Here is a 57671-nt window from a genome sequence, read left to right as displayed (position 1 = left end):
AAAACTCATTGGGGATATCACGGCCCGAATCAAACGTCAGCCTTTTTGCGGCGCCGCCGTCAGCCGGCATGGTGTAAACATCAAAGTTGCCATAACGGTCGGAAGCGAAGGCGATGGTTTTGCCATCATGGCTCCAAACCGGGTAGCCGTTGTAAGAGCTGTTGATCGTCAGCGGTATAGCGGAACCGCCGGTTGCGGCAACTTTGAAGATATTGCCCTTGTATTCAAAAGCTATCCAGTTACCATCCGGCGAAATTGCCGGTTGCTGCATCCATAAAACATGACTTTGTGCAAAGCAGCGGCACGCAACAAAGCCGATTAATAAAATAATCAGGGAGAATTTTTTCATGATAAGTTAATTTCAAGGCACAAGATAAAGAAAGTGAGGTTAATTAGCAACTGGGTACAGACACCAGTAGCAAAGGGTTTTATAAGGCGTTGGTTTTCCTCTTATTCACATTTTTAACCTGCTGGTATCCATACTAACAACATCCGCCCGCTCAATCGCCGCGGGGTGGCTTTGTTCTTTTCCTTGATGAAAAGAACCAAAAATCAAGTCAGACGGGATGCTTCTTTGCCGCACCTGGCCTTATGCGCTGCAAAGCCGGTAAAACCTCGGGCGCGGTCCTTTTGCCCCCTGTTGTCGCGCAAGCCACCGCTTCAGGCAAAATTACCAATGCCCGTGCCCACGCACAATCCCGCTTGTTTTACCGCCTTTCGCCCGAAGCTGCCCGTATGACGGTTTTAGACTGAACCAACATTTATTTTGTTTTTAATAATGAAAAAAAGCGCAAAGGCCTGTCAGCACGCCGAGCCGGGAGTATGGCCTTGCGGGCGGAAGTGATCGGGCTGACTTGATTTTTTGGTTACTTTTGGATCAAGCCAAAAGTAACAGCCACCGCGGCAATTGAGCGGGGCAAGCCATGCTCATCAGAGGCCTAAAACGCGTTTATTACAACTTTCTGCTTATCAAGTTTGAATTGCTACACAATGCTGCAGTGAGGTAATTAAGGTAACAAAGCCTGATTTTTTGAAACAAGCTTTTGTTACCTTAAAAGGCATCTTAAAATTCAGCGTTCTTCGGGAACCTTGGGAAAGGGATAACGTCGCGGATATTACCCATACCGGTAACAAACAATACCAAACGCTCAAATCCCAAACCAAAACCGGCATGCGGGCAGGCGCCGAAGCGGCGGGTATCCAAATACCACCAAAGCTCGTCTTTAGGGATGCCCATTTCGTCCATGCGGGTTTCCAGCTTATCCAGGCGCTCTTCACGCTGGCTTCCGCCTACGATCTCCCCGATACCGGGGAACAGAATATCCATAGCGGCAACGGTTTTACCGTCGTCATTTTGGCGCATGTAGAACGATTTGATCTCTTTGGGATAATCCGTAAGGATAACCGGTTTTTTAAAGTGTTTCTCTACCAGGTAACGCTCATGTTCTGATTGCAGGTCGGTGCCCCAGCCGTCAACCGGGTATTGAAATTTTTTCTTTTTATTGGGGGTTGATTCTTTTAAGATCTCAATAGCTTCCGTATAAGTTAAGCGCTCAAAGTCGTTCCCCAGGCAAAACTGCAGCTTTTCGGTCAGGCTCATTTCTGAGCGTTCGTTTTGTGGCTTTTGTTTTTCTTCTTCCAGCAAACGCTGCGTTAAAAACTCAATATCGTCTTTGTTTTTATCCAGGGCATAAGCGATGACATATTTCAGGAGCGCCTCGGCGGTGTCCATGTTATCGGTGATATCGGCGAAGGCCATCTCCGGCTCAATCATCCAGAACTCGGCCAGGTGGCGGGTTGTGTTCGAGTTTTCGGCGCGGAACGTCGGCCCGAAAGTATAAATATCGCTTAGCGCCATTGCACCCAGTTCGCCTTCCAGCTGTCCGGATACGGTTAGGTTAGTGGCACGGCCAAAAAAGTCTTGCTTATAATCAACCTCGCCGGTATCGGTTCTGGGGGTATCGGCCAGGTCGAAGTTGGTTACGTGAAAAGTTTCACCGGCGCCTTCAGCATCACTGGCAGTAATGATAGGGGTATGCAGGTAAATAAAACCTTTCTCCTGGAAAAACTGGTGCACCGCATAAGCCAGTGTATTACGAACCCTGAATATCGCCCCGAAAGTATTGGTGCGGAAACGCAGGTGCGCTATCTCGCGTAAAAACTCCAGGCTGTGTTTTTTGGGTTGCAGCGGATATTTCTCCGGATCACTGTCACCTAAAATTTCAATCGACTTTGCTTTAACCTCAACCGTTTGTCCTTTACCCAATGAGGCCACCAAACGGCCAAACACGCTGATAGCCGCGCCCGTGGTGAGGCGTTTAAGCAGGGCAGGATCGGTATTTTCAAAATCAACTACAACCTGCAGGTTATTATTGGTTGAGCCATCATTTAAAGCGATAAACTGGTTATTGCGGAAGGTGCGTACCCAACCCTTAACCGTTACATCAATATCCGGGGTTGTGCTTTCTAATAATGCTTTGATCTTTATACGTTGGCTCATTGTAAAAAATTTAGAGCCGCAAAAATACAAATATTTACTTTAATCGGCAGCCCAATAAGCGGCCGGCGTTATAATGATCCCGGTTTATTTTTTTATCCCAACCCGGAATACACCATTGGGGAAATAAGCCCTTATGGTATCAATGGCGATGTTGCCTGCCGGATTACTCAGTTTAAAAGTTAAACTAAAATGACCGCCTACACCGCCGGCGTTGGCAGAATAGCTTAGGGTATTGTTTGCGGTGCTGTCCAGGTTAAAAAACTGGGGCGGTTTTAAATTAGTGTTGTGCCTGATATAACCGGCGACAATATTTTTCATGGGCAAGTTCACCACGGTCGAATCTGCATGAAACGGAAACTTGAGTATCAGTTCACGGTCGCTTTTAAAGCTTTGCAGCGTAAGGGTGTCATTGGTAACGGTGGCTGTAGTTTTATTATCCTGCCAGCTCTTTTCATCGGCATAGCTGTAACTGATATCATACAAACCGGGCGTCATTACCGAGCAGCCGCAAACTTTAAGGCTGTCAGTTTTGGCACACGAAATAAAAAAAGAAATAAAAAACAGCGCGAATACGAATTTTTTCATAGATGTGATTTAGAGGTTTAGCTATTAGGTAGCTAAAATTACGAATATCTTTTTAATTAAAGAAGGCCACAAAAATATTTGCCGGCAGAGCGGAAAACCGAAGAGCAGGTGATCCGGTTTTGCTGATCCGCTCCTAAAAAAACTGCGAAAAACAGGAAATTTTCAATTGGTTAATTATCAATAGGTTAATAAAATAACAGGCATAGAAACCCTGACGAATACGGCTGATCCAAAGTGATCCGCTTTTTTATCTATCTGTTTAATTTTCAGTTATTTATATTTTTAGGGTGATCCGGGTGATCCACTTTTAAAAGTGGATCACCCGCACACAGGCGCCTGCATTTAACCGGCTCCGCTAAATAAAATATTCACTAAATTGACGATCCTATTTAAGGCAATGGATAATTGCCCTACATTTGCATTTTAACGCATGATACTAAAATCAACCATCGACCGAATAATGGAAGCCACAGATATTGTGGAGGTGATAGGGGAATTTGTGCAGTTAAAAAAGCGCGGGGCCAACTACGTGGGCCTGTCGCCGTTTGTTAATGAGCGTACGCCATCGTTCACGGTATCGCCGGTTAAGGGGATCTTTAAGGATTTCTCATCAGGCAAGGGTGGTAGCGCGGTTACCTTTTTAATGGAACTGGAGAAGTTTACCTATCCTGAGGCATTGAAATGGCTGGCCAAAAAGTACAGCATCGAGGTTGAGGAAACGGTTGAGACCGCCGAAAACAAAGAAGAAGAGAACCGCCGCGAAAGCCTGATGATCGTATCCGGGTTCGCCGCTAAATTTTTTCATGAAAGCCTGCTGAACACCGACGAAGGAAAAGCTATCGGTCTGAGCTATTTTAAAGAGCGCGGCTTCAGTACCGAGACCATCAAAAAGTTTGAGCTGGGCTACTCGCCCGACCAATGGGAGGCCTTTACCGGCCAGGCCCTGAAAGAGGGCTACCTGGAAGAGTTTTTGACCGAAAGCGGATTGTCTGTTAAGCGGGACAACGGGTCGCTGTATGACCGTTATCGCGGCCGGGTGATGTTCCCCATCCATAGTTTCACCGGCAGGGTTATCGCCTTTGGCGGACGTACGCTGAAAAGCGACAAGAATGTACCCAAATACGTTAACTCGCCCGAGTCTGAGATCTATCATAAATCCAACATCTTATACGGGCTTCACTTCGCCAGAAAGGCCATTCGTGAAGAAGATAACTGTTATTTGGTTGAGGGTTATGCCGATGTGATATCAGTGCACCAGGCAGGGATCGAAAACGTGGTGGCATCATCGGGCACGTCATTAACTGTCGAGCAGATCAGGCTGATAGGCCGCCTCACTAAAAACATCACCATTTTATATGATGGGGACGCGGCAGGTATCAAAGCCGCGGTACGCGGGTTGGACCTGATCCTGGAAGAAGGACTGAACGTAAAAGTGGTGCTGTTCCCGGATGGACATGACCCCGACTCGTACGTGCGTTTGGTAGGCACGGCCGGGTTTAAGAAACATATCGATGATAACAAGAAGGACTTCATTCTTTTCAAAACCAGCCTACTATTAAAAGAAGCCGGTAATGACCCGATAAAGAAATCAGAAGTGATACGGGATATTGTGGAGAGCATAGCCAAGATCCCCGACTCTATAAAAGCATCCGTATTTATCAAGGAATGCAGCCATATATTGCAGATAGATGAACGCGCGTTGCTGTCTGAGCTAAACAAGATGCGGCAGGCTAAGGCCAAAAAGGATAGTCAGCAACCCAATGGCCGGATGATAACCCCGGTTGAGGACTACCCCCTGGTTGAAGAACCTGTTGAAGAGGCAAAGGAGACCTTCTCGCAGGAGAAAGAAATTGTGCGCCTGCTGTTATTGTATGGTAATAAGATGATTGACTGGGACGGGATAGCCAATACCTATATAGGCCCGTTTATGGTAGCTGAGCTGAACGACGTTGACTTTGAGCATCCGGCAGCTAAAGAATTTATCAGGCTTTACAGTAAAGAGGTTGAAAACGGCGTGCTGCCCGAAGATCAGCATTTTATTCACTATCCTGATAAAGACATTGTTGACCTGGTAGTTACCCTTATCGCTACCAAATACACCCTGAGCGAAAACTGGTATGAGATGCATAAAATATTGGTGAGCGATGAGCAGGCCAATATGAAAGCTACTATATTGGGAGCCATATTCCATTTAAAGAAGCATAAGGTTGGTAAAATGTTGCAAACCCTGCGCGATGAATTGCAGAATGCCGTTACCGATGAAGATCAGGATATCCTGCTTACCCAATATATGCGGATGAAGAAGGTTGAGAAAACCATATCTGACTACCTGGGGTCAGTAATTATAAAATAATGGCACTGCATAATGACCTGGGTCGGCTGGGCGAAAGCCTGGCAAAAACACACCTGGAACGGACAGGTTACGAGATACTTGACGAAAACTGGACCTACGGCAAAGCCGAAATTGATCTTATTGCATATAAGGACAAGGTTATTATATTTGCCGAGGTAAAAACCCGTACCGGTACCGGTTTTGGTGAGCCCGAAGACTTTGTGGACGTACGCAAGCAAAAGCTCCTGGCCGATGCAGCCGACGAATACATTTTTTTAATGGATCACCAGGGCGAGGTGCGGTTTGATATCATTGCAATTTTATTTAATAACGAAACCAATTATAAGTTAAACCATATTGAGGATGCCTTTTGGCCACCTGCTGATAAATTATGAAAACCAGATCATTATTATTTATTGCTTCAATAGCACTTGTTGCTGTTAGCTGTAAGAACAGAAATGCACAAATTAAAGACACCGTCTTTACTATTAGCCCTTTTAATGGCTATACCGAACGGGACGGCAAGCCGGTTAATGTGAAAGTAAGCTATCCGGAATCATTCAAGCCGGATTCGATTGTTTATTTATTGGATTCGGTAAAATTAGGATCAAGAGAGGACTCTACCGCTATCAGTTTCAAAACGGATACTTTACGGATGGGGATAAAAAATATAACAGCTAAGGTTTACAAAGATGGTAAGAGTAAGGATATAAAAACCGGGGTAGTTATAATGCCTGTCCGTATGCCCAGTAGTTATACCTATAAGGTGATCAAAAAATTTCCGCATGATACCACTGCATTTACAGAAGGATTATCATACGATGATGGTTATTTATATGAAAGTACCGGAAATGAGGGGAAATCCGAGATCCGTAAGGTAATGTTAGAAACCGGTAAAGTAGTTGAGCGCCAAAAGTTGGGCGACAAGTATGTTGGTACCGGCAGTACTGTTGTTGGTGATAAAATTTTGATGTTTACCATGAAAGATAAAATTGGTTTCGTGTTTGACAAAAAAACGGTTAAACCGCTCACGCAATTTAAGATTGGTACCGAGGCCTGGGGCGCTACTACTGACGGGAAGAAAATATATTTAAATAATGGCACTAACAGGGTATTGCTTTTAGATCAAACAGATTACCACCAGATTGGCTTTATTGATGTGTTTGATCATAACGCGGCTGTTAATCAAATAGACGAACTGGAGTATTTTAATGGTAAATTATATGCCACTATCAATCCATATGATACCATTATAGAAATTGACCCCAAAACCGGGGCTGTGGTAAAAGCCATCAATATGACAGATATCTATCCGGAAAAAGAGCGCCCTAAAGGTTTTGACGGTGATAAAAATGTATTAAATGGCATTGCTTACGATGCAGCAGGGAAACGCCTTTTTGTAACCGGCAGAAAATGGCCTTACGTATACCAGATTGAAATTGTAAAGAATAATTTATAGACAATAAATCAATAGCCTTAATAGTCAAAGCGTAACAATGATTAACAAGAAATTAAAACTACCTGTACTGACAGCAATTGTTGCTTCGACGGTGTTTGGTTGCCATAGCGGCAACCAGCAGGATAAGGGCATAAGTATAACACCTGAAGCCGGGACACTATATAAAACCGGTGACAAAGTAGCTGTTAAAGTAGCTTACGGAAATATAAAGCCCGACTCTATAGCTTATTTGATTGATTCGGTAAGAATTGGTTCGGGTAAAGATTCATCCGGTTTTTTTGTTAAAACGGATAGCCTTTCGCTGGGCCCCAAAACAATAACCGCCAAGGTTTACCAGGGTGGCAAAAGCCAGGAGATATCAACCAATATTGTTTTGGTTCCGTCAAAGGCTCCCGAGGAATTAACCTATAAAGTAATTAATAAATTCCCGCATGATACCTCTGCATATACGGAAGGGCTGTTGTATCAGGACGGTTACCTGTATGAGAGTACAGGTAATGAGGGGCATTCTGATATCAGGAAAGTAGATCTGCTTACGGGTAAGGTAGTGCAGCGCCAAAAGCTGGAAAAAAAATATTTTGGTGAAGGAAGCGCTATTATCGGCAATAAAATCGTAATGTTTACCTACAAAAATAAGGTCGGTTTTGTATTCGATAAAAACACAATGAAACCATTGAGCCAGTTTGTTAACAACGTTGGTGTAGAAGGCTGGGGGGTAACCTTTGATGGTAATAAAATATACCTTGATGACAGCACTAACCGGATCTGGTTCCTGGACAAAAACACTTACAGGCAAATAGGTTTTATTGATGTATATGATGAAAAGGGCCCTGTATCCGAGGTAAATGAGCTGGAGTATATTGATGGTAAACTATATTCAAATGTTTATACAACAGATATGATATTGGTTATCAATCCTAAAACAGGGGCCGTGATGCAACGTGTAAATATGGCAAACCTTTGGCCGGAGGCACAGCGCCCGGCAGATTTTGATGGCTCAAACAATGTACTAAACGGCATAGCCTGGGACGCAAAAGGCAAACGCCTTTTTGTAACCGGTAAAAAATGGCCCTGGGTTTACCAGGTTGAGTTTGTAAAGAAATAGCGCTAATCTCTCAAAGGAGAGTCGAATAGCATAAATAAAAAGCCGCTTTGGATTTTCAAAGCGGCTTTTTTGTAAACATTGTTTCCCTGGAGGGGCGAGAATCTATCTCCAGGCTTTATATTGATTGATCAACCCATTTGTTGATGAGTCATGCGATGATATTTCATCATTGGTTCGTAGTTCGGGTAATATTTTTCCGGCCAGTTGTTTGCCCAGCTCGACACCCCATTGGTCAAAGCTGTAAATGTTCCAGATGATACCTTGTACAAATATTTTATGCTCGTACATAGCTATTAGCGAACCCAGGCTGCGTGGTGTAATTTTTTTAACCAGGATAGAGTTGGTAGGGCGGTTGCCTTCAAACTCTTTAAACGGCGCCAGTTCTTCAATTTCGGCTGCTGATTTACCGGCTGTTTTCAACTCGGCAACCACTTCATCATAGCTTTTACCATTCATCAACGCTTCGGTTTGTGCAAAGAAGTTTGATAACAACATGGTATGATGCTCACCCAGCGGGTTATGCGACTGTGCCGGAGCGATAAAATCGCACGGGATCAATTTAGTTCCCTGGTGGATCAACTGGTAAAAAGCGTGCTGGCCGTTGGTGCCCGGTTCACCCCAAATAATAGGGCCGGTTTGGTATTCAACCGGTTTGCCGTTACGGTCGACATGCTTGCCGTTGCTCTCCATATCGCCTTGCTGAAAATAAGCAGCAAAACGGTGCATATACTGGTCGTATGGTAAGATGGCGTTGGTTTCGGCATCAAAGAAATTATTATACCAAATACCTACCAGGGCCAATATGGTTGGTATGTTTTGTTCGGGCGCGGCAGTTTTAAAGTGATTATCCATGGCATGGGCGCCTGCCAAAAGTTCGGTGAAGTTTTCAAATCCTACGCTTAAAGCAATTGATAAACCAATAGCGCTCCATAAAGAGTAACGTCCGCCTACCCAATCCCAAAACTCAAACATGTTTTTGGTATCGATACCAAATTTGCCAACACCATCTGCATTGGTTGACAGCGCCGCAAAATGTTTGGCTACATCGTCATCCTTGCCACCGCTTTCAATAAACCAGTCGCGTGCGCTATGGGCGTTGGCCATGGTTTCCTGGGTAGTAAAAGTTTTTGAGGCGATCAGAAATAAAGTGGTCTCGGGGTTTAATCCTTTCAGCGTTTCAACAATGTGTGTACCGTCTACATTTGATACAAAATGCAGGTTTAAATGGTTTTTGTATGATTTTAACGCTTCGGTAACCATTACTGGGCCCAGGTCTGAGCCGCCAATGCCAATATTCACCACATCGGTAATAGCTTTGCCGGTATAGCCCTTCCACGATCCGGAGATAATAGCTTCACTAAACTCTTTCATGTGTTGCAATACGCTGTTCACATCGGGCATTACATCTTTACCATCAACATAAATAGGTGTATTACTACGGTTACGTAAGGCAACATGCAATACGGGGCGGCCTTCGGTAACGTTAATTACTTCGCCGCTAAACATAGCGTTAATTGCATCATTTAACCTACATTCTTTAGCCAGTTGTAGCAATAAAGCTATAGTTTGGTCGGTAATGCGGTTTTTTGAGTAATCCAGCAAAATTTCTTCAAACTGGACAGAAAATTTAGCAAAGCGTTCACTATCAGCATCAAACAATCCTTTGAGACTTTGTGACACTACGTCGATGTAATGATCGGCCAGGTATTTATAAGATTGGGTGGTGGTAAAATCAATATTTGGCAGCATAATTGGTTAAGTTTTATAAGCAAAAATAGAATTTAATATCAACGCACCTATTAAATTTTAAACTATGTGACACGCGTGTTATTTCAACACAATTATAAATGGTTTGTTTTTATTTCATCAGAATGTAATATTCTTAACAATAAGGCAAATTTAGTATCATATTTAAAATTATTATTTAATATATTTGAATTACTGACGGTTAAATCAGTTATTCATCACCATTTTATTAATCGAACTTAAAGGGGGCTGTATCATGTTTGAAAAACTTTTTATGCTTGTAAAAAATAACGCCGGGATGGCAGTTGTTGAAAATCCGGTAATTCCGGCTAAATATCATGAGGCGGTGATCAATGACGCGTCAAGCTCAATCATTGAAGTACTAAAGGGTCAGGTAGAAAACGGTAAGCTAAAGGACATGATTAAGTATTTTCAGTTCCCGGGGATCTACAATAACCCGCTTATTGATACTACCGTTAATAAATTTGCCAATAAACTAAATAACTTCTACGATATTGAACCGGTACAGGCTTTGCAGGTAGCAAAAAAACTGATCCCGCCGGTGATGCAGGAAATGATCCAGCAATCAAAAAGCGAGCAGAATACAGATTTTGCATTAAGTAAGTTATTGAGCATGCTGGGCGGTAATTACAACCCGAATAATCTGGCTGGCCAATCGGCTCTAGCTTAAGGTACACTATATATCATGAAAGCCTGCTTACCGTGTAAGCAGGCTTTTTTTTGCCCTGTTTTTTCTATATTTGCGCTATGACTAAAGAACAGATCCAGGATTTAAGGGATAGATTAATTTCCCTGAGGAGGCATCTTTGACATCGACAAGAAGCTTGATGCATTAAAAATAGAACAGGATATAACTGTAGGCCCTCATTTTTGGGACCACCCCAAGGAAGCCGAAAAGGTTTTAGCATCCATCAAAACAAAAAAAGTTTGGACAGACGAATACCAGAAAGTAGCATCAATTATTGATGATACCGGCGTTATGTTTGATTTTTTTAAAAGCGGCGATGCTACCGAAGCCGAAATGCAGGAACAATATAACATCGCTATCAAAGCCGTTGAGGAGCTTGAATTTAAAAACATGCTCTCGGCCGAAGAGGACCAGTTTAACGCCGTGCTGCAAATAACAGCGGGTGCGGGTGGCACCGAAAGCTGCGACTGGGCCGGCATGCTGATGCGGATGTACATTATGTGGGGCGAAAAAAACGGCTACAAAGTAACCGAGCAGGATTTCCAGGAAGGTGAATCTGCGGGTGTTAAAACCGTAACCCTGCAGCTGGAAGGCGATTTTGCCTACGGATATTTAAAAGGCGAAAACGGCGTTCACCGTTTGGTACGTATCTCGCCGTTTGATTCAAACGCCAAGCGCCATACGTCGTTTGCATCGGTATATGTTTACCCGTTGGTTGATGATACTATCGAGATAGATATTAACCCGGCGGATATTGAGTTTGAAACTTTTCGGTCTGGCGGTGCGGGCGGTCAAAACGTAAACAAGGTTGAAACCGCGGTGCGTTTATATCACAAACCTTCAGGTATCGTTATCAAGAACCAGGAATCGCGCTCTCAATTGCAAAATAAGGATAACGCCATCCGCTTACTGAAATCTCAGCTATATGAGATCGAAATGCGCAAGCGCCAGGAAGCCAGCAACAAAATTGAAGGTAATAAAAAGAAAATAGAGTGGGGGTCGCAGATCCGAAACTATGTATTGCACCCCTATAAATTAGTGAAGGACCTGCGTACAGATCATGAAACGTCAAACGCGGCAGCAGTGCTGGATGGCGAATTGAATGAATTTTTAAAAGCTTACCTGATGGAGTTTGGCGGGCCTAAGGGGTAAAATATTTAATCATCCTGTCATTTCGAACGAGGAGAAATCTTAAACGCCATGTATATAACTAATGCATGGCGTTTACTTTTATATCGTTAAAGATTTCTCACTTCGTTTCAAAATGACAATGAAAAGAATGAGAGAAAGGTTTATACTTGTATAAACCTTTTATTATGAAACTCCTTTACCTAACTTTGCTGTTAATGGCTATGGTAACTATGTCTTATGCTCAGGGCACTGCACCTGCTATTCCGTTATATCCTGATGGCGTTATCAATTCAAAACCAACACCGGCCACTTATGTTGAGGCAACCAGTGCAGATACACATATCTCCAAAGTCAGCATCCCTACTATAATACCATTTTATCCTGAAAAAGGTAAAGCAAACGGCACGGCCGTAATTATTTGCCCGGGTGGGGGCTATGCTATTTTAGCCGCCAGACACGAGGGCTATGCTGTCGCCAAAGAATTTAACAAAATCGGCATTACCGCTTTTGTATTAAAATATAGGTTGCCAAGCGATGAAATAATGGTTGATAAAACTATCGGCCCATTGCAGGATGCGCAGACCGCTATCATGATCGTTCGTAAAAATGCTGTGGCCTGGGGCATTGATCCGTCAAAAATCGGCATCCTTGGCTTCTCTGCCGGTGGCCATCTTGCAGCCACTGCCGAAACTCATTTTGATAAACCTGTTATTGATAATAAGGGCATCAGCCTGCGCCCCGACTTTGCGGTGCTGGCTTACCCGGTGATAACCTTTGGCGATAAGGGGCATAGAGGTTCGAGAGATAATTTATTAGGCCAAACACCAACACAAGAACAAATAGATCTGTACAGTAACGAAAAACAGGTGACAGCAGCTACGCCGCCAACCTTTATCATGCAGGCAACCGACGATGGGGGGGTACCCGTACAAAACTCCATTATGATGTACGAAGCGCTGCTTAAAAATAAAGTAAAGACAGAGATGCACCTGTTTCAGGCTGGCGGGCATGGTTTTGGGCTGATTAATCCCACCAGCCCCGAGCTTTGGTTTAACTGGTGTGCCAGCTGGCTAAAAACTAACGGATTTTAATTCGACACAAATAGATTTTCAAAATATAAGCCATGAGAAGACTGATCTTTACCTTTTTTACATTTGCCGCATTATCAACGCAAGCACAGGAAGTTAAACAAATTCCATTATATCCTGATGGCATACCAAACTCAAAGCCAACCCCGGCTACTTATGTAGAGAACGATGCCAATGGCTGGGCGCGCACCGTGAGCATACCAACATTAATACCTTTCCCGGCTGATAAAAGCATTGCTACCGGCACCGCTATTGTTATTTGCCCCGGTGGCGGATACGGCGGCCTGTCAATGGATAACGAAGGTACAAGCATAGCCAAAGCCTTTAACCAGATTGGTGTAACCGCTTTTGTGTTAAAATATCGCCTGCCAAGCGACGAGATCATGATTGATAAAACTATCGGGCCGTTACAGGATGCGCAGGCGGCTATACAAATGGTACGCAGTAAGGCTGCCGCCTGGGGCATCAATCCTGCAAAAATCGGCATTATTGGTTTTTCGGCCGGCGGGCACTTGGCTTCGACTGCCGAAACTCATTTTAAAAACGTGGTGATACCCAATAAGGATAATATTAGTGTACGCCCTGATTTTGCTATTTTAATGTACCCGGTTATAACTTTTGGCGATGTAACCCACCAGGGTTCAAAAGATAATTTGATAGGTAAAAACCCCCCGGCTGCTTTGGTTGACCTGTACAGCAACGAAAAACAGGTGACCCCCGATACTCCGCCAACATTTATTGTAATGGCCGAGGATGACGGCACCGTACCGGTTGAAAATGCCCTGTTGTTTTATAACGCTATGATAAAAGCTAAAGTTAAAGGCGAGCTGCATATCTACCAGGCAGGCGGTCACGGCTTTGGTATCAATAACAAAACCAGTAAAGAAAAATGGTTTGACTGGTGCAAAAGCTGGCTGAATAATAACGGATTTTGATAGTAATCCGGCGCGCCGGGGTAATAGCGAAAACATATTAACGTTAGATTGTTTTATATTTATATCAATACCACAACCTTTTAATTATGCTGATCAAGAAAATCCTCATCGGAATAGACAATAGCAAATTTGCCGAACACGCCGCAGAATACGGGTTTGACATTGCCCATAAATTTAAAGCTAAAGTAGGGCTGGTGCACATTGTTGAGCCAGTTGTGACGCCATACATCAACAGCGGCGACCCGATGCTGGGTAGTTCTGATATCGGGGTTACAAATATTGATCTTATTAATATCCAGGACAAGGCTGGAAAATCCATGATAAATGATGCCATAAAAAAGTTTGGCGATGACCTGGATATTACGCAGTACGAAGAGTTTGGGGATACTGCTGATGGAATAATTAACTGCAGCAAAGAGTTTGGTGCAGACCTGATTGTAATAGGTACCCATAGCCGTACGGGTATCGACCGGCTTTTAATGGGCAGTATTGCAGAGCATGTGGTTCGTCACTCAGAAGTGCCGGTGCTGGTAGTGCCTTTTCACGAGTCGGATAGCGAGTAAGCCCCGGGAGAAATATTCAAATAACACCCGGGATTTTTCCGGACAGGCTAGTAAAGCAACCTGAATTTAATGGTATGCTCTATAGCCTTTAACTGGTTTAATACTTCAGTATCATAACCTGTATTTACATCCGTAATTACATAGCCTATTTGCTCGTTGGTCACCAAAAACTCGGCAACTATGTTGATGTTGTGACGCGCAAATACGTCATTTATTTTGGCTAATATCCCCGGGACATTTTTATGAATATGGATAAGGCGGTGCGCATTGTTAATACGCGGCGGTTGCAGATCAGGGAAATTACAGCTGGTATGCGTTTTACCCTCGTTCATAAAAGCTATTACCCGCTTTGGTAAAAAGTCGTCGCTGCGCGGATTATGTTTGGGGTCATCAAAAACAATAATGCCGTTCTCGCAAGCTGCCTCTGCCAGTTTTCGATTTGCTTTTCCAAAGCAGCCAATAACTTTTAGTCTGCCCGCATTTTGAACCTGCTCCGGCGTTGGCTGGTTATCTTCATCGCAAAGTAATACGCCGGCTTCATCAAGGTATTTATCTTCAATACTTTCGCGCTGGCGTATATTGTAGCCTTCCTTTTGCATCTGCGTTAACGCATCTTCCTCAACATTACCTATTACCAGGCATTTAATACGGTTTTTAGGATATGATATGGCGCGCGGCAGTTTGTTGATATACAAAAACTCGTCAAAACTGGGTGTAATATGGTCGGCTTTTTCTGCCACGGATTTGCGTTCGATATTTTCTGTAAAGGCAAAGAATTTTTTTATCATACCCGATTCCTTCAACTGGAAATCAGAATAACCATCGCCAATGCCATAAATATCGCCTTCCAGTTTAAGTTCTTTTAGTAGTTTTACCTTACCACCTTCCTGGGATAACGGGTTTTCACGGTCATAGCCTGTAATATTACCAGCCTCGTCAAACTCAAAAGTATTAGCGTAAATATTTTCCTTTTTGATATGGTATTCGGTAACTACCGGTATAATAAATTCCTTAAATCCGCCGGATACGATCAATACTTCCTCCTGGTGGTTTTTAAAAAAGATGGTATTACGTGAAAATGAAGTTGAAACCTTTTTCTTCAGGTGTGTTATCAGCAGCTTTAAATGCTCCCGGTTAGCTTGCAGTAATTTAACACGGGCCTCAAGGCTTTGGCTAAAAGACAATTTGCCTTCCATGGAAGCATTGGTCAAGTCCTCTATTTGCTGGTATATTTTTTCCCTGTCGGGATGATTTTTTAAAGATATGCGGGCAAGCTCGTCTAACGCCTCAACTTGTGTAAATGTACTATCGAAATCTATTATAAAATACTGGCTCATGCTGCTTATATGCAAAAATATCCTCCCGTAAGCTAGCGGTACCATCGGGTCAGCAAATGTGCAATTTTTTGATTGGTTTTTTCGTTTCTTAGCGTAAGATTTGATAAAAATATAATTTCAAAAAACTTAATTAGTATTAAACCTTTTAAAAACCAGTGGTCTAATAGATAATTAAAAAAAGGAATAGCAGCCATGAAAAGATCAATTTATGCCGTGTTGGTAGTTTTATTTATATCAGGCTTATCAGCCTGTACCAGCTATGATTATTATGTTGCAGGTTTAAACCGGACCAATTTAAGCAGGTACCGCACTTTTGCGTGGATGCCGCCGGGCCGCAGCAACAACAACGCAACCAGCAATATGGCTGCTGATGCTAAAATAAAAGACGCTGCAACTGCAGCTTTGCAAAGTAAGGGCTTGACCCTAAACCAGCGCGATCCTGATCTGATCGTCAGCTATTCAACTGCGGTAGGTAAAGGCACCCGTACTTATTACTATCCCGAATATTATGGCGGCGGTTTTTATCCCGGTTTTGGCTTTGGCTTTGGTTACGGCGGCTGGGGTGGCTGGGGCGGTTGGTATCGCCCATATTACTATGCCTACGGTGCGCCGTTTATATACGGTGGCGTTGGGGTAAGCCAGGAAAGCTATAAAGAGGGCACTTTAATTATTGATTTGATTGACAGGCGCACCAGGCAAATTGTTTGGCGCGGCTTTGGCGTTGGCGAAGTACACCGCAATCCGCAAAAAAATATAGACGATATACCTGAAGTTGTAGCAGGCGTACTTGATCAGCTAAGTCTTGCGCCTTCATCTGCAGCACCGGCTGGCGGCCGTGGCGAAGGCCGCGGACCAAGAGGCAGGCGCGGTTATATTACACCGGCATCAAGCAGGTCGATATAAACTGTAGCGTGATATAACAAAAAAGCCTTTAAGTTTAGCTTAAAGGCTTTTTTGTTAACTAAAGTTTGATAAAGCTGCTTTTACCTGTTACACTATTGTTTGTAGTGTTAATCACCTGCACAAAATAGGTTCCCGGCAATAAACCGCTCACATCACCCTGCCACGCCGCTTGTGATGATGTAGTGGATTTTACCACAATACCACTGGTGTTGGTTACTGTTATTTTATAGGTAGCTGTAATTGTTTTATCAACCGGAGTTATGGCCAGATTTAAAACAGAACTTACCGGGTTTGGATAAACGCTGATATTGCTGTTGACCAAAGTATTATTAACCGCGGGTGCGTACATTACAGTTACCACGGTTGAGTAGGTTGCATTACCAAAAACGTCAATTTGTTTTAAACGGTACAGGTTTTGGCCCGAAACCGGGCTCGGGTCCAAATCGTTATAAGTGCCCCAGCCGGCTGATGTAAGGCTGTCTAATACGCTGAAGGTTTTCCCGCCGTCAACACTGCGTTCAAGAAAATAATGGGTATAGTCCGCTTCATTTTCTGACGTCCATGAAATTTTAACATTGCCTGTAGCTTTGCTGGTCGTAAAATCCAGCAAATGGACCACCAGCGTTGTACGCGGCCTGATAACCAGTTTAAATCGATTAGCTCCGGCAGTTGCTGCATCGCCGGTAACGTTAAAGCTATAAGTTTTGTTGGCTTTAATATCCAGCGAATCATTTTTATAAGCGTCTTTCAGCCATACATCATATATCTGGGGGATATTGCTCAATTCGGTAAGGCTTAGTTTATAAATACCCGCCGCATTAACAGTAACGTTTAAAGGGATAACCTGTGTCTGCTTTGAAAAAGGCAGTTGGTTGATAGCCAGCGCTCGGTTATCAGTTGATAAATTTGATAAACTGACGGCTCCGCTGCCCTTTAAATATAAGGCGTCCTCGTTTTTCCGGTAGCCTGAAAGGGCCGCATCGTTAAAAACAAATACATTTTCATCCTTGTTGATCGAGTCTTTTGATAACTGGAGGCGCATTTGCCGGGTAACAGTTGGCGTAGCTGCATTTAGCAGAAGTGATGTTGGATGGGCATTCACCTTGGCTGATTCATTGAATACAAGCTGCGCGCCGGTTGTTGTGGCGTGTACAAAAAAGCCCTGCCCGCTGGGAATGATATTAGTGCCCCCATTTGTACCCGTGCCCGTATTGGCGCCGGTATTTAAATAGGTAGCGTAGTTTTTGCTGGTAGCATTATAAATATAAATAGTTTGATCTGTATTTGGGGCGTAAATACCGTTGCTCATCGTTCCGGAAAATGCAGTATTCCAGTCTATTGAACAGGGGTAGGGGTTGCCCACCAGGTTGAAGCCCTCAAGATTACTGCCGTTTGGCGTTGAATAAGCCAAGTTGCTTGACCCATAATTGAACCAGTTTTTTACAATTATTTGTCCTTGGTTTACCCTGCCGGAAGTACTTAATACAACATCGCTTGGCGGGGTGCCTGAATTGGTGCCGTTATTGCCCCTGAAGAAGAATAAAAGCCCGTTGCCTACCGGCATGTTAAAATCGCCATCAACAGTGCCTGTTTTATAGGTAGGCGAATTGTTAATTTTGGTGACCGCCCGGTAGTTAGCATTAGGTAACGCATCCTCCCTATATAAATATAATGTAGGGCTTCCCGCAACATCAAAACCGTTTGTTGCACCGCCTGAACCGGTGATATAAGTGCCGCTGCCCCGTAAGAAGGAAAAATCACAATAAGTGTTAGGGGCAGAGGGCAATGAAACCGGCGACGAGATCAACCTGTAGCCGCGATAGGTAAGATCATTCCCTCCGGTGATAAAAGATTGCACATTTACATTGCCTGTTATCGCACCACTTGTTAACGGGCCGATATTTCCCGTTCCGGTAGCGGTAGACAGGATAGTTAAATTTCCATTAACAGCTAATACCGCCGTCCCGGCCATGGTTAAAAGGCCTGACGGTGCTATGGAATAGCTGCCTGTAGCGAGGGTTTTGGTACCGCTGTTGCCAAAGGTCACGTTTTTAAACAATATGCCATTGCCATTATCAGTACCATCATCATTTAAAGATTGTGAGCTGCCGGTAAACTGTACCGTGGCGTTATTGGTTAACAGGTCTACTTTGCCGTTTGATGACGACCAGTTGCCGTTTACGGTAATAGTACCGCCGGCAACCGTTTTAATGCCTGATGAGGAAAATAACAGATCGGTATAAGTACCGGAGACAACGGTTTGTGGTGATGAACCATAGTACTCAACGCCCACGTTCCAGGTTTTGCCTGCCGGAAGCGGGACCGTTGAAGTATTTTGCGTCCTTAGTATGCCGGTGCCGGTATTGGTAAATCCTGTCCCGGCAACCAGCGTATTTGATCCCATATCCAGGTTTCCGTTGGTTAAAGAAAGCGTTCCGGTTATAGTGTAGCTGGCCGATCCCGCGGGCATGCTTACACCCTGGCTGTTATTAACGGTTAAATTGTTCACTGTAGCAGGCAGTCCATTGCCAATGATCTGGGCGTTGGTGCCGCTAAAAACATAGTTGCCGTTTGTGCTGAACGTACGGGTGCCGGTGCATTGGATTGTGCCCGTTGCGCCCGACGCGGTAACACCGTTGTCATTATCTGTGAGCATGGTGCCCCCGGTATTTAGGGTAAATGTTCCGGTGGTACCGTCTATAACCGAGGCGCCGAAATTAACGGTGGCATTACTGTTTACCGCAAAATTTACCGCGCCGGTAAACGCGCCGCCGGTCTTCAGGTAATTTTGTGTGGATGTTCCCGCAAATGAAATTAAATTGCCGCCGGTAGTTTTTATTGTACCCCCGGATATATTAAAATCGCCCTTGATATTAAGATTTTCGGTGCCTGTAGCAGTATTATTTAATACCAAAGTACCCCCGGTTTGATAAAAATTGCCGCGCACCGTCACCGTTCCGCCTGCGGTGCCCAACTGGAGCGTACCGGTGCTGGCGCCGGTTGATGTTATGGTTAGATCATTTACACTTACCGTGCCGCCCAACGATATACCAGATCCTGCAACGTTTTGATTAGGGCAGTTCCAGGTAAAATTGCCAAAGGTTTGACTGATCCCGCCAATTGCTGTGATATTACTGGTGTACCCGATGATTTCGCAGGTCGACTGGTTATCCCAGGTAGCTGCAGGAATGGTACCGGGTGCTGTAGTAAAATTATGCTGATATTTTCCGCCGCTTTGAAAGGTAAGCGTACCCGTAGGCGTTATAGTACCTGCGTTGGTTATCGTGCCGTTAATGGTGGCCCCTCCGCTGGCGATGGTCAGCGTCAGCCCGCTGTTAACAACAAGCTGCCCGCCGGTTTGTACCACTATTTGATCTGCGGTAACGCTGGCCGTAACCGTAACCACATGTGTATTAAGTATAGAAATAGTATTTGCCGCCGATGTAGGGGTTAATGTAGCATCCTGCCATCCGGTTGTGCCGTTGACTGAACTTTCCCAAATGGATGCATCATTCCAGTTGCCTGATGTCTTGCTCCTGAAATAATCCGTTGTAGCTGTTGGTGTTAAATTGCCCGGCACATTAACCGTTACACTTATAGCAGCATCGGTAGCGGTAAGCGTAGGTAGTGGCGAAGTGGCGTTGCTTATAATTTTAACGCTGAGGGTTTTTGTTCCGGCTACCAGCGCAGCAGCTGCAGGTAAGGTAGCGCCACCATCAGATGAAGTGATCGCCACGGTATTGGTCACCGTAGTCACCTTGTTAAAATTGGCATCGACAGCATTAACAATAATATTAAAGGCCGTACCCCTGGCAGGAGGATTAGCTGTCCCTGATTTTCCGTCAATTGTCCCCGGGGCGGCAGTTTCTCCCGGCAATAATACCTGTAGTTGTGAATAAGCCCCCGCAACTACCGTAACCGATGGACTTGTACTGGTTGTTTTGGCTCCGTTTGTAATGTCGGTGGCAGTAACGGTGCGGGTGGTGGTAGCTGTTTTAAAAGTGAAGCTAAGTGTTTTGGTGCCCGATACCAATGGGGTATTAACCGGTAAAACCGCGTTAAGGTCATTTGACGAGATCCCTGCTATGTCTGTAACCGATGTAACGACGTTCCAGGCGGCATCCACCGCGTTAACCACAATATTGAACGGTACGCCCGCAACCGGCGCCGTTGGTGTGCCGGTTTTACCGGTAGTGGTGCCCGGTGCCGCGGTCTCGCCGGGAAGTAATAGCTGTAATTTTACAAATCCGCCAATGTTTACAGTTACAGCCGGACTGGTACTGACAGTTTTTGAACCGTCGGTAAAATCAGCTGCGGTAATTGTCGCCGTTCCGGGTGTTTTTAGGTTCACGGCGAAATTGGTTTTTGTACCGGCCACCAATGCTGCATTTGCAGGTACTGTTGCATTAGCATCAGTTGTTGTAAACGTAATAACATCGGTAACCGTGGTTACTTTGTTCCAGTTGGCATCAACCGCATTTACGATGGTATTAAATGCTGTGCCGGCGCTTTGCGCCGTTGGCGTGCCGGTTTTACCGGCGGCGGTTCCGGGTGCGGCGGTTTCGCCGGGAAGCAGTAGCTGTAATTTTACAAATAAGTCAGGCGTTACAGTAACAGTTGGGCTTGCGCTTTGCGTTTTAGTGGTGCTGGTAAAATCCTTGGCGGTAAGCGTTTTTGCCCCGGCCGTTTTAAATGTACAAACGAAGGTGCTTGTACCGCCTGCCAATGGGGCATTAGCGGGCAGGGCAGCATTTGCATCGGTCGAGACGAATGTTACCACATCCGTGCTTGAAGTTACCAGGTTCCACACGGCATCCACCGCGTTTACCGTAACGGTAAAGCTACTACCCGCCGTTTGGGCCGTTGGCGTACCGGTTTTACCCGTTGTGGTCCCCGGTGCGGCTGTCTCGCCGGGTAGCAATAATTGCAATTTTACAAATGCGCCTATGTTAACAGTAGTGGGGCTTGAATTTGCTGTTTTTGTGCCGTCGGTAACATCGGTGGCTGTTATCACGGCTGCGGTCGTCGGTGTTTTCAAGGTGACACTAAAAGTTTTGGTACCGGCCACCAATGCAGCGTTAGCCGGCGTTGTGCCGGCTGCATCGTTTGATGTAATAGCAACAAGGTCCGTAATGGTAGTTACCTTGTTCCAGTAAGCATCAACTGCATTTATGGTAACGGTGAACGCCGTACCCGCCGCCGCAGCATTTGGTGTGCCCGTTTTTCCGGAAGCCGATCCTGCCGCAGCTACTTCGCCGGGCATTAATAATTGCAGTTTGGCAAATGCCGCAGCCGCTACAGCAACCGTTGGGCTCGTATTGGCTGTTTTTGCCGACGTGGTTACATCGCTGGCAGTAATGGTCCTGGTGGTAGTTGCTGTTTTGTAAGTAAAACTAAGCGTCTGTGTTCCGGCTGTTAATGCCGTATTCGCGGGCAATACCGCATTCGCGTCGTTAGATGTGATAGCGGTTACATCCGTTACCGAAGTGACAACGTTCCACACTGCATCAACCGCGTTTACCTGGATGTTAAATGCTGCACCGGCTACAGGTGCGGTGGGCGTACCTGTTTTGCCGGTGGCGGTGCCGGGGGCTGCGGTTTCGCCGGGCAATAATATCTGCAGCTTGGTAAAAGCCCCGGTATTTACCGTCACAGACGGGCTGATACTGGCTGTAATGGCCGGCGCCGTAATGTCAGTTGCCGTAATTGTATATGTACCCGCAGTTTTTAAGTTAACAGCAAAGTTGGTTTTTGTACCGGCCACCAGGGCGGCGTTGGCGGGCATTACGCCATTAACATCTGTTGATGTAATATTTGTCACATCAGTAATGCTGGCTACCTTGTTCCAGTTGGCGTCAACGGCGTTAACGGTTACGTTAAAGGCTGTTCCTGCTACCTGGGCCATCGGTGTTCCTGTTTTACCCGTGGCTGTTCCGGGTGCGGTGGTTTCGCCGGGTAATAATAACTGGAGCCTGGTAAATGTACCCGCAACTTGCGATAGCTGGCCAACGTTTGCCCCGGCGGCAAAACCGGCTATTACACCCGTGCCAGATGTCCGGGTGATATTTGCAGCTGCTAACAGGGTTTGGGCGGTGGCCTGCACTTGCAGGCCACTGATTGTTAAGGTATTTGCCGTACTGTTTGCCCCGGCATTATAGGTAACGGTAACGGTGGTGCCCGTTACTACGGTGGATATTATAGTGATGTTGCCCGCGGCGGTCGCCGTACCGGTGCCCGACTGGAACTGCCAGTTAGCAGGAGTAGTTAATACAAAGGTTAAGTTGTTGCCTGTTGTAAAGTCGGCAGCGGCCACGCTTGAGATAACAATATTGCCGAGGGATGTAAAGGCCGCCGAGCCGCTGCCTGCCGACTTATCAGCAGAAATATTCAGGCCCCCGGTTGCGGTTGTTATAGCGGCTGTAGCTAAACAGTTTATATAAAAAAGGCTAAACAAAAACAGGCTTGCTAAAAAACGAAGGGGGAAATGCATATAATTTTGATGAATGATAGGTTTACAATTTTAAAGAGACTGTAAGTGTTATTATTTTAGCCTATAATAATACGATATTTTTTTCACTGATAATATTTTTTAGCTGTGGATTTACTGGCTATTGATAAAATTATTGTCATTAAATAAATTATATATGATTTATTATAATGATATTATATGCGATAATTAATGATTTAATGAATATTATTATTTTATTTCAATAAAAAACCAATTATTAATTTATTCTTTTGGTACCGCGGGTTAACAATCGTTACCCGCAGCAAAAGCATATTTCAGTTGTATTGATATTAACCTAACCGAAAACGCCTAATCAAAAGAAGATTTGTTAGATATTTTTTGCTTATTATATAAGTGCAATATAGTAATGGTTAATACCGCCAATGCAAATAGGATCACCCACGAGTCGATGGGGCATTCATCCGGGTCGCATGGCACGGGTGGTAGTTGCGCAAACAGTTTAATAACCGGGGCAAGCAAAAACAGGCAAATTAAAATTATTCTTTTTTTCATTTCTGGGATATTGACATTACAGTTTAATAAAAGTGTTTTTACCGGTTATAGAATCTTCTTTTGAATCCATAACCTTGATGAAATAAATGCCGGGCGATAATTCATTTACATCACCGTGCCATTCAGTACTTGATGAGATAGCTGTTTTAACTATAACTCCGGAGCTATTGATAATTGTTATTTTATAGTTGGGCGCTGTTTCTGTCGCCGTTTTTATCGCTAAGTTTATGGTGGTTGATGCAGGGTTAGGGTAAACCTTAATCCGGTCGCCGGCTATGTTATTGGCCGCGGGTTGGGCATACATTATATTTACAATATTTGAATAAGAAACATTGCCGACAAGATCTATTTGTTTTAAACGATATTGGTTAAGTCCCTTTACCGGGGAAGGGTCAAGATCATTATAGGTGCCTGAATTTACAGAGGTCAGGCTATCCAGCACCAGGAATGATTTGCCGTTATCGGTGCTGCGTTGAAGGATATATGTTGTGTAGTTAGCCTCGTTCTCTGCTCTCCAGGTTAATTTAACATCATCTGCGTTTTTACTGGCCGTGAAATTTAACAGGTGAACCATCCTGGCCTGGTTTAACTTTATTACCAGGCTAAACCTGCGTGAGCCTGCCGTATTAGTGTCAGCCGACACGGTAAAGTTGTACTTAGGGTTATGTTTGATATCAAGCGAGTCTTTTTTATAAGCATCTTTTAACCATACATCAATCACGTCGGGCATATTGGTTGCCTCGGTAAGGCTTAACTGGTAAGCGCCGGCACCCGCAACAGCAATATTTAAGGAGATCGCCTGTGATTTTTTCGGAAGCGGTAACTGGTAAAAACCCAATAACCGGTGGTTACTTGAAGTGCTTGACAGGTTGACCAAACCGCTGCCTCTTAAATAGAGAGCGTCTTTATCTTCTGAATATTCAGCACTTGCGGTGCTGTTAAACATTACAACGGTTTCGTCTTTATTGACAGAATCCTTAGCCAGTTGCACACGCAAATGCCTGTCAACCGGTGCCTCAGCAGCATTTAGCAGTAAGTTGGCGGGTTTTGCGGTTACTTTGGCGCTTTCATTGAAAATAAGCTTTGCACCTGCACCATTTGCCAGGACAAAGAAACCCTGGCCGGCCGGAATAATGTTTGACGCGCCCGGAGACCCGGCGGCCGTACCGCTGTTTGGCCCGGTGCTGGTCCATATCGAGTAGTTTTTAGTTACAGCGTTATAGATATAAACTGAATGCCCCAGATTGTACGCTTGTATGCCGGTGCCGCTATTGGTGGCGGTAGTATTGTTCCAATGCGTATTCCAGTCTATCGAACTGGCGTAGGGGTTACCGGCCAGGTTAAAACCTTTAATGGACTGATCAGTGCTGCTAAATGACAAGGTACCGGCGCCGGTATACCAATTTTTAAATGTTATAGTTCCCTGGTTCAGGTAACCGGTTTGTGTAAGCGCCAAACTATTTGGGGGCGTACTTGCTGATGTGCTGTTATTACCGCGATAAAAGAATAAAATGCCTGTACCGAGATATAACGGATAAGGCGAGTCGCCGTCAACCGTATTGATACTTGATGCGGGTGTGTTATTGATTTTTGTTACAGCCCTGTAATTTGAGCCGGATAAAGCTGTGTTAGGTATATCCTCGCGGTAAGCGTATATGGTTGGGTTACCCATAGCGTCAAAGCCATTTGCCGGCCCGCCGGCGCCTGTTAAATAACTGCCGCTGCCTTTTAAATAACTTAAGCTGTAAGCCCCGGTTGTGGTGGCCACCGGCGAAGAAAGTAAACGGTAGCCGCGATAGGTTAAACTGCCGCCGGTGATAAAACGTTCAACTTTAACATTACCCGATATACGCGACCCCTGCTGGATAACATCAACGGTTGCAGATCCGTTAACATCTGATTTTAAAGTTAACAGCCCGTTTCCTGCGGCTACCTTTGTAGTAGCATTGCTTAACTTTAATAAGCCGGTGCTTGAAACTGAAAATTTGCCGGAATGGGCAGTTAATAAATTTATCGGCGCATTGGTAGTGTCTGATCCTGTAAAAGTTACATTATTAAACAACGTGCCGGCAGTAGAATTATCTGTTACGGATTTTGATGCGTTTGCAGCAGAATTGTTAAATACAATAGTGCCGGCGCTATAATTAAATACCGAAGAGTTGGTATAATCGCCGTTAAAGGTTACCGTACCGGTGCCCGGCGTAAAACTGCCCGAATTGGTGAAAGCGCCGCCGACATTTAAAGCTGCCTGGCCTGGGCCGCCTGTAAAAGTACCCGCATTATTTAATGCGCCGGTAATTGTTAATGGATTAGTTCCCTGTTTGATCGTAGCGCCCGAAACATTGGTAACCGAGCCGGCCACCGTAATAGTTGAATTGTTAACCGTAAAATCAACAACCGGGGTGCTGTTTGCTGCTGTGGTTAAATTACCATCTATAGCCAATGTTCCGGCAGTATTAGGCGATTTGGTACCGGAGCCGCCAAAATTAAGGTTATAATAATGGGCAGTAGTGGTACCGCCGGGCTGGGGCAAATCAATAAACAGGGTTTGATTTGTGCCCGAATAATTGACGGTGCTGCCGCTGCCAAACGCAAAGTAATTAGTGCCCCCTGCTAAACTGAAAGGCGTGCTGCCTGTTAAATTCAAAGTTCCGCCGCTCATGCTTAATGAGCTTCTTATACCCGTACTGTTGCTGGTTACTACCCGTGCGCAGGTTATGGTGCCGCTGCTCACCAGTAAATTGCCCGGGCCAAAGCCGCCATTTGTATTTGTGGATGACACGATATTCAAATCGCCTGATAGCGTCAACGCGCCGGTGCCGGTCATGCTGAAGGTTAACCCGGTATTCGGCTGATTTGCCCCGGCCGGTATCACGGTGGCGACACCATCGCCGACATTTAATGTTGTTGCCGTTATCGTCCCGGTGCCTGTTATCGTTGTTGTAAATGTTCCGGCAGTATTACTTACTGACCAGTTGCCGGTTTGCGTAATAGCGCCGGTTACCGTAAGGGTTGAATTGACTGTAAGCGTAGGGTAACTCAGGGTGCCACTTGTATTTTGCGTGGTGCCGATAGTTATACTGCCGGCCGAGGCTGCAGCATTAATAAGCGGCTGATATTTATAGGCTACCGTTTTACCAATGATAACGATATCGCCCGCATTAGGTACAGCAGTAGCGGGGTTAACTGGGTTGGCTGCACTTTCGGTCCAGTTACCAGTATTACTCCATACGGCAGTAGTTGCTGATGTAGCGTTATTTGCGGTCCAGTAAAGTATCCTTCCTACCGCAAAATTAGCGGTGCTGGTTGCATACGTGGCGTGGGCTATATTGGTACCGGTTGTAAAGTTTTGGTCAGAGAACAGCCCGTTATTTATATCGAAAACGCCCGTTGAAAAGCTGGTTTGATTAAGATTGGTAGATGGTTTAACCACCAAAAAATAATAGTTATGGGTATTGGCCGACAATGGAAGGCCGGATGCGATTTGAAATTGTATCCCGTTATTGGTATTTGAACCAGAAACGTTTACAGAGGTAACAGTTGCCGGGGTATAGGTTGAACTGCCTGTATTAGATTTATATAAAATAAAAGATGAAAAAGGTTCGCTGCTGTTTAAAGTGCCTCCGCCGGTTAATGCGGTTACGGTTATTCGTATCCCCTGGATGGCCGGACTTGGAGCTGTTGCGCCGACCTGTATATCAAAACCAAATACTGCGTAAGAATTACCATCATTCCTGACAAGATTTGGAGTAATGCTGCTATTGCTGATCACGTTAACGGTAACCTGTCCAAAGGCATTGCTGTAATTGAGCAAACCAATGGCAGATAAAAATGTGGTGAAATATTTTAGCAGCCGTTTTTTCAATTCGCAATTGTGATTTGACCATTAGAGGCAAAAATTATGCTACGCCCCTTTTTTTTATTCCAATACCCGTGAAATGTCCTAATTAGACGGTATTAAAATTGATCGGGCTCATTCGTGTTTTAAGCGGGTAAAAAAATCAACAAAAAGTATAGAATTTATTCCCCGGAAAAGGGTGCAAATTCTACGTTGCCGGTTGTTATTTATGGTTTAACGATTGATTATGAGCCTCGTATAAATCCTGCTCTTTAGTTTTATCAAAATGGTGTTTATGGATGGCAATAATGTTTGAAACGTAAAATTTCATTGATGATTAAAAATGCTGTAACTTGTTACCCGCTTGTTATAACCACCAGGCGATATCAAAATACGTATATGAATAAAATTTACCGTGGTGCGTTATTGTTTGTGTTAGTGATGTTTGCAAGCCGGGGATTCAGCCAGCAAATACTGGTTACCGATGCAAAGAAAAAGGAGCTAAATAATATCGCTGTCGCGGCAGACAGTTCGTATACCAGAAGCCATCAACAGGCGCTTTCACTGGCAAACAGCCATAGCTGGTTAGTCAACAGGCGTACCCGCAGGGGCGGGCTGGTATCCTTACTAAATATAACCAAACTGGGGTTTCCGAAATATTTAACGACGCATGACAACGCGGCTGCGGCGGCTACCACCGGTACCAACCAGCTATATCCCGGTGGTTCAACCGGGTTAAACCTGACCGGGTCAAGCACCTTTTTAAATAACAAACTGGCCATGTGGGATGGTGGATGGGTATATTCTGCCCATCAGGAATTTGCGGGCAAGGTAATATCTCTTAAAGACACTGCGACTATATTGGATCATGCTACCCACGTGGCCGGAACCTTACTGGCAAAAGGCGTTTATGCGCCGGCAAAGGGCATGGCTTTTAACATGGGCACCCTGTTATCATTTGATTATAATAATGACGTGGCCGAAATGAGCCGCAACGCAGCCGGCTTACTATTATCAAACCACTCTTACGGTGATATTGCCGGCTGGGATTACAACGACGCCCAGTCAAGGTGGGAGTGGTATGGCTTGCCGGGTGATTCGGTTGATTATAGTTTCGGTTTTTATGATTCGCGTACGGCGGCCTGGGATAAAATAGCTTATAATGCGCCTTACTATTTAATCGTAGAGTCGTCAGGCAACAATCATGGATATCCGGGCCCAGACGTGGGTGCGACTTATTGGGGATATGCCAGCCGCACCAACCCAACCATTGTAAACAAAGGCCCGCGCCCGGCCACCATAAGCAGCAATACAAGCTATGATGTTATAGCTACAACCGGCACCGCTAAAAATATCTTAACAGTGGGCGCCATAAACCCATTACCCAACGGCCCCGCAAGTGGCGCCGATGCCAAAGTAGCCTATTTTAGCAGCATAGGCCCAACTGATGACGGGCGCATTAAGCCTGATCTTGTAGCCGATGGCGTTAATATTTTATCTACCAGCAGCAGTGGTCCCCAATCCTATACTGCCGAGGACGGTACTTCCTTTTCGGCCCCGAACGTTACCGGTTCGTTGCTGTTATTACAGGAGTATTATGCCCAAAAAAATAACGGGGCGTTTATGCGCGCCGCAACATTAAAGGGGCTGGCCTGCCATACCGCTATTGACGCCGGGAATGTGGGCCCTGATTATATTTATGGCTGGGGGTTGCTAAGTATGCCTGCGGCTACACAGGTTATAACAGATAATAACGGCAAAAGCCTTATCAAAGAAAATACACTGGCGCAGGGCCAGGTGCAAACTTTTACGGTTGTTGCGTCGGGCAATGGGCCGCTGGCGGCTACTATATCATGGACTGATCCGCAAGCTACCGCAACCGCCGACGGGGTAATTAATAACCGTACCCCCAAACTGATTAATGATCTGGATATCCGCGTAAGCGACGGTACAACTAATTATATGCCCTGGGTTTTAGATGTGTTAAATCCATCGGCACCCGCAACAAGAGGGGATAATATAAGGGATAACATTGAACAGGTTTATATCGCCAACGGCATACCGGGTAAAACCTACACAATTACGGTTTCGCATAAAGCGGTATTACAATCAGGCGCACAACCTTATTCGCTTATAGTTACTGGTGTGGGCGGCGCAACGTATTGCGCGTCGGCCCCTTCGTCAACTGCCGACTCGCGCATCAATAACGTCAGCGTGGCAAATATCAACAACACACCCGCCGCGGGTTGTACTTCTTACAGCGATTATACCAACCTTACCGCACAGTTGGAGCAGGGTAAAACTTACCCTTTAAGCCTAGCCCTGGGTACCTGCGGTAGTAATTTTAATAAGGTTGCAAAAGTGTTTATTGACTGGGACAACAACGGTATTTTTGATGCGGGCGAATTAGTTGCAACAACTAATATCATAAACGGAACAGGTACCTATAATACCAATATCACCATACCAACAACGGTAATACCGGGTAATTTTAGCCTGATGCGCGTTGTATTGACCGAAACCAGCGACGCCACTACCATACAGCCATGCGGTACTTATGCCAAAGGCGAAACCCAGGATTACCGGGCGCTGTTTTTGAAAACCAATACCGATGCCGGTATAAAAGCAATAGTTAACCCACAGGCCACCGGTACCTGCAGCGGAACCACGTCTATCACCGTTACGGTTAAAAATTATGGTGCGGGCCCGATTGCAAACATCCCGCTTACTGTATCAATTAAAGCGGCAGACAATACCGTAACCAATATCAGTGAAACCTATACGGCTACACTTGCACCATTACAGGAAGATAACTTTACTTTTAGCACCACTTTTAATTTTGTTGCCGGTGCAACTTATACGGTTACAGCCTCGGCAGCCTTGCCTAATGATCCTTTTAGCGGCAATAACCAGGTAGTACAAAATGTGACCATATTTACGCCGGGCGCACCGGTTAATCTGAGCGCGGTTTACTGTAATAATATCAATCAGCACATACTATCCGGCGGCGGCGACGGTACCTTGTTCTGGTATAAAAACAGCAATGATGCCTTGCCAATTGCCTACGGATCTGACGCGCTGACAGCGGTTGCGCCTGTAAACAATACCTATTATGCCGGTTTAAATGATTTTACCGCTACGGTTGGCCCGGCCACTAAAAATATATTTTCGGGTGGCGGTTATAACCAGTTCTCGCCGGCTATCAAAGTTTATACTGCGGTTCCTGTTATCATACAAAGCGCCCGGTTATACGTGGGTAACCCGGGGGTAATTACCTTTAATGTAACCGATGCCTTTGGCAAAGTGGTAGCTACTACCAGTATCAACGCCCAGGCAACCAGGTCAAACCCGCAAGCCGGGGCATTGCCCGATGACCCCAACGACCCTGGACGGGTTTATAATTTAAACCTGTTGCTGCCGGCCGCAGGTAGTTATACCATTACACCTGTTTATGATGCCAGCGTTACGCTATACCGTAATAATGCCGGTGTAACCGGCTACCCGTTTAAAGTGGGTAATATATTTAGTATCACCGGCAATGATGCCGTACAGGGAACGGATACCACTTACTATAAAGGATTTTACTATTATCTGTATAATATCCAGCTTAAAAGTGCAGGCTGTAAGTCAGCTGCCAGGCTGCCGGTAAGTTTATCCAGGCCGGTTATCACCCAATCAGGCACAACCTTAACGTCAAGTTTTGCCGGTGGCAACCAATGGTATCTGGATGGCCGGCCCATTGACGGCGCTACCGGGCAAACTTTTATGGCGCTGCAAAGCGGCAATTACCAGGTTATGGTTACGATAAATTCCGGCTGTGCGCTGCTGTCAGATGTGTTTAAATATGCGTTAACGGCTTTACATCCGGGTACTGATACCGACATCGGGCTGGTTACTTTTCCTGAGCCGGCAAGTCAGCAGCTAAACGTGGTTTTTACCGCCAAGACAGCGGATAACCTCACCCTGTCGCTGATACAGAGTAACGGTGCCCTAGCGTATACTAAAACACAAACCATATCGGCCGGAAATTTCAGTACGGTGATAAATGTAGGCAACCTGGCAGCCGGAGCTTATGTGCTGAAAGTTGTACTGGGATCGAAGGTGTATGCCGAGAAGGTGTTGATAATGCGGTAAGAAACGTGTATGCCGGCTTAAAATATTAAAATCAGCTTTGTCAATTTTTAACATTGACAAAGCTGATTTGCGATTACCCGCTATTTAAAAATGTACTTTATACCCAAGCCCGGCGCCAGGTCAAAGAACGGACCGGTAGCCAGTTCGACCCGAGGATTAAGATCAAGGCTCACGGCTATGGGCGAGTTGGGTATCAGGTATTCCAAACCTATGGCACCATCGGCGCCCAATAATAATTGCGGCTTGGTGTAAATCCGGTCATCGCCGTTAAAGGTACGGTAGGTGCCTGAACCAACAGAGCCGATGTGCGCGCCAAAACCATAATAAAATTTCAGTTCAGGGACATGAAATGCTTCCTGATGAATTTCATACAGGCCGGTAAAAACCACGCCGCTTTGCCTGAAACCAAGCAGGCCTTCCAGCGCTACGCTTTTATCTAAAAAATATTTGCCGGATATACCGTTTTCATAACCGCCGAATTTTAAACCGGCTGCTGCTTTATAGTCCTGCGCATTTGACCGCGCGGTTGTAAATAAAAAAGCAACTGCAATAAGTAACAGGTAAGTTGTGTTTTTCATGATACTATAACGTGAGTTTTTTTAATTTATGCTAAAGACATCTAAAAGACGGCAAGGTTTAATAACCGCCGGCACGTTTGAAACAAGCTATCAGTGTCATAAAATTTACTTACAATTGCGTAATAAAAACAGCTAAGTTTATATCAATGCAGGGCAGTATAAAACATCAGGAAACCATTGACTATTTTTTGAAAATAGTTTGGCAAACCGTAGCAAACAAATACAACGCCCTGGTTACTGATTTTGGGATAACCCAGTCAATAGGTTATTTGTTGATCAATATTGATGAAGAAGAAGGCACCACGGTATCGCAGGCAGCCGCCCTGCTTGGCTTAAAATCAACCAGCCTGTCGCGGATGCTTAATCAGCTGGAAGAAACCGGGCTGATCTACCGTGAATCAAATCAGGGCGATAAAAGATCAGTTAAAATATATTTAACCGCACTGGGTAAAGAAAAACGGCATCAGGCCCGCATTGTTGTAAAACAGTTTAACAATTATTTGAATGCCCATATCAGCGAAGCTGATAAGTTGTATCTGACGGATATGCTAAAAAAAATCAATCAGCTAACGTTAAACTACAAGCCTGACAGCCCCGATAAATAGCTTATAATATTGCAAACCCCTCAACGTTTGATATTTTAAATGTTAAAAAGTGTTAAGCTGCCGTTTTTGAATTATAAAAGAATAAATTTGCCCTTTGGAAACGTAATGAATAGGGTTGCATTAATAATATTGCTTTTTTGCCTGGGTTTTTCGGCCTGTAAAAAAACATCAGAAGGTGGTTTGGCAGGGTATAAGGCACAGGCGGCTATTGATGACAAGATCGTTGCCGATTATTTAAAAGCTAATCCCTCGCTTGTTGCAACTAAAATTGACACCTCGGGTGTTTACTATATTGTAGAGCAGCCGGGGACAGGTAATGATTTGTTTACCAACTCAACCCAGGTTACTGTGGGTTATACCGGAAGGTTATTACCAGGCGGACAAATATTTGCACAAACAAATGATTTTCACCCGTCGTTTGTATTGTCGCAGGTGATAAAGGGGTGGCAACTGGGGATCCCCCAAATTAAAAGGGGTGGACAGGTGAGATTGCTGGTTCCATCACGATACGCCTACGGGCCTGCCGCGCAACCGCAGCTTGGTGTGGTGTTTGGATTGAAAGACGGATTGCCGGCAAACGCGGTGCTTGATTTTGATATCCAGTTGTACGATATCGTTAATTAATAAACAACCGGCACTGAATTTTTCAGGACCATATATAAAATTAAATAGCTTATAAAGCATAGGCCCGCAGATTAAGAAAGTGCCGGGCTTTATGAAACATACATACAAATGAAACAAACTACTTTTACTTTTTTATTATTTGCTGTTATAGCCCTGGTATCGTGCCGTAAGGATAGATATGATCCAACCATCAATCAGTATGACGAGGACCAGATCAAAGCCTATATAAGTGCCAACGGAATAAGCGGGATGACGCGCGATACCTCTGGTATATATTATAAGATCATTAACCCCGGAAGAGATACAGCATTAAAATATTCAAGCAATATATCAATGGTTTTTACGGTACAGAGTATTGATGGTAAATATGTATCAACGGATACAATTGCCAATCATTATGATGGTTTCCTGGGCCATGTATCCTCTACCACTTATCCTCTGGGCCTTGCGGTAACGGGTTTGCAGGAGGCTATCTATAACAACCTTAAACATGCCGGCGGCATTATGCGGGTTATTGTACCGTCAAGGCTGGCTTATGGTGTTTCGGGCGCGGGAGTGGGTAGCAGTACCGTAACTACGGGCCGGATCAATGGTAATCAATGCCTTGATTATTATGTTCATATCATCGGCGACCAGGCTGCACAAAACGCCTACGATCAGTTGGTTATAAAAAACTATATAACCACTAACGGTTTAACCGGCATGAAGCAGGACCCTGATGGTTATTGGTATTCAATAGATGAGCCCGGGACAGGAACCGTGCCTATTACCAATAATAGCAGTGTTGTGGTAACCTATACAACATGGCTGCTTAACGGCACCATTGCCAGCCAGTTTAATGATGCAGGCGGTACGGGTTTTGATATACCCGATTTGATACCGGGCGTGCAAAGCGGGCTGAAAAAATATGGAACTGCCGGCTCGTTGATGACGTTTTTAATACCATCATCATTAGCTTATGGTAAGCTGTCAAGCAGTATCCCGCCAAATAGTATTGTAAAATACGGTGTAAGGGTAATTGGCGTTTCTCCCTGATTATTGATTCAGGGCGGCTTTAAAGGCTTTTAAACAGCGGTCGCGCGCGAAGGCGTGATCAACAATGGGTTTAGGATAGCTGCTGAAATCAGCATACTCCGGAACCCATTTTTTGATGTATTTAAATTCCGGATCAAAACGTTTTAACTGCGCATCGGGGCTGAAGATCCTGAAATATGGAGCAGTATCTGTGCCCGAACCGGCCGCCCATTGCCAGCCGCCTACGTTACTTGCCATTTCATAGTCGAGCAATTTGGCAGCGAAATAGCGCTCGCCCCAGCGCCAGTCGATCAACAGATCTTTTGTTAAAAAACTGGCGGTTAACATCCGGATACGATTATGCATAAAACCGGTTTCATTCAGTTCGCGCATGCCCGCATCAACCAGCGGGAAACCTGTTTCGCCCCTGCACCAGGCCTCAAACTGGCGCTCATCATTGATCCATTTGATCCGGTCATACTCCGGCCTGAACGCCTGGTCCACCGTTTTAGGGAAATGATGTAATATCATCATATAAAACTCGCGCCATATCAACTCATTAAGCCAGGTTTTTTCTGTGGCATTATTGGCATCAGTTACCAGTTTACGGATGCTGACGGTACCAAACCTTAAATGTATGCCGATATGCGAAGTGCCCCTTATAGCCGGGTAATCGTGTTTTTCGGCATAGTTATCTATAATAGTTTCATAGTTTTTACCCGGGATGTCCTGCCTGCTTAGCTCAAAGCCAATATCCTTTAAAGCGGGCATAGGCAGGGGCACTGTTTTAAGCAGGTTGTTTAAATATTTTTTTACGGGATAAGATCCCAGGTAAAAATCATTCAGCTTTTGCTTCCATTTACGGCTGTAGGGGGTGAAAACAGTATAGGGCCTGCCATCGTCCTTAGTCACCTCATCCTTTTCAAAAATTACCTGATCCTTGTAAGTTTTAAAGGCGATGCCCTGCCCGGTCAATAATTTGCCAATAGCTTCATCGCGTGTTTTGGCGTAAGGCTCATAATCATGATTAGTATAAACTGCCGCAACGTCGTAATCTTTTAAAACCTGTTGCCAGGCTTGGTCCACCGGATCATGAATTACCAATAAACTGCTGCCATGTTGTTGCAATTTGTTATGCAGATCAACAAGGGTATCATAAATAAAGGTTACCCGGGTATCGTGCCTGTTATCCAGCTGATTCAATATCGCCGGGTCAAAAATAAACAGGCATAGCACCGGGTTGCCGCTTTTTAAGGCATGATAAAGGCCTGCATTATCATCCAGCCGCAAATCCCGACGAAACCAGAAGATGGTGGTTTGTTGTGTCATTATTATTTAAATGTGTTATTGCTGGTTTTGACCCGGGATGTTCCGAAGTGTTCCGGGGTGTTCCGGAGTGTTCCGCTTCGTTCCGGGGTGTTCCGAAGTGTTCCTGGTGTTCCGCTTCGTTCCGCTCACGCAAAGTGGAACACCTGTTATTTATAGATCTCTTTCAATGCCCACATCAAAGTAGGGTATTGAAACTTAAAGCCCATTTCCTCAATTTTTTGTGCCGATACTTTTGTACTGTTTAAAACAACGGCGCTCATTTCGCCCAGTATTAGTTTTAAGGCAAATGCGGGCACTTTGGGCAGCCATAAGGGGCGGTGCAACTCGCCGGCGATAGCTTTGGTTAGTTGCTTATTGGTAACCGGGTTAGGTGCTACCATGTTATAGTCGCCGGTTAAATTTTCGTTCTCTATCCCATAAAGATACATCCGGATAACATCACGCTCATGTATCCAGGGGATCCACTGTTTACCATTACCCAACGGCGAGCCAAAGCCAAATTTAACCGGCCCGGCCAGTTTGGCTAATGCGCCGCCCGTTGCATCCAGCACCACGCCTGTGCGGAATTTTACTATCCGCAGGCCCAAACTTTCGCCGGCATCAACCGCATGCTCCCATTGCAGGCAGCAGTTGGCCAGAAAATCGGTGCCGGGGGCGCTGTCTTCGTTAAGTAACTGGTCAGCCCTGTCGCCATAATAGCCCGTTGCCGATGCCGAGACCACCGAGGTTACCTGGTGGTCCCTGCTTTTTAACACCTTATAAATAAGCCCGATTGATTTGGTGCGGCTTTTTATAATTTCTTCTTTGCGCTTAGCTGTCCACCGGCTATCGGCAACGCCGGCGCCCGCCAGGTGTACAATGGTGTCAACACCATCGATGCAGGCCTCGTCAATTTCGCCATTGTTAACATCCCATAAATAAGTGGTAATGTTTGGGTGCGTGCCGGGTTTACGGCTAAGGTGGCTAACCCTATAGCCTTTATCCAGTAAAAGTTCGGTAAGCTTGCGGCCAACCAAACCCGTGCCGCCGGTTAATAATATATGCTTGCTCATTTTTTAGCAGGTAGTGTTTGATAGTTTACAATTTGGCCAGCCGTTTCCTTATAAATATTGGAACTGTGCATCCGTGTTTAAGGGTAACAAGAAAGTGGGGTGGGTGTTTGGCTCCCCGCTAGATCTTCCCAAGGGTGGATAGCGGAAGAGGTTACCCAAGTATCTCTTTAATATCATCTGCGGACAGCGACTTGATAAAGCTCTCCTCGGTAGTGATCAGCGCGCGCGACATGCTAAGCTTGCGTTGCTGCAGCGCCAGGATCTTTTCTTCGACGGTATCCTTGGTGATGAATTTATAGATGAACACATTTTTAGTTTGGCCTATGCGGTGCGTGCGGTCAATGGCCTGTTGCTCTACAGCCGGGTTCCACCAGGGGTCGAGGATAAAAACGTAATCGGCTTCAGTTAAATTTAAACCTACGCCGCCTGCCTTTATCGAGATCAAAAATACGCGGGTGCTTTTATCCTCTTGGAACTGCTTAACCACGTCGCCGCGGTTTTGGGTGGCGCCGTCCAGGTAAACGTAGGGGATATGCTGTTCATCAAAATGCCTGCGGTAAATGCCCAGTTGTTTTACAAACTGCGAAAATATCAGCACTTTATGCCCGCCGTCTAAAACGGTGTTGAGCGTATGGGTAACGTTTTCAAACTTGCCCGAGTCGCCCTCATATTCCTGATCGATCATGTAGGGGTGATTGGCTATCTGGCGCAGTTTGGTAAGGCCCTGCAGTACCTGGATCTGGGTTTTGGCAAAGGTGCCGTCCTCCAGGCTTTTTAATAATTCATTGCGGTACTCAGATTTTACTTCTTCATATACCGATGCCTGTTCTTCGCTCATCTGGCAGTAGAACAGGTTCTCGGTTTTCGGCGGCAGCTCTGTAGCCACCTGTTCTTTGGTGCGGCGCAGTACAAAAGGTTTGATCAGAGCCTGTAGTTTGCGGGCCTTATCTTCGTCCTTTTTCTTTTCAATAGGGGTCACAAATTCGTTAATGAAATACTGTTGGGCGCCCAGCAGGCCAGGGTTGATGAACGACATTTGTGTCCACAGATCATTAACCGAGTTTTCAACCGGCGTGCCGCTTAGTATCAGCTTAAAGCGCGATTTTAGTTGCTTAACCGACTGGAATGATTTTGATGACGGATTTTTAATATTCTGGCTCTCATCCAAGATCACATAATCAAAAAAGAAAGCCTTAAACAGTTCAATATCTATCCGGCTAATACCATAGGTAGTTATCACCACATCATAATTGGCAAAAACCTCGGGCGATTTATAGCGGAACGTGCCTGTATGCACCATCAGCCTTAATTGCGGCGTAAATTTTTTAGCCTCGTTAAGCCAGTTGTAAATCAATGACGTTGGCATAATAACCAGCGATGTGCTTTTGCTGCCTTCGGCCTCGGTATCTTCTTTATGTTTTTGCAGCAGGGCCAGGGTTTGTATGGTTTTACCCAGGCCCATATCATCAGCCAGGCAGCCGCCGAAATGAAAGTTCTTTAAAAAGTGGAACCAGTTATAGCCCGCCTGCTGATAGGGCCTTAAACTGCCTGAAAAATGTTCGGGCATGGGCACCTCGTCCAGTTGCTCAAAATCCATTAGCTTTTGCAGCTTGCGGCTCATGGTAACTTCTGCCATTTCGCCGGCCAGGTCATTTACCAGGCCCAGATGGTGCCTGCGCAGTTTAAGCTGGTCGCCGCTTTCGCTAAAATGCAACAGGTTACCGTATTGCGAAAACCATTGTTCGGGTATCACGGCAATCTCGCCGGATGGCAGGACAAATTCTTTTTTATGGTTAAGAATATGGTTTTTTAACTGGATAAACGGGATACGGTACGGCCCGAAATTAACAAAGGCGTTGATATCAAACCAATCATTATCCTCTTTAACTTCGAGGTCGATTTTGCTGGTGCCAAAAACATAGCGTTTTTGCCCTTCGGGTTGTTCGATTATAAAACCCAGTCCGGCCAGCTCATCATGATGCTGGTTCAGCCATTCAAAAATAGAAAAGGCTTTATTTGTATCGTCATCATTATGTACCACCTCCAAATTCTGGAACAGTGACGAAACGGTTTTTAACCCCAATGCTTCCAATTGGGTAAGTTTATTCTTTTCCCAGGTTACTGAGCGTTTTATACGGTGAAACGTGTAACTGTCCCCGTCACGCTCCATACGTACCGAGATATGCCTGCCATCGCCGTAAGGAAAAATATAACCTGCATATTTAAAATAGAGCTGCAGTTGTGAGGTGCCGCCCTCAACGTATATGGGTTTCAACATCGGCAGCGCCTCGTGCTTTTCGGTGTCAATGGTAAAGCCCTCGGCATAGACGTTGTGCTTCTCAATAAGCGGCGCCACAAATTTTTCGAAATATGATTGTTCGGACGAACGCGGTATGGCGATGTACCGCTTGTTTAAAAATGGGAACAGCTTTTTTCCCTCAATCTCTTTATCAAAATAATAAAGGGTGTCGTCCATCAGCATCCAGGCCGGGTGGTTACAAATAATCTCGGCGTTTTTAAACATAAACTCAATCCGCATCCCCTGGTACTTAATGGTGGGGAAGTAACGAATCTCTTCTTCATTGCGCCTGAAATGGAACAACACAGAAGCTGCTTCATCGGCAATCTTTAATTTACGCTCTGCAGGGTAGCCCTCTTTGCTCATTAAATAAATCTGCTTGTTGCCCAGCAGGCCCAGCGCATCAGCCATTTTCTTTTCAATTTTTGGGCGGATGGTATCAAAAAGCTGTTCAGTAAATATCTTCGCAAAAAATTCGGACGGACGGATGGGCTTTTTGTAAAATCTTTTAATGACGTTACCCTGCTCAATCTCTTCCAGCAGTTTAATTAGTTTGACATCGGTATCATCGATACAGTGTGTAAACTCAATTGCCGTATTTGAAAACAGGCGCTGGTAGGTTAAAGAAAATTCGCCGTTGGGGTTTAACTGAACTATATGGGGTTCAATAACATAGCCTAAATATTCATGCCGGGCAATGGCATAAATTATCTGACATGGTTTTGAACTATCTACGCGTAACATTAGCTTCCTGAGAAAATTTTAGAGAAGCTACATCAACAAAAAATTCAAACGTAAACAGAATTTGCAGTAAGTGGAAATTTTTTGTGTTAAATAATTATTAACAGTGTGGATAAAGCCCTCGGTGATAAAATAACCTGAACTTATAGCTACAGATGAATAAGGTGACGGTATTGCCTGACAGATAGTGATACTTATATCTCCACCCGCCCTTCAAAAACCTGTACTGCAGGTCCTTCTAAAAAAATGTTGGTAAAGCTAATGCCATCGTAATTAAAGCGGATATTTAAATCGCCGCCTAAAACTTTTATGGGCGTTTCAATACTGCCGGTTTGGTTGTAATGTTTGGCCATGGCTAACGCCACAGCGGTAACACCCGTTCCGCAGGCATAGGTTTCATCCTCAACACCGCGCTCAAAAGTGCGCACAAAATAGCCGTTAGCTTTTGGTTCAACAAAATTTACATTGATGCCGTTAGCCCGGTAAGTATCGTTGTTACGGATGGCATGGCCTTCGGCATAAACATTTTTATTAGCCACATCAGTAGCCAGGATTACATAATGCGGCGACCCGGTATTTAACACATATGCATCAGCATCGTTGGTAATGGAATCAACATCAATCATTTGCAGGCTCACCCAATCGCCGGTTTCTGAAATTTTGGCATGATGCGGGCCGTCTACTGCCAAAAAATCTGTATCTGTTTTTATAATGCCCAAAAATTTTGCGAAGGCCACAATACAGCGCCCGCCATTGCCGCACATGCTGCTTGGCTGGCCGTCGGCATTGTAATAAACCATCTCAAAATCATAACCCTCTTTGGTTTGAAGAAACATAATACCATCGCCGCCGATGCCAAAACGACGATCGCATAAATGAGCTATCAGCTCTACATTGTGATGATCTAAAGCGTTTTGGCGGTTATCAACCAATATAAAGTCATTGCCTGCTCCCTGGTATTTATAAAAATGTATCTTCACACTTATTGGATTAAATTGTAGTTTTATCAGTCAAACAGCCGGCCAAAACAACAAAACCGGCCATTGGTTTAAATTTAACATTTTTTAACATAAGTTGCGATAACTTATTGTTGCAGATACCGTCTATATGGTATTAAATTTGAGCTGCAAAAATAGTATAACAGAAACAATAAATAAGGAATAATAAGATGAAAAGAATAGGTTTAACGTTATTAACGGCTTTTGTAGGCGGCGCCATGGCGCTGGGTACTTACAAATTAGTCGAGAAAAAGTATGCTGATAACATGAGCTTTGATGATAAGCAGCAGGTTTACTTTGCAAGTAATCACTTATCGCCCATTACATCATCAGCAGGTGAGGTTGATTTTACCCAGGCAGCTGCGGCGGTAACGCCCGCAGTTGTTTATATCCGCACAACTTACTCAAATTCGGCCCAGAATTCACAACAGGACGAATTGCAACGTATGTTTGGCGATATGTTTGGCCAGCGCATGCCGCGCCAAAATACACCGCAAATGGCTTCGGGCTCCGGGGTTATCATATCTCCTGACGGGTATATCGTAACCAATAACCACGTGGTGGCCAAAGCTGATAAAATAGAGATCACTACAAATAATCACCGCCGTTTTACTGCTAAAGTTATCGGTACAGACCCTAATACAGACCTGGCTTTAATAAAAATTGAAGCAAATGATCTGCCTATCGTAAAATTAGGTAACTCTGACGATGCCAAGGTAGGCGAGTGGGTACTGGCAGTAGGTAACCCTTTTAATTTAACCTCGACAGTTACTGCGGGGATTGTTAGCGCCAAGGGCCGTGGTATAGGTATTATCGGCCGTGATAATGACGATGAGGATAGCAACCCGTTTGGGCCAACCCGTAATTCAACAACACCTAAAGTTAAAGCCGGCATTGAGTCATTTATACAAACCGATGCTGCCATTAACCCTGGTAACAGCGGTGGCGCACTGGTAAACACCAAAGGCGAATTGATTGGTATTAACTCGGCAATTGCTTCACATACCGGATCATACGAAGGCTATGGATTTGCTATCCCGATTAACTTAGCCAAAAAAGTATTAAACGATATTAAGAAATATGGCGCGGTTAAACGTGGTTTAATCGGCGTTAGCTTCTCAGACCTGAGCGAGTCTGACCAGATTGGCGATTTAAAAACGGATAAAACCAATGGTTTATATATCCGTAGTGTATTGCCTGGTGGTGGCGGTGAAGCTGCCGGCTTAAAGGAAGGCGATATCATTACCAAAGTTGAAGGCGTTACCGTTTATGAATCGTCTGACTTGCAGGAGCGCGTGGGCCGTTTACAGCCCGGCGATAAAATTAACCTGACTATTTTACGTAACGGATCAGAGAAAAACATAACTGTAACCCTTAAACCTGAAGAGGTAACTGAGCGCAAAGCTGCGGTGATATCTAAATCAGCAGCCGAGTTATATAACAGGTTAGGCGCAAGCTTTATGCCGCTTACACCAAATCAAAAAGCCAAGTTCCATGTTAACGGCGGCGTTTTGGTTACCCAGGTACGTGAGGGCGGAATGTTTGACCAGTTTGAAGTTCCGGTTGGGTCGGTAGTTACCAAGATCAATCAACAACCAATAAACAGTGTTGCTGATATTGATAAAGCGATAACCAACGTTAAAAATGGCGCGGTTGTAATAAGCGGCCGTTATCCAGACGGCGGAACCTTTAACAACAGCTTTATGGTGGGCCAGTAATAATAACAAATATAATAGTGAAGAAACCCGGCTTAGTCCGGGTTTTTTTGTGGCCTAAATCTTCTCCCTAAAAAGTATTTTAAAATAAAAGCCTCCCCTTAGGGGAGATTTAGAGGGGTGTTGATACCTTTGCAGCCATGATCGACATCATATTAAAAAAAGGTAAGGAGAAAGCGGTACTTCATCGCCACCCGTGGGTTTTTTCGGGAGCGATTGAACAGGTTAAGGGGAAACCCGCTAACGGGGATATTGTACGCCTTATAAACGCTAAAGGCGATTTTATGGCTTATGGTTTTTATAACGATCAGTCGCGGGTTGCGTTACGGTTACTGGAGTGGGATGAAGAAGTTACCGTTAATGAAGATTGGTTCAGGAACAAAGTAGCTGTTGCGGTAGCCGGCCGTAATGAACTGTTAAGCGGCGGCGAAACCAATACCTGCCGGCTGATATTCAGCGAGTCGGATTACCTGCCCGGGCTTATAGTTGATAAATATGCCGATCATTTAGCGGTACAGGTACTAACATCGGGCATTGAGAAGATGATGCCGGTTATTATTGACGAACTAAGAACGTTGTTAAACCCGACAAGTATTTTTGACAAAAGCGATGCCTCATCAAGACAGCACGAGGGTTTGGAGACGGATAATGTGGTTTTGTTTGGCGATAATCCGCCAGAATCTGTCGTGGTAAAAGAGAACAGCATAATTTATAACATCAACATAGCCGAGGGGCAGAAATCAGGTTTTTATTGCGATCAGCGCGATAACCGCAAAATAGTAGCCAGTTATGCCAAAGGCAAAAAAGTGCTGGATTGCTTTAGTTATACCGGAGGGTTCACGCTAAACGCTTTACATAACGGTGCGATATCGGTAACCAGTGTTGACAGCTCGGCGCTGGCTATTGAAACTTTAAAAGAGAACATCCTTTTAAATAAACTGGATAGCCAGAAACACATCGCCATCCAGTCTGACGTAAATAAGCAATTGCGTGTTTTCAGGGAAGAAGGAGCATTGTTTGATATCATTGTGCTTGATCCGCCTAAATACGCGCCATCGCGCTCGGCGCTGGATAGAGCCTCCAGGGCCTATAAAGATCTGAACAGGCTGGCTATGCTGCTTTTGAATAACGGGGGCCTCCTGGCCACTTATTCATGTTCTGGCGCTATGAATATGGAAACCTTTAAGCAGGTGCTTGCCTGGGCGGCGTTAGACGCTGGCAAACAGGTGCAGTTTATTTACCAGTTTTGCCAACCGGAGGATCATCCGGTTAGATCGTCATTTGCAGAAGGGGAGTACCTGAAGGGATTATTGTGCCGGGTTTTTTGACTTGGAGTGAAGTCAAAATCAGCACAGCTTTGTTATTAAATATAAAAAGCAGCTATTGTCTTTAGCAATAGCCGCTTTTTATAATCTTGCCGCTTTGATTGCTAGTCAAATTTAACACCCGGGCCGTAGCTGGTTTTTATGGTAATCACCTTATCGGCATTACCTTTGCCTATATGGCCCTTATAATTTTTTGTAGAAGTAAATCCTCTTTCATTATCTGGCGTTTTGCTGGTTACGTTTGTTGAGTTGTCATAAACAAAATCGCCATAATGTACGGTCACATCAAAATCAGCATTGATATCATTTAACGATCCCAATTTTACAGGTGCATAAGCTGAGGTAATATTCAGCGTTTTTAGATTTTTACCAACATCGCTAATTTCCAATCCGTTACCATAACGCACGTTAAAAGTGCCTGACGAACTTAGTTTGCCAATTTTTGCGGGGCTATAGCTTAATGTTGCGTCCACGTTATCGCATGATGTAAGATCAAGGCTGCCATAAGCCACGTTTAGCTTGCTACCCGTAAGGCTGGCTATATTGGCATCGCCATATCTGACAACTATCACGTTATCTGCATTGGTTAATGCCTTTGCTACCAGCCCGCCATAGCTGTTACTGATATTTAGTTTACCATCTAAATTAGGCAAACTAACAGCGCCATACCTGTTATTAATAGTTAACGCATTTTTTGCCGGCATATACACTGTGTAGTTAATAATAACCTTGTGTACTTTTATTACTTTGCCATTTTGTGACATAGTGCCCCACCATGAACTTTCGCCACGGTCAATAGCCGTTGTAAAAGCTACTGTATTGTCCTCTTTGCTACTGTTAATTGTAGTTTGGTCAAGTAATTTCTGAGCGTCGGCATCATCATTAGCGTAAGCTTTAATATCAACATCAACCTTTACCTCGTTTTTGTTCCAGGTGTTTACGGTTATTTTACCATAACGGTTATCAATTTGTAATTTGTCATTAACATCAACCGGGTAGCTTTTGGTAAAGGTTTTGCTTTTTTCTTTTACATCGCCGCTGGCTACCTGTTTCTGCAAATTAACATCCGAGTCGAAATTATTAAAACGCAGGTGATCGAAAGTGCTGCTAAAGCTCTTGTTAAAAGAAGAGTCTAACCTAATGCGCATGCCTTTGCGCAGGATGGTCATTTTTTCCTGTGACGCGGCAAGGTTTTTCTTGCTTTCCTCGCGGCTCAGATCGGACATTTCTTTATTAAGCTGGCGCATCTTTTCTCTCAGCTTATTCATTTTATTACGGTAGGCAGTATCCTGCGATCCGTCATTATAATAATAAACCTCCGGGGTAACCTGCGGATTTGCTTCATAAGCCAGGTCATTGGAAATGATAATATTTGTTGGCATCGGTGCGGCAGGCGGCGAAGGCGGCGTTGCCGGAACCGGTGCTCCAGTTTGTGCACCGGCGGTATGATAAGCCATAAGGCCTGCCAATGCCATCAGGACTATGTTATATATTTTTAACTTCATTTTTTTGCTGACTTTTAAATTCATTAAATTGTTCAATTACATTAAGTTGTTGATTCAGTACCTCTGTTTGTACCCGCAAGTTCCGGATCATTGCACGCAAAACAGCTTCCTGGTTAGGGCTGGTTAATAAATCTTTATTTAGTTTTTTATAGGTAGAATCCATTTTGCCAATCTCGGCGGTAAACTCTTTGTAAAGTTGCGGGTCTGATTTTGCGATGCTTTTAAGCTCGGTGCGCTGGGTTGCTATCAGCGAGGTATACTGTACCCGTTTTTTGGCATACTCAGGGTTTATGGCTGCATAGTTAACCGTTGCCGGCTGGCGACGTAAATAAGTAAAAAAACATGCACCCATCACCATGATCACTATTGCGGCAACGCGTAGAACAAACCCTAATGAAAATGTTTTAGCCTCGCGCTTTTGTTCTGTAAATTGTTGTGGTAATTCTATTTCAATCCTGCTCCATAAATTTGCTCTTGGTTCCAGGTCGTCAAATTCTTGCCGGTTGGTTTTTATAAAATCCTCTAATCGCTTGCTCATTGTATTATTCCTTTCCTGTTTAAAATCTCGCTCAATTTTCTTTTAGCTCTCAAAAACTGTGTTCTTGATGTGTTTTCTGTAATATTTAATATCTGTCCAATTTCTTCATGATCATATCCCTCTATCAGGTATAAGGATATCACCTGTTTATAACCCTCGGGCAGCTCATTCATAGCCTGTTTTACCAGGGCCACTTTATATTGCGTTTCTTCCTCGTCCTCCTGCTCCTCGTCAATTATATTATTTAAATCTTCGTCAAGCTCAACCAGCTCTACCTTTCTTTTGCGTAATAAGTTAATTGACCGGCTTACCACTATTTGTTTTAGCCATAATCCAAACGTTGTTTCCTGCCTGAAATCTTTTATCCGCTTAAAAGCATCTAAAAACGACTCGTGTAAAACATCTTCAGCCTCGGCAACATTGCCCACTATCCTAAAGGCGACGTTTAACATCGCTTTAGCATATAGTTTATACAGTTCATAGCAGGCTTTTTTACTGCCCTGCTTACATTCAACTACTAAGTTGTAATGTTTATCAACGAATAAGGCTTCCAAGTTTTACAGCTTTCGGGTTATAAGACATCGGGTATTTTTGAATGTTGCATCAAAGTGAATTATTTATGAAAATAGTGTGAATTTATGCATGCTGGTGTGGTTGATTATGAGATCATTATAGGTTAGTTAGGTGTTCGATAGTGTAATCATAGGTGATAGTTATACTAAAGATAAGTAATAGAATGATTTAGTTACTTTGTAATGATGTTTTGGGGACGGGAGCGGAGAGTGTTGAAGGATGTGTGAGTTACAGAATAAGAAAGGTTAAAGTAGGCAGTAAAGTATAATCGGCGCATGGGGGAGCATTATAACGTTAATCAGGGTGTTCCCCGATTTTAATCGGGGCCGGCTATCCGCTTATACGCCTTCAGGCCTTAGCCGCAGGCCGGTATCCGCTTCTATCCCTAACACGGTGTTACGCTTGCTTTTCCAGAAAAGCATCAATGGCTTTAACAGAGTTTTCGTACCGGTCAGTGCCGGTACCGCTTATCAATATATACCTGGCATTTAAGGCGTCAAGCTCTTTATGCCAAACGCCCATAAAATGTTCGCGCTTATGGGGGAAATCGCGCAGCGGGTCATCCTGCCAGGGCAGGTCGATATTTAAAAGCAGGTAAAGGTCATATTGATGATTGGGTAATGCATCCAGCACTTCCTGCGGAGATCGGCCAAAAATTTCATCGCTCCAGATCTTAACGGTGATAAAGGTGGTGTCGCAAATTAAAATATTATTGGCTTGGGGAACCAGCTCTTTTTCAAGCGCCAGCTGTCCGTGAAACATATTGATCTCGTCCTGCCAGGTTGGCGGTTGGGTTAGTTTTTCGCAATATTCACGGGCAAACTCGGGCACCCAAATGGTTTGGTAATGATCGGCCAGGTAGGCAGACATGGTTGACTTACCCGTTGATTCTGGGCCTACTACAGCAATTTTTTTGATCTCGTTTCTCACAATTAAAATGATTAGGCCACTTGCTTTTTCCAATCTCTCTTCCAATCTAAATATCCCAGCAAAGCTATTGCTACATAAATAGCATACATTACTGCAGTAAGGTGCAGGTCTTTATAAATATAAACGCCTACATAAATAATGTCTACAAATATCCATATCAGCCAGTTCTCCAGTACCTTCCTTGCCAGGAAAACCTGAGCCACCAAACTGCAGGCGGTGCAAAAGCTATCCAGGTAGGGGAAAGACGCTGTTGTGTATTTTAACAGCGACCCTAATATAAAAGTAAATACGATGATGGCCAGCACTGATAAAATAACTTCGCGCCTTTTTACACGCAATACCGGGGTTTTATCTGCAGATGCCGGTTTTTTGCTCCAGAAATACCAGCCGTAAATGTTCATGGCCATAAAATAAAACTGCAGGCCCATATCGGCAAACAGGTTTTTTTCGTAGAAGATAAAAATGTAGATCCCCACGCTTACAATGGCGAAGGGCCAGTTCCAGATAATATTTTTAGCGGCCAGGTAAACACATAACAACCCGGTTATAACGCCAATTACTTCAAGTAACGATTGTTGTAGCCACCAGGTTTGCAGCGCGTGTATGATTGTCATTGCTCAAATATAAAAAAAGCAGCCCTGCTTATCAGTGCTGCCGGTAATATTCGGAATAAATAAACAGTATTCACTGCGTTTTAAAGCAAATGAAAATAATTTCATTTAAGGCAAATAAAAATAGGTTTTGTTAATTAAAAACTCCTAAATTTATGGCTAAGATTTAAACAAGTCCTGCGAGGATACTTTTTTTGTTGTGAGGAAAAGCCGTATCGGGGACGCAATACTAAAATTTAATTGTTGATTTTTTTGAAAAAAAAAGCCGTTCCTTTCATAGGGGAACGGCTTTTCTTTTTAGTGCACATCTGTTGGCACTTTGGCATTCTTTTTAAATGGTTGCAGGTACAGCAACGGTATTGAAAATAACATTACCAGTCCTGATATGTAATACGCATCATCATAGGTTAACAATAATGATTGCCTTACCACCTTACCTTCCATAGCAGCATAAGCCATATGTAAAGCATCGGAGACCGATTTGCCTTTTATAATAAAACCCTGCTGTATCGAATGCAAATTATCAATAAAGGTATTGTTATACGGATTAATATTGCTTAACAGGTTGCTGCGGTGAAAACCTGTGCGTATATGTATGATGGTAGTTAACACGGCTATACCAAATGATCCGCCCAATTGGCGCATCATGTTGTTTAAGCCGGTGCCCTGGCCAAGTTCGGCACCTTTTAAATCGGCGATAGCTAAGGTGGTTAACGGTACAAATAACAACGCCATACCAACACCTCTTATCAATAAGGGTATTAACACATCTGCCTGGCCGGTAGCTAATGTAGACTTGCTGAGCATAAAAGTAAACACGAAGAACAAGAACATACCCCCTGTCGCCATAAATTGCGCCGGGATACCTTTATTAAGCATCTTACCAATAAACGGCATCATTACAATGGTACATAAACCACCGGGAAACAGCAGCTCGCCGGTTTGCTGTGCTGAGAAACCCAACAGGTTCTGGCAAAATACCGGGAACACAAACACTGAGCCATATAAACCAAACCCTAATATAAACGAGGTAAACATACCCACCGCGAAGCTGCGGTGCCGCAATATACCGAAGTTTACTATCGGGTGGTCTGTACTTAATTCACGCCAGATAAAAAGGATAACTCCCAATACAGCAGTTACTGTTAAAACCAGGATATAAGTGGTAGCAAACCAATCTTCTGATTCGCCTTTCTCTAATATCGTTTGTAAGCTGCCAACCGCAACGGCAAGTAGGCCAATGCCCCACCAATCGATAGGTTTACCCTTTGCCTCCTTGGGTGTTTCGTTTATGAAGGTGTAGGCGCAAAACGCAGCCAGTGCACCTACAGGAATGTTTACATAAAATATCCAGCGCCAGTTAGCGTGGTCGGTAATATAGCCACCAATGGTAGGGCCCACAGTAGGGCCTACTACTGCGCCCAAACCAAATAGTGCTGTCGCGGTGCCTATTTGCTCGCGTGGCCAGGTTTCAACCAATATAGCCTGCGATGTTGATATCAAACCACCACCGGCAAGTCCCTGCAGTATCCGGAAGATAACCAGCTCGTCCATTCCGGTTGCATTACCGCATAAAAATGACGCTATGGTAAATACAATGATAGAAGTTATAAAATATTGTTTACGTCCGAAGCGGCTGCCTAACCACCCCGACATGGGGAGTACAATTACGTTTGCAACCGCGTATCCGGTAACTACCCAGGCAACGTCCTCCAGGGTAGCACCCAGGTTGCCCTGGATAACCGGTAAGGATACGTTTACTATCGTGGTATCAATAAGCTCCAGCAACGAAGCTACGATCACCGTGATGGTAATGATCCATTTTTTAAAGCCAGTTTCAGCCATTATAATTAGTCTTTAGTAATAACAGATACGTTCACGCTCATGCCCGGGCGCAGTTTATCCAAAACATCTTTTGATGCGTTTATTTTTATTTTAACAGGGATACGTTGTACCACTTTAACATAGTTACCGGTGGCGTTATCCGGGGGTAATAAAGAGAATTTGGCACCGGTAGCAGGTGCAAAGTTGTAAACCGTTCCCTCTATTTTCAAATCAGGATAAGCATCAGCCTCAATATTCACTTTTAAGCCGTTTTTAATTTTCTCCAGTTGAGTTTCCTTAAAGTTGGCAGTAATGTATAAGCTGTTGTCATTAACAATTGAGAACAGAGTCTGACCGGCCTGTACCAACTGCCCCAGTTGCACATTCTTTTTTGATGCTATCCCATCTGCAGGCGCCTTAACGTCAGTATAGCTTAATTGTAACTTGGCATAATCAACATCAACCTGCTTTTGGCTAACACCGGTATTGGTAACTTTTAACTGATCGCGGGTGGTGCCAATTTGTTGTACAGCCGCTTTGTATTGGTCTCTTGCAGCATTTAAGTTGGCCTGTGCAACTTCCAGATCAGATTTTGCCTGATCAAACTGTTGCTGGGTTATTGAGCCGTCTTTTACCAGGTTGGCAAAACGCTGGTAGTCTTTGCTAACTTTATCTAAACGTGCCTGTGCAGATACCACGCCAGCTTTGGCAACCGCCGAGTTTGATGCGGTGGTGAAGATCTGCGACTGGCCGACATTAACGCCTGCACTTGCGCCAACTTGCGCGGCTTGTGCCTGCTCTAATTTAACCTTGTAATCGCGCGGATCGATTTTTACCAGTATCTGGCCTTTTTGAACATGCATATTTTCTTCGAAGTAAATGCTGTCAACATAGCCGCCAACACGTGCCACAACCGGGCTTATATCGCCATCAACCTGTGCGTCGTCCGTATCAACGTGTTTGCCGTAGTATATATATTCTTTTATCCCGAAAATGATACCCCCTAAAAGTACGATCCCTAATATAATGGGTAATACTCTGTTAGGTTTTTTTGCTGGTGCGTTTTCGTTAGTTTCTTGCTTTGCCATGTGTGTTTGTATTATTTGTTAAGTTTTCCGGTTGATTTTAATAAAGTATAATAAGCCAGTCCTGCATCAGCTTTAGCTAATTCTAAATTGATCTCGGCCTGGTAAAGTAATGTTTCGGCATCGGCCTTATCTGTTGCTGACGCGATGTTGCTTTTGTATTTGGATGCTAAGATGTTGTTGTTCTCGCCGGCTTGCTCTATTGATGTTTGCAGAAGTTTGATCTTATCCAGCGCTACCATATAGTTTTGATAGTTTTGGTTAACCTCGTTCTTCACGTTATCCAAAGTAATGCCTTTGTTAATGCTTACCTCGTCGCGTTGTATGCGGGCCTCGGCCAGTTTGTTTTTGTTGGTCCAGAGGGCGCCAAAGTTCCAGGCGGCGGTTAAGCCAATGGTTACAGGCGTAATAAAGTTACCCGAGCGTGGCAGCGGGTTGCCGCTTGCATCAATATAATAAGCACCTGCCGATGCGGCCAAAGTAGGCGTGGTATTGGCATTGATGGTTTTAATATTGGTTTCGGCATACTTGTTACGCAGCTCAAGCTGTTTAAGCTCGTGGCGGTTGGTTATCGCGGTGTCTATATAGTCTGCCAAAGTACCAATTGATCTTTTTGCCATGGGTATTTCGGCAATCGTTAACCGGGTGCTTTCAGGCAAGCCCAATAAGATATTCAAATTATAATTAATGATCTTACGGTTACTTTCAAGGTCAATGCCTGTTAGTTCAACATTTGAGCGTTGTAACTGAAAACGCAGCACATCATTTTTAGTAACCAGGCCCTGGTCAAAAAAGCGCTGCGACTGATGGATCTGCGCATCAATAGTTTCCAGGTTTTGGTTAACTACTTTCTGGCTCTGCAGCACTTTGTATAAATTATAATACGCGCTGATGATCTCGTAAGTGATCTGATCCTTATCTTTCTCTGCATCCAGGCGCGATATGCTGGTTAACAGCTGCGTAGATTCCTGAGCGTATTTATATCTGCCGCCGGCAAAAATAGTTTCGTTTAATGAAGCTATACCTAAATAGGCATTTGCATTTTTGGGTAAGCCAATGGTGCTTGAACCAAAGTTTAACGTGTTATAAGGAATCTCTGCACGGTTATAAGCAAAACTTACTGATCCGGTAGGCAGCGCCTTGTCTTTAGCCTGGTTGTATTGCGACACCGCCTCATCAATCCGTGATTGTGACAGTTTTAAAACCTTGCTGTTATTTAATCCTAATTGGATGGCTTCGCTTATTGTCAGCGGTTTATCCTGGGCCGAAGCTTTTTTTGAAACCAGCGACATCAGCAAAATCGATAGCGCCACAGCTAAAACAGGTAGCTTGCAGAGATGTAGTTTGTGAGATGTATTCAATTGTATATTCATAGTTGTTAGTTGAGTAGGTATGCTTTTAGTAAACTTTTCATGAAGCTTTTTATCTGCGGCTTCAATCGGGTTTCAATCATGTCGTCATCCCGGATATCATAACCCAGCAGGGGCGATGACATCATTGGTGTATTAATGATATAGTTTTTAGTGCCGTAAAGGGCCGCTATTACCATCGGTATGTCTATTTCTTTTTTAAACTCTCCGTTGGCAATGCCTTCCTGTAAGATCTTATCCAATTCGGATACGTTTCTTAATAACATATCGCGGAGTTTGTCTGATAAGTCATTCCTTCTATTCATACCCATTTCCTGGTATAAAAGTTTTTGGAAACAGTTGTTACTTACCACTTTATCGCCATACATTTCAATGTACTGCTCCATTTTGGCCCAGGCTTTCATGCTGCCGTCATTACCCAGGTTTTGCAAAATGTTTTGAAAAGATGCGATCTTACGTTCAAACACAGCCAGGAACAGTCCTTCTTTCGAGCCGAAGTAGTAGTTCAGCATGGCCATATTAACCCCGGCCTCACCCGATATCAACCGGGTTGATGCGCCGTCAAAACCTTTTTCTGAAAATACGCGCTCGGCTACATCCAGAATGTGGTCTTTTTTATCTATTTTATCTTTATCCATAATCTTTTAACACCACAAAATTAATCAAACGATTGATTAAAGTAAAATTATTTTTATGTTAATTTTGTAAGTCTCTGATTTTCAATAACAAAAAATTAATCAATCGATTAATAGCTTTTGATTAATAAGGTTATTGTCGGCTAATTGTTTTATTATTGATACAATAACACGTCAAAATTTTCTTTGCCTATATTTATGCTTATGAAGCCTATCAAAATACTTGCCGCGATTTTGCTCCTATCTACCGCTGCATTTGCACAAACCGCCCCGCCGTCTGATCTGGTAACCATACAACAAAGCTTTAAAAAATTGAATGTGCTGGGCAGCGTGTTGTATATGGCGGCACATCCTGACGATGAAAACACCCGCCTGCTGGCCTACCTGGCGCAGGAGAAGCACTACCGTACCGGTTACCTGTCATTAACCCGCGGTGATGGCGGCCAAAACCTGATAGGCAATGAGCAAAGCGAAATTTTAGGGCTGATACGCACCCAGGAACTTTTAGCAGCGCGCAGGGTTGACGGCGCCGAGCAATTTTTTAGCCGCGCCAATGATTTTGGTTTCTCTAAGGGGCCCGAAGAGACCCTGAGGATCTGGGATCATGAAAAGGTGCTGGGCGATGCGGTTTGGGTGATCCGTAAATTCAGGCCCGATGTAATTATCTGTCGTTTCCCAACCACCGGCGAGGGCGGCCACGGTCACCATACCTCGTCGGCCATTATAGCCGGTGAAGCTTTTAAGGCGGCGGCTGATCCGACACGGTTCCCGGAGCAACTAAAATATGTACAAACCTGGCAGGTAAAGCGCCTGTTGTGGAACACCTTTAATTTTGGTACCACCAATACAACAGCCCCCAATCAGTTTAAAATTGATGTTGGCGTGTACAACCCCATTATTGGTAAAGGCTATGGCGAGGTTGCTGCCGATAGCCGGTCGAACCATAAAACACAGGGCTTTGGCAGCGCTAAGCAACGTGGTAGCTTGTTCGAATATTTTAAGACCATTTTAGGGGAAGCGCCGGTTAATGATTTGATGGATGGGGTTAATACTACCTGGAGCAGGGTGAAAGGCGGTGATGTTATTGCGACAGATTTGGCTGGTATTAAAAAGAATTTTGACGCAGAGCACCCGGATAATTCAGTGCCTGCCCTGGTTGCCCTTTTAACAAAAATAGAGCAGATTAATGATACCTATTGGCGTAGCCAAAAAACCAGGGAAATAAAAGATCTGATAGCTGCATGCGCGGGATTATGGTTTGAGTCGTACGCTATGCAACCGTATTATGCTGTGGGGGATAGTATAAGCTTGGTTTCAAACTTATATACTGCAAATAAACTAAAGATTTCTGAATACACTATTAGTACGGCACCGGGATATGCAAATTCTATAGTTGATACCAAAGGCTATGCGCTTGCTCCCAATGAGTTTTGGAGAGACACAATAAATAAAGGAACGGCGAAGATTGCTGCTAAAATTACGCAGCCTTATTGGTTAAGTAAGCCGCATGATTTAGGAACATATACCCTGGCAAATGATACTTTGGCCGGCAGCCCTGAAAACCCCGATTATCCCAGGGTAAGGTTTGGATTCGACTGGGAGGGCAGGAAAATATTTTTTGAACGGAAGCTGGTCTATAAATACGTTGACCAGGCCAAAGGCGAAATTTACGCACCGCTTGTAGTGGCTCCGCCGGTTACCGCCAATATTGCAAATAAGGACTATATTTTCAGCTCGCAAAAACCGCAAACCGTACAAATAAAACTGCAAAGTTTTACCAAAGCCAGCGGCAGCATCAGTCTGAAACCGATAGCAGGGTGGAAGATCTCGCCGGAAAAAATAGATTTTACCGGTAAAGCCAAAGGCGCTGAATGGGTAGAATCATTTACCGTGGTGCCGACAGATAGCAAGCCGGGGAATAGTGTTTTGCAGGCCGTTGTTAATATCGGCGGTAAAGAATGGAGCATGGGCATACAACGTATTGCTTATGACCATATACCTGCCATAACCTTATTCCCACCCGCAGAAGCTAAACTCATCAATATCGACCTGAAAACTGCGGGTAAAAAAATTGGCTATATAGCCGGGGCCGGGGACGTGGTGCCCGAGGCCTTAACCCAAATTGGGTATGACGTACACCAGCTTACCGAAAACGATATCACGAATACTGACCTGTCTGTTTATGACGCCATAGTTACCGGCGTGCGCGCCTATAACGTCAATCCGCGCCTGGTGGTTGAGCAGCCTAAACTGATGGATTATGTAAAAAACGGCGGCAATATGGTAGTGCAGTACAACGTGTTTTCGCCATTGGTGCTGAACCAGGTTGGGCCCTATCCTTTTAGGATAGGTAACTCGCGCGTTACTGATGAGAACGCCAAAGTAACCGTTATAGATCCACAGAACCCCGTCCTTAACTACCCCAATAAAATTACTGATGCAGATTTTGAGGGTTGGATACAGGAGCGCGGCCTTTATTTTGTAAATGGTATTGATAGCCATTATAAAACTATCCTGAACATGAATGACCCGGGCGAAGCGCCAAACCCGGGCTCATTGATAGTGGGCGATTACGGTAAGGGCCGGTTTATTTATACCTCGCTTGATTTTTTCAGGGAGCTGCCGGCCGGTGTACCGGGGGCCTATAGGTTGTTTGTTAATTTGTTGAGTAAGCCAAGGTAGTATAATTAGTCTGTGATTCTGAACGATTGCGAACCATCGATTCGTTGCCCGGCAGCACACTCTTTTTTTCATCAACCTATTGTTACGCATCATATAATAAATTACTTTTGCACGTACTACGTAAATAACATTATGAAACATCATCCAAAAGCAGAAAAAGAGAGTTTAAATTACATCTATTACCTGGTAGGTATATTGAGCGGCCTTTTTACCGGTGCAATTATCAACGTATCGTTTATATGGATATTAGTAGGTGGTATTTTAGGATTTTTAACTGCGGCCTTCTTCGTGAATGTATTGGCTAAAAGCAGTGAAGAAGCCTGATCCTGAGCTGCCTTCATTTATACGAAACTGGAACCAGTTTTACGGCATTGTAGCCGGATGGCTGGTTTTTTTAATTATAATTTTCTGGCTCATTACCATTTATCTTAAATGAGCTTAACAGACTGGATCGTTCTTGGCGCCACCATACTGCTTATCGTAGTTTATGGGTTATGGAAAAGCGGCGCCAATAAAAATATCGATCAGTTTTTGATGGGCGGCCGCTCATTATCCTGGTATCATATCGGTTTTTCTGTGATGGCTACGCAGGCCAGCGCCATTACTTTTTTGTCGGCTCCGGGGCAGGCTTACAGCGACGGAATGCGCTTTGTGCAATTTTACTTCGGTTTGCCGCTGGCCATGATCGTACTGTGCATTACTTTTGTGCCGATATTTCATCGCCTTAAAGTATACACGGCCTATGAGTTTTTAGAGCAGCGCTTTGATTTGAAAACCCGGGCACTAACTTCACTTCTGTTTTTAATTCAGCGCGGCCTGTCAACCGGGATAGCTATTTATGCACCGGCTATTATATTATCTATCATCTTAAATATCAATACCACTTACACCACGGTGTTTATTGGCGGGCTGGTTACTTTTTATACAGTACTGGGTGGCACCAAAGCGGTATCGTATACCCAGCTGCTGCAAATGAGCATCATATTTTTAGGCATGTTTGCGGCGGGTGCTTTGGTTGTGGTATTGCTGCCGCATCATATTGGCTTTGCTCATGCCGTTAAACTGGCCGGCAAAATGGGTAAGATGAATGTGATAGACTGGAAATTTGACCCCAACAGCCGCTATAATATATGGAGCGGTATAATTGGGGGATTCTTTTTACAGCTTTCATATTTCGGTACCGACCAGAGCCAGGTTGGCAGGTATTTAACAGGCAGTTCAGTAGGCCAGAGCCGGATGGGTTTGATCATGAACGGGTTGATAAAAATACCTATGCAGTTTTGCATCCTGTTAATAGGGGTACTGGTTTTTGCTTTTTACCAGTTTAACAGGCCACCCATGTTTTTTAACCAGTATGAGGTTAAACAAATAAAAGAAAGCGCTTACGCAGGCCGGTATGAAGCGTTGGAGGGAAAGTATACCGCTGCCTTTGAGCAGCGTAAAGCAAAAGCGAATGATTTGATTACGGCAATTGATAGTAAAGACAAAAATAAGATAGACCAGGCGCAGGCAGATCTAAAAGATGCCGATCAGCAGGTTACGGGTATCCGCAAGGAAAGCATCGGCCTGATGAAAAAGAACAACGAAAAGGCCGATACCGACGATACCAATTATGTATTTCTGAATTTTGTGACCCACTATTTACCTAAAGGATTAATCGGCTTATTGATAGCCATAGTTTTTTTAGCGTCGATGGGGTCAACCGCCAGCGCATTAAACTCGCTGGCATCAACCAGTGTGGTAGATATTTATAAACGGATTGTTAATTCAGACGCAACTGATAAGAATTATCTCCTGGCATCACGCCTTGCAACTATATTTTGGGGGTTGGTTTGCGTTGCGATGGCGCTTTATGCCGGTAAAATGGGAAATTTACTGGAGGCTGTTAATCAGCTGGGGTCATACATATACGGCACCATATTAGGGGTGTTTGTAGTGGCGTTTTACGTAAAAAGGGTAGGGGGCACGGCTGTATTTATAGCCGCTGTGATTACCGAGGCTATCATTTGTGTAATGGGATATTTTGGCTGGGTGGCTTATTTATGGTTAAATCCGATTGGTTGCGTGCTGGTGATCCTGATCGCCTTGCTGGTAAATCCTTTTGCTAACGAGAAAGCCAGGGTCGCTTAAGTAAACAACCCCCACCTAAGGTGGGGGCTTTATTCTAACCTCTGAAAGAGGTATTCGTCAAAACAACTTCAAATCAGTCGAGCCATCTTCTTTTCGTTCTTCCTGCTCCTGATACTTCACAT

42 protein-coding genes (1 of these 42 running past the window's edge) are annotated in these 57671 nt (G+C 44.4%); 20 read left to right on the top strand and 22 right to left on the bottom strand.

The window, feature by feature from the left end:
• Positions 1-349, bottom strand: partial view of a S41 family peptidase gene (locus LJ658_RS09165; RefSeq protein WP_230546193.1) — the beginning only. 2918 nt of this gene lie to the left of the window's left edge; the window shows 349 of its 3267 coding nt (coding positions 1-349); it begins with the start codon at positions 347-349; its stop codon lies off the left edge, out of view.
• Between the two features lie 242 nt (positions 350-591).
• Here LJ658_RS09165 and LJ658_RS09160 point away from each other — a divergent pair, with 242 nt between their 5' ends.
• A complete protein-coding gene (locus LJ658_RS09160; RefSeq protein ID WP_230546192.1) occupies positions 592-753 on the top strand; it encodes a hypothetical protein in 162 nt (53 codons plus the stop codon).
• Between the two features lie 310 nt (positions 754-1063).
• Here the strand turns inward: LJ658_RS09160 and asnS are convergent, their stop codons facing one another.
• Together asnS and LJ658_RS09150 are read right to left on the bottom strand one after the other, a co-directional pair.
• Positions 1064-2500, bottom strand: coding sequence for an asparagine--tRNA ligase (asnS, locus tag LJ658_RS09155; protein WP_230546191.1), 1437 nt, complete (start codon positions 2498-2500; stop codon positions 1064-1066).
• An 84-nt stretch (positions 2501-2584) separates the two neighbouring features.
• Positions 2585-3085: a hypothetical protein gene (locus LJ658_RS09150; RefSeq protein WP_230546190.1), complete on the bottom strand. Its 501-nt coding sequence runs from the start codon at positions 3083-3085 to the stop codon at positions 2585-2587.
• A 430-nt stretch (positions 3086-3515) separates the two neighbouring features.
• Between LJ658_RS09150 and dnaG the strand changes: the two genes are divergently transcribed.
• From dnaG to LJ658_RS09130, 4 genes are read left to right on the top strand one after another with little or no spacing between them, the layout of a single operon-like run.
• The gene (gene dnaG / locus LJ658_RS09145) at positions 3516-5438 is read left to right on the top strand and encodes a DNA primase (RefSeq protein ID WP_230546189.1); all 1923 of its coding nucleotides are present in this window, start codon (positions 3516-3518) and stop codon (positions 5436-5438) included.
• On the top strand, positions 5438-5812 hold the full coding sequence (locus LJ658_RS09140) for a YraN family protein (RefSeq protein ID WP_230546188.1): 375 nt from the start codon (positions 5438-5440) through the stop codon (positions 5810-5812). Before dnaG ends, LJ658_RS09140 begins: the two co-directional genes overlap by 1 nt.
• On the top strand, positions 5809-6876 hold the full coding sequence (locus LJ658_RS09135) for a glutaminyl-peptide cyclotransferase (RefSeq protein WP_230546187.1): 1068 nt from the start codon (positions 5809-5811) through the stop codon (positions 6874-6876). Before LJ658_RS09140 ends, LJ658_RS09135 begins: the two co-directional genes overlap by 4 nt.
• 37 nt (positions 6877-6913) lie before the next feature.
• The gene (locus tag LJ658_RS09130; protein ID WP_230546186.1) at positions 6914-7981 is read left to right on the top strand and encodes a glutaminyl-peptide cyclotransferase; all 1068 of its coding nucleotides are present in this window, start codon (positions 6914-6916) and stop codon (positions 7979-7981) included.
• Between the two features lie 102 nt (positions 7982-8083).
• Here the strand turns inward: LJ658_RS09130 and pgi are convergent, their stop codons facing one another.
• Positions 8084-9730 carry a glucose-6-phosphate isomerase gene (pgi, locus tag LJ658_RS09125; protein ID WP_230546185.1) on the bottom strand — a complete coding sequence of 549 codons (1647 nt, stop codon included), beginning with the start codon at positions 9728-9730 and terminating at the stop codon, positions 8084-8086.
• Positions 9731-9983: 253 nt separating this feature from the next.
• Here pgi and LJ658_RS09120 point away from each other — a divergent pair, with 253 nt between their 5' ends.
• The 5 genes from LJ658_RS09120 to LJ658_RS09100 all read left to right on the top strand — a co-directional run bounded on the left by LJ658_RS09120 (position 9984) and on the right by LJ658_RS09100 (position 14153).
• Positions 9984-10418, top strand: a complete 435-nt coding sequence (locus tag LJ658_RS09120; protein WP_230546184.1) for a hypothetical protein — start codon at positions 9984-9986, stop codon at positions 10416-10418.
• A 77-nt stretch (positions 10419-10495) separates the two neighbouring features.
• Positions 10496-11588 (top strand): peptide chain release factor 2 gene (gene prfB, locus LJ658_RS09115; RefSeq protein ID WP_230546183.1). Its coding sequence is split into 2 segments (ribosomal slippage): positions 10496-10555 and positions 10557-11588, totalling 1092 coding nucleotides; the frame shifts between segments, so codons are not numbered across the junction.
• Positions 11589-11752: 164 nt separating this feature from the next.
• Positions 11753-12658 carry an alpha/beta hydrolase gene (locus LJ658_RS09110; protein WP_230546182.1) on the top strand — a complete coding sequence of 302 codons (906 nt, stop codon included), beginning with the start codon at positions 11753-11755 and terminating at the stop codon, positions 12656-12658.
• A 32-nt stretch (positions 12659-12690) separates the two neighbouring features.
• Positions 12691-13590, top strand: a complete 900-nt coding sequence (locus tag LJ658_RS09105) for an alpha/beta hydrolase (RefSeq protein WP_230546181.1) — start codon at positions 12691-12693, stop codon at positions 13588-13590.
• Positions 13591-13676: 86 nt separating this feature from the next.
• Positions 13677-14153, top strand: coding sequence for a universal stress protein (locus tag LJ658_RS09100; RefSeq protein WP_230546180.1), 477 nt, complete (start codon positions 13677-13679; stop codon positions 14151-14153).
• A gap of 47 nt (positions 14154-14200) precedes the next feature.
• Here LJ658_RS09100 and LJ658_RS09095 read toward each other — a convergent pair whose 3' ends face one another.
• Positions 14201-15490: an HAD-IB family phosphatase gene (locus tag LJ658_RS09095; protein ID WP_230546179.1), complete on the bottom strand. Its 1290-nt coding sequence runs from the start codon at positions 15488-15490 to the stop codon at positions 14201-14203.
• Positions 15491-15682: 192 nt separating this feature from the next.
• Here LJ658_RS09095 and LJ658_RS09090 point away from each other — a divergent pair, with 192 nt between their 5' ends.
• Complete coding sequence (locus LJ658_RS09090; RefSeq protein ID WP_230546178.1) at positions 15683-16393, top strand: DUF4136 domain-containing protein; 711 nt, start codon at positions 15683-15685, stop codon at positions 16391-16393.
• Positions 16394-16451: 58 nt separating this feature from the next.
• Here the strand turns inward: LJ658_RS09090 and LJ658_RS09085 are convergent, their stop codons facing one another.
• The 3 genes from LJ658_RS09085 to LJ658_RS09075 all read right to left on the bottom strand — a co-directional run bounded on the left by LJ658_RS09085 (position 16452) and on the right by LJ658_RS09075 (position 27279).
• Complete coding sequence (locus LJ658_RS09085; protein ID WP_230546177.1) at positions 16452-22883, bottom strand: T9SS type A sorting domain-containing protein; 6432 nt, start codon at positions 22881-22883, stop codon at positions 16452-16454.
• Positions 22884-23210: 327 nt separating this feature from the next.
• Entirely contained in the window at positions 23211-23414 is a 204-nt protein-coding gene (locus LJ658_RS09080; protein ID WP_230546176.1) for a hypothetical protein, read from the bottom strand.
• Between the two features lie 16 nt (positions 23415-23430).
• Positions 23431-27279: a T9SS type A sorting domain-containing protein gene (locus LJ658_RS09075; protein ID WP_230546175.1), complete on the bottom strand. Its 3849-nt coding sequence runs from the start codon at positions 27277-27279 to the stop codon at positions 23431-23433.
• Between the two features lie 372 nt (positions 27280-27651).
• Between LJ658_RS09075 and LJ658_RS09070 the strand changes: the two genes are divergently transcribed.
• Positions 27652-31386 (top strand): S8 family serine peptidase, encoded by a 3735-nt coding sequence (locus LJ658_RS09070; protein ID WP_230546174.1) that lies wholly within the window; start codon positions 27652-27654, stop codon positions 31384-31386.
• Between the two features lie 80 nt (positions 31387-31466).
• Here the strand turns inward: LJ658_RS09070 and LJ658_RS09065 are convergent, their stop codons facing one another.
• The gene (locus LJ658_RS09065; RefSeq protein ID WP_230546173.1) at positions 31467-31964 is read right to left on the bottom strand and encodes a hypothetical protein; all 498 of its coding nucleotides are present in this window, start codon (positions 31962-31964) and stop codon (positions 31467-31469) included.
• A gap of 158 nt (positions 31965-32122) precedes the next feature.
• Between LJ658_RS09065 and LJ658_RS09060 the strand changes: the two genes are divergently transcribed.
• From LJ658_RS09060 to LJ658_RS09050, 3 genes are all read left to right on the top strand, one after another.
• Positions 32123-32569 carry a MarR family transcriptional regulator gene (locus LJ658_RS09060; protein ID WP_230546526.1) on the top strand — a complete coding sequence of 149 codons (447 nt, stop codon included), beginning with the start codon at positions 32123-32125 and terminating at the stop codon, positions 32567-32569.
• Positions 32570-32674: 105 nt separating this feature from the next.
• A complete protein-coding gene (locus LJ658_RS09055; protein ID WP_230546172.1) occupies positions 32675-33193 on the top strand; it encodes an FKBP-type peptidyl-prolyl cis-trans isomerase in 519 nt (172 codons plus the stop codon).
• A gap of 108 nt (positions 33194-33301) precedes the next feature.
• Positions 33302-34228 (top strand): FKBP-type peptidyl-prolyl cis-trans isomerase, encoded by a 927-nt coding sequence (locus tag LJ658_RS09050; protein WP_230546171.1) that lies wholly within the window; start codon positions 33302-33304, stop codon positions 34226-34228.
• On the opposite strand, the gene LJ658_RS09045 is transcribed toward LJ658_RS09050, so the two are convergent.
• From LJ658_RS09045 to dapF, 4 genes are all read right to left on the bottom strand, one after another.
• Positions 34229-35536, bottom strand: a complete 1308-nt coding sequence (locus tag LJ658_RS09045; RefSeq protein WP_230546170.1) for a deoxyribodipyrimidine photo-lyase — start codon at positions 35534-35536, stop codon at positions 34229-34231.
• Between the two features lie 146 nt (positions 35537-35682).
• The gene (locus tag LJ658_RS09040; RefSeq protein ID WP_230546169.1) at positions 35683-36588 is read right to left on the bottom strand and encodes a TIGR01777 family oxidoreductase; all 906 of its coding nucleotides are present in this window, start codon (positions 36586-36588) and stop codon (positions 35683-35685) included.
• 151 nt (positions 36589-36739) lie between these two features.
• Positions 36740-39631, bottom strand: coding sequence for a DEAD/DEAH box helicase (locus LJ658_RS09035; RefSeq protein WP_230546168.1), 2892 nt, complete (start codon positions 39629-39631; stop codon positions 36740-36742).
• 191 nt (positions 39632-39822) lie between these two features.
• Positions 39823-40608 (bottom strand): diaminopimelate epimerase, encoded by a 786-nt coding sequence (dapF, locus tag LJ658_RS09030; protein WP_230546167.1) that lies wholly within the window; start codon positions 40606-40608, stop codon positions 39823-39825.
• A 188-nt stretch (positions 40609-40796) separates the two neighbouring features.
• Here dapF and LJ658_RS09025 point away from each other — a divergent pair, with 188 nt between their 5' ends.
• Entirely contained in the window at positions 40797-42344 is a 1548-nt protein-coding gene (locus LJ658_RS09025) for a Do family serine endopeptidase (RefSeq protein WP_230546166.1), read from the top strand.
• A 137-nt stretch (positions 42345-42481) separates the two neighbouring features.
• Entirely contained in the window at positions 42482-43669 is a 1188-nt protein-coding gene (locus LJ658_RS09020) for a class I SAM-dependent rRNA methyltransferase (protein ID WP_230546165.1), read from the top strand.
• 101 nt (positions 43670-43770) lie between these two features.
• Here the strand turns inward: LJ658_RS09020 and LJ658_RS09015 are convergent, their stop codons facing one another.
• The 9 genes from LJ658_RS09015 to LJ658_RS08975 all read right to left on the bottom strand — a co-directional run bounded on the left by LJ658_RS09015 (position 43771) and on the right by LJ658_RS08975 (position 52740).
• The gene (locus LJ658_RS09015; RefSeq protein ID WP_230546164.1) at positions 43771-45171 is read right to left on the bottom strand and encodes a hypothetical protein; all 1401 of its coding nucleotides are present in this window, start codon (positions 45169-45171) and stop codon (positions 43771-43773) included.
• Positions 45152-45709 (bottom strand): hypothetical protein, encoded by a 558-nt coding sequence (locus LJ658_RS09010; protein ID WP_230546163.1) that lies wholly within the window; start codon positions 45707-45709, stop codon positions 45152-45154. Before LJ658_RS09010 ends, LJ658_RS09015 begins: the two co-directional genes overlap by 20 nt.
• A complete protein-coding gene (locus LJ658_RS09005) occupies positions 45706-46263 on the bottom strand; it encodes an RNA polymerase sigma factor (protein ID WP_230546162.1) in 558 nt (185 codons plus the stop codon). Before LJ658_RS09005 ends, LJ658_RS09010 begins: the two co-directional genes overlap by 4 nt.
• A 415-nt stretch (positions 46264-46678) precedes the next feature.
• Positions 46679-47212, bottom strand: coding sequence for an ATP-binding protein (locus tag LJ658_RS09000; RefSeq protein WP_230546161.1), 534 nt, complete (start codon positions 47210-47212; stop codon positions 46679-46681).
• Between the two features lie 11 nt (positions 47213-47223).
• On the bottom strand, positions 47224-47826 hold the full coding sequence (gene pnuC / locus LJ658_RS08995) for a nicotinamide riboside transporter PnuC (RefSeq protein WP_230546160.1): 603 nt from the start codon (positions 47824-47826) through the stop codon (positions 47224-47226).
• Positions 47827-48120: 294 nt separating this feature from the next.
• The gene (locus LJ658_RS08990) at positions 48121-49668 is read right to left on the bottom strand and encodes a DHA2 family efflux MFS transporter permease subunit (protein ID WP_230546159.1); all 1548 of its coding nucleotides are present in this window, start codon (positions 49666-49668) and stop codon (positions 48121-48123) included.
• 5 nt (positions 49669-49673) lie between these two features.
• Complete coding sequence (locus LJ658_RS08985) at positions 49674-50735, bottom strand: HlyD family secretion protein (RefSeq protein ID WP_230546158.1); 1062 nt, start codon at positions 50733-50735, stop codon at positions 49674-49676.
• A gap of 11 nt (positions 50736-50746) precedes the next feature.
• The gene (locus tag LJ658_RS08980; RefSeq protein WP_230546157.1) at positions 50747-52105 is read right to left on the bottom strand and encodes a TolC family protein; all 1359 of its coding nucleotides are present in this window, start codon (positions 52103-52105) and stop codon (positions 50747-50749) included.
• A 5-nt stretch (positions 52106-52110) separates the two neighbouring features.
• Positions 52111-52740, bottom strand: coding sequence for a TetR/AcrR family transcriptional regulator (locus LJ658_RS08975; protein ID WP_230546156.1), 630 nt, complete (start codon positions 52738-52740; stop codon positions 52111-52113).
• A gap of 201 nt (positions 52741-52941) precedes the next feature.
• Here LJ658_RS08975 and LJ658_RS08970 point away from each other — a divergent pair, with 201 nt between their 5' ends.
• The 3 genes from LJ658_RS08970 to LJ658_RS08960 all read left to right on the top strand — a co-directional run bounded on the left by LJ658_RS08970 (position 52942) and on the right by LJ658_RS08960 (position 57549).
• Positions 52942-55419 (top strand): PIG-L family deacetylase, encoded by a 2478-nt coding sequence (locus LJ658_RS08970; protein WP_230546155.1) that lies wholly within the window; start codon positions 52942-52944, stop codon positions 55417-55419.
• A gap of 132 nt (positions 55420-55551) precedes the next feature.
• On the top strand, positions 55552-55743 hold the full coding sequence (locus LJ658_RS08965; protein ID WP_230546154.1) for a hypothetical protein: 192 nt from the start codon (positions 55552-55554) through the stop codon (positions 55741-55743).
• Between the two features lie 108 nt (positions 55744-55851).
• On the top strand, positions 55852-57549 hold the full coding sequence (locus LJ658_RS08960; RefSeq protein WP_230546153.1) for a sodium:solute symporter: 1698 nt from the start codon (positions 55852-55854) through the stop codon (positions 57547-57549).
• The last annotated feature ends 122 nt before the right edge of the window (positions 57550-57671 follow it).

It is taken from the genome of Mucilaginibacter sp. UR6-11, assembly GCF_020880695.1.
Lineage (GTDB): Bacteria > Bacteroidota > Bacteroidia > Sphingobacteriales > Sphingobacteriaceae > Mucilaginibacter.
This window is presented reverse-complemented; position numbering and strand designations above follow the sequence as displayed.

What these genes read in the sequence shown, in the direction of transcription:
- LJ658_RS09010 (WP_230546163.1), bottom strand. Translation starts at nt 45,709, where the DNA reads ATGAGCAAGCGATTAGAGGATTTTATAAAAACCAACCGGCAAGAATTT.
- LJ658_RS09025 (WP_230546166.1), top strand. Translation starts at nt 40,797, where the DNA reads ATGAAAAGAATAGGTTTAACGTTATTAACGGCTTTTGTAGGCGGCGCC.
- LJ658_RS08985 (WP_230546158.1), bottom strand. Translation starts at nt 50,735, where the DNA reads ATGGCAAAGCAAGAAACTAACGAAAACGCACCAGCAAAAAAACCTAAC.
- dnaG (WP_230546189.1), top strand. Translation starts at nt 3,516, where the DNA reads ATGATACTAAAATCAACCATCGACCGAATAATGGAAGCCACAGATATT.
- LJ658_RS09070 (WP_230546174.1), top strand. Translation starts at nt 27,652, where the DNA reads ATGAATAAAATTTACCGTGGTGCGTTATTGTTTGTGTTAGTGATGTTT.
- LJ658_RS09095 (WP_230546179.1), bottom strand. Translation starts at nt 15,490, where the DNA reads ATGAGCCAGTATTTTATAATAGATTTCGATAGTACATTTACACAAGTT.
- LJ658_RS09120 (WP_230546184.1), top strand. Translation starts at nt 9,984, where the DNA reads ATGTTTGAAAAACTTTTTATGCTTGTAAAAAATAACGCCGGGATGGCA.
- LJ658_RS08970 (WP_230546155.1), top strand. Translation starts at nt 52,942, where the DNA reads ATGAAGCCTATCAAAATACTTGCCGCGATTTTGCTCCTATCTACCGCT.
- LJ658_RS09065 (WP_230546173.1), bottom strand. Translation starts at nt 31,964, where the DNA reads ATGAAAAACACAACTTACCTGTTACTTATTGCAGTTGCTTTTTTATTT.
- LJ658_RS09055 (WP_230546172.1), top strand. Translation starts at nt 32,675, where the DNA reads ATGAATAGGGTTGCATTAATAATATTGCTTTTTTGCCTGGGTTTTTCG.
- LJ658_RS09045 (WP_230546170.1), bottom strand. Translation starts at nt 35,536, where the DNA reads ATGACACAACAAACCACCATCTTCTGGTTTCGTCGGGATTTGCGGCTG.
- LJ658_RS09080 (WP_230546176.1), bottom strand. Translation starts at nt 23,414, where the DNA reads ATGAAAAAAAGAATAATTTTAATTTGCCTGTTTTTGCTTGCCCCGGTT.
- LJ658_RS09050 (WP_230546171.1), top strand. Translation starts at nt 33,302, where the DNA reads ATGAAACAAACTACTTTTACTTTTTTATTATTTGCTGTTATAGCCCTG.
- LJ658_RS08980 (WP_230546157.1), bottom strand. Translation starts at nt 52,105, where the DNA reads ATGAATATACAATTGAATACATCTCACAAACTACATCTCTGCAAGCTA.
- LJ658_RS09100 (WP_230546180.1), top strand. Translation starts at nt 13,677, where the DNA reads ATGCTGATCAAGAAAATCCTCATCGGAATAGACAATAGCAAATTTGCC.
- LJ658_RS09105 (WP_230546181.1), top strand. Translation starts at nt 12,691, where the DNA reads ATGAGAAGACTGATCTTTACCTTTTTTACATTTGCCGCATTATCAACG.
- pnuC (WP_230546160.1), bottom strand. Translation starts at nt 47,826, where the DNA reads ATGACAATCATACACGCGCTGCAAACCTGGTGGCTACAACAATCGTTA.
- LJ658_RS09150 (WP_230546190.1), bottom strand. Translation starts at nt 3,085, where the DNA reads ATGAAAAAATTCGTATTCGCGCTGTTTTTTATTTCTTTTTTTATTTCG.
- LJ658_RS09015 (WP_230546164.1), bottom strand. Translation starts at nt 45,171, where the DNA reads ATGAAGTTAAAAATATATAACATAGTCCTGATGGCATTGGCAGGCCTT.
- LJ658_RS09040 (WP_230546169.1), bottom strand. Translation starts at nt 36,588, where the DNA reads ATGAGCAAGCATATATTATTAACCGGCGGCACGGGTTTGGTTGGCCGC.
- LJ658_RS09140 (WP_230546188.1), top strand. Translation starts at nt 5,438, where the DNA reads ATGGCACTGCATAATGACCTGGGTCGGCTGGGCGAAAGCCTGGCAAAA.
- LJ658_RS09130 (WP_230546186.1), top strand. Translation starts at nt 6,914, where the DNA reads ATGATTAACAAGAAATTAAAACTACCTGTACTGACAGCAATTGTTGCT.
- LJ658_RS09035 (WP_230546168.1), bottom strand. Translation starts at nt 39,631, where the DNA reads ATGTTACGCGTAGATAGTTCAAAACCATGTCAGATAATTTATGCCATT.
- LJ658_RS08990 (WP_230546159.1), bottom strand. Translation starts at nt 49,668, where the DNA reads ATGGCTGAAACTGGCTTTAAAAAATGGATCATTACCATCACGGTGATC.
- LJ658_RS09110 (WP_230546182.1), top strand. Translation starts at nt 11,753, where the DNA reads ATGAAACTCCTTTACCTAACTTTGCTGTTAATGGCTATGGTAACTATG.
- LJ658_RS09135 (WP_230546187.1), top strand. Translation starts at nt 5,809, where the DNA reads ATGAAAACCAGATCATTATTATTTATTGCTTCAATAGCACTTGTTGCT.
- LJ658_RS09160 (WP_230546192.1), top strand. Translation starts at nt 592, where the DNA reads ATGCGCTGCAAAGCCGGTAAAACCTCGGGCGCGGTCCTTTTGCCCCCT.
- pgi (WP_230546185.1), bottom strand. Translation starts at nt 9,730, where the DNA reads ATGCTGCCAAATATTGATTTTACCACCACCCAATCTTATAAATACCTG.
- LJ658_RS08975 (WP_230546156.1), bottom strand. Translation starts at nt 52,740, where the DNA reads ATGGATAAAGATAAAATAGATAAAAAAGACCACATTCTGGATGTAGCC.
- LJ658_RS09085 (WP_230546177.1), bottom strand. Translation starts at nt 22,883, where the DNA reads ATGCATTTCCCCCTTCGTTTTTTAGCAAGCCTGTTTTTGTTTAGCCTT.
- asnS (WP_230546191.1), bottom strand. Translation starts at nt 2,500, where the DNA reads ATGAGCCAACGTATAAAGATCAAAGCATTATTAGAAAGCACAACCCCG.
- LJ658_RS09020 (WP_230546165.1), top strand. Translation starts at nt 42,482, where the DNA reads ATGATCGACATCATATTAAAAAAAGGTAAGGAGAAAGCGGTACTTCAT.
- LJ658_RS09090 (WP_230546178.1), top strand. Translation starts at nt 15,683, where the DNA reads ATGAAAAGATCAATTTATGCCGTGTTGGTAGTTTTATTTATATCAGGC.
- LJ658_RS08960 (WP_230546153.1), top strand. Translation starts at nt 55,852, where the DNA reads ATGAGCTTAACAGACTGGATCGTTCTTGGCGCCACCATACTGCTTATC.
- LJ658_RS08965 (WP_230546154.1), top strand. Translation starts at nt 55,552, where the DNA reads ATGAAACATCATCCAAAAGCAGAAAAAGAGAGTTTAAATTACATCTAT.